The following is a 56149-nucleotide window of genomic DNA, read 5'->3' on the forward strand; positions in this document are numbered from 1 at the left end:
GGTGCTGGAGTCCACCCGCGCCGTCGACACCGTGGTCCTGGACAAGACCGGCACCGTCACCGAGGGCCGGATGACCCTCACCGAGATCATCACCATCGCCTCCGCCACCTCCCTCTTCGCCACCGACACTCCCACCCCCGGTGGGCCGCACGGACCGGCCGGGGCAACGAACGCGGCGCGGACGCAGGAGACGACGCAAAAGACGCACGAGACCGGCAAGATCGGCGAGACCGGTGGGGGCGGGGTGGACGAGGTGGACGGGGTGGACGGGGTGACGGTGCTGCGGCTGGCCGGGGCGCTGGAGCACGCCTCCGAGCACCCCATCGCCCAAGCCGTGGCACGGGCCGCGGCCGAGCGGGCCGGCGAGCTGCCGCGGGTGCGGGACTTCGCCAGCCTGGAGGGGCTCGGGGTGCGGGGCAGCGTGGAGGGGCACAGCGTGCTGGTCGGCCGGCCCGCCCTGCTGACCGAGGCCGGCTGGCCGCTGCCGGCCGCCCTTCAAGAGGCGCTGGCCGCCGCGCAGGCGCGGGGCCGTACCGCGGTCGTGGCCGGCTGGGACGGCCGGGCCCGGGCGGTGCTGACGGTGGCCGACACCGTCAAGCCCACCAGCGCCGCCGCGATCACCGAGCTGCGCGCCCTGGGGCTGAGGCCGGTGCTGCTGACCGGTGACAACGAGACGGTGGCCCGGGCGGTGGCCGCCGAGGTCGGCATCGAGGAGGTCATCGCCGGGGTGCTGCCCGCCGACAAGGTCGAGGTGGTCAAGCGGCTGCAGGAGCAGGGCCGGACGGTGGCCATGGTCGGCGACGGCGTCAACGACGCCGCGGCGCTGGCTCAGGCCGATCTGGGGCTGGCGATGGGCACCGGCACCGACGCGGCGATCGAGGCGGCCGATCTGACCCTGGTCCGCGGTGACCTGCGGGTGGCGGCCGACGCGATCCGGTTGTCGCGCCGGACGCTGGCCACGATCAAGGGCAACCTGTTCTGGGCGTTCGCCTACAACGTGGCGGCGTTGCCGCTGGCCGCGCTCGGGCTGCTCAACCCGATGATCGCCGGGGCCGCGATGGCGTTCTCCTCGGTGTTCGTGGTCAGCAACAGCCTCAGACTCCGCCGCTTCACGTGAGAACGACCGGCGAGCCGGACGGGGACTCCCACGGCCTCCGCCGGACGCGTCATCCGCGGTGACGCCCTCAATCTATTGGTGATCGTTCGTTGAGCGGGCGTTGTTAGCGTGCGCCGATACGTCATGAATGCGGAGGTTCGCGAAATGCCCTCAGGACGGTACAGACCCGACCGGAAAACACACATGCAGATCCGCTCCGATCTGTTTCCGACCTCTCCGGGGGGAAGCGTCTGGGACGGCGCGGCCGACGTGGCCGGAGTGGTCACGGAGCGGGCCGGGCTCGCCCGCGAGGCGCTGATCGCGGCGATCGTCGAGGAGACCGCGGGCAAACTGAAGTACCTGGACGACCACTACCTGCACATCGCGGAGCGAGAGCGTCTCTACAAGGGCCCCGATCGGGACGAGTACTTCATGCCCATGACGGAGGCGGAGACCATCGCGGAGGAGGGCAGGAAAGCGGTGGACCGGGTGGTCGCCAAGTGGACGTCGCACGCCGCGCTCTCGCCGGAGGTCGCGGCGAAGCGAGCCGCCATGACCTACCGGGCCTCCGGCGCGGACCGGACCCTCTTCGACGCCTGCGACCTGAAGGATCGGTCCCTCCTGGACCCGCGCTTCGGCGCCACGCTCACGCTGCGGTTCCTGATCAGCGGGGACGAGCACATCGGCGGATGGGCCAGGGAACACGGTTTCGACATCACACCGGGCTCCCAGGAGGAGAGGTTCTTCCTCACCGAGCTCGCGCCCGCCGTACTGCGGGAGAGCGGAGAGGCGCTCGTGCGGTTCGGGCGATTCGCCTTCGTCGGCGCACCCGAGAACGTCACGGACCCGCGACTGCTGATCAACACCTTCGTGTGGGATCCGGACGCCGACGGCCGTCCCCTCTCGCGCCGGGACACGTCACCCGAGGTGGTGGCCGCCCGGCAGCGTTTCCGCTGGCAGTTCTGGAAGCGCATCGTGCACGAGTGCATCCACACGAGGGAGCATCCGCGGTTCGCCGCGGCGCGCCTGGGCACCGCCTTCGACATTCCCCTCGCCGAGGGGTTCTGCGAGTTCTTCACCAAGATGGTGATCGACGAGGTGCTCGCCACCCCGGAAACCTACCGGGCGGGTGTGGAGGAATCGGGCGCGGCGCCGGGCAGGGGCCCCGATCCGAACATCTACGGCCCCACGCCCTACGCCTACAAGCAGGAGTACGCGCCCATGGCCCAGCGGGTCGAGAACCTGGTCGGCCCCCTCAGCGTGGAGGAACTGGCGGCGGTCTTCTTCCAGGGGCACGTGGAGCTCATCGGCCTGAGCCCGCGGGGTGTCGAACTGGCACCTCTGCCGGACGGTATGCGCGGGTCCGTCACGGTGCCGGAGGGTGTCACCACCGTGGAGGAACTCGCCGAGCGGACCGGGGTGGCGCGTGGCACGCTGCTGGAGGCCAATCCCGGGGTGGAAGCCGACGATCTGCCGCCGCGGATGAACGTGCCGGGCTGGTGGGAGCACATGCTGCTGGTGCTCCCCGACGGCACCCGGGAGAGTCCGGCGCAGATCGCCGCCCAGCACGGGGTCACCGAGCAGGCGCTGCGCGCCGCCAACCCCGGCCTGCGCTGGAACGAACTGCCCGACGGCTTCCCCGTCCTGGTCAGGCAAGCTTGACCGGCCTCTCCTCCGCCCCGGGAGCGGGGGCCGGGAGACCGGCCCCCGGGGTCATCGGTCGTTCGCCGGGTCGCCGGGAACGCCATCCCGTCCTGTCCAGACTCCGTCGGTGAGGAAACGCTCCAGAACCGCCGAGTAGGGCCGGGGGGCCAGGCCCTTGCCCGCCGCCCATCCGTCGTCGTGGACGGTCCGCAGGTAGCGCGGACCGGCGTCGGCGACGAGCGTCACGACCTCGTGGCCCCGGGACACCAGTTCGAGGGCTCCCCACAGGTTGGCGCCGGTCGAACCGCCGACCGGCAGGCCGGTGACCGAGCGGACCAGCCGGGCGGCGGCCACGCTCGCGGCGTCGGGAACCGGCACCACCAGGTCGTAGAGCGAGGGGACGAACCCCGACTCCAGGCGCGGGCGCCCGATGCCCTCGATCCTGGACGGCATGCCGGTGCCGTAGTCGGCGACGCCGTAGGCCCAGCCGGGGAAGTAGGCGGAGTTCTCCGGATCGACCACCGCGAGCCGGGCGGTACGGCCGTGCAGGCGGATGTGCCTGCCGAGCGCGGCGGCGGTCGCGCCCGTTCCCGCGCCCACGACCACCCAGTCCGCCGGACGGCCGGCTCCCACCTGTGCGAACAGTTCCTCGGCCAGCCCCTCGGACCGCCAGTCGATCGCCCGCTCGGCCCAGGCGAACTGGTCCATGAAATGGCCGCCCAGCTTCTCGGCCAGCCGCCTGGCCTCGTCGTAGATCGCCAGCGGTGGGTTGACGAACCGGCACTCCCCGCCGAGTTCCTCGACCGGCGCCGCCCGCTCGGGCGAGGGGTCGCCCGGCATGACCGCGACGAACCGGAGCCCGAGCAGCCGGGCGAAGTAGGCCTGGGCGACGGCCGAGCCGCCCCCGGTGGCCTCGACGACCACCGTGTCCTCGCGGATGCGCCCGCAGGCGACGCCGTACCGGAACAGGGCCCTGGCGAGCCGGTGTTTCAGGGTGCCCGTCGGATGCGCCGACTCGTCCTTGAGCCGTAGCCCGGGAACGGGGAAGTCGATCAGAGGGGTCGGTGCCGCCTCGCCGTCCAGCCGTTCGATCGCCTCGGTCGCCCACATGGCGACGAATCTATCCCCGCGGCCGGGGAGGGGCACCGGGGCAGACGGCGGCCAGGCCGGTGACGGTCCGGCGGACGGGGACACCGGGGGCCGGGGACGCTCCGGTGCGGTTCACCCAGCAGAAGTCCACCCCGGCCGCCCGCGCGCAGCCGCCGTCGCTCGCCGGAGAGTCGCCGACCATCAGGGCGTCACGGGCCCGGGCGGCCAGCAGGCCCAGGGTGTGGTGGAGCAGTTTCCCGTCCGGCTTGCGCAGGCCGACCTCGGGCGCGATCACCACGTGCTCGAAGAACCCGCCGATCCGGGTACGGCGCAGCTTGGCACGCTGGACGTGGGCGATGCCGTCGGTCACCAGGGCCAGCCTGAAGCGCCGGGACAGCCGCCGCAGCGCCACCCTGGCCTCGGGGAACAGGGTCACGTTCCGGCCGAGCGCCTCCTCGAAGGCGGCCGCGACCGAGGGCAGGGCGCCCATCCGGGCCCAGCGTTCGAGGCGCAGCTCGGCGAGGGTGATGCGGTGCTCCCGGTAGGCCGCCCAGAGAGGCTCGTTGGCGGCGTGGAACGCCGCGAGGAACTCCGCGCGGCCCATCCGGAAGAACCGGTGGTGCACCTCATGAAGGGCACCGCGCTCCGTCCGGGCGTAGTCGACCACGGTCCCGTCCAAGTCGACGAGCAGGACCCGATACCGGTCTTCCCTCGCCGACCTCATCGCGCTCCGACAGCCGGAGGATCTCCTCGACCGCCGCCGCGTCGGTGACGTAGACGTGAGGCACGTCGACGAAGACCCGCATCGATCCACAGCCCACCCCGAGGTTCTCCGCGACCTCGCTCTGGATACTACGCAGCGGCACGTAGTTCAGGTAGGACGTGAACGCGTTCTGCGATCGGAACGCGGCGGTCGTCACCAGCCGCCCTTCGCGGAGGCGGAAGGCCAGGCTGGTCAGGCAGGGCACCGCGTCGGAGGGCTCGCCCGGGGCGGTGAGCGAGATCCAGCCGCTCTTGGAGTACGGCTTGGCGCGCAGCACCCCGGCCACCCAGCGGAGCTGGTCGACGCCGAGGAAGTGGCGCAGCCGTCCGCCGTAGCTGTACTTGAACGGCGGCACGATCGTGTTCTCGCTGAATTTCCTGCTGTACAGCGGGATCTTTCCCGCGTCGCCGTAGGCGCGCAGGATCGGGTCCTCCCAGCCGAGTCCCGCGATTTCGAACAGTACCGCGGGGGCCTCGACGATCGGTCCCCGATCGTCTTCGGCGGGCCCGCCGTTGGTCATCACGTGTCGCATTAACCAGATCCATGCCTCCCCACAAGACACGAATCTGAGAAAGTCGGGCATTCAGGTCTCCACGTTGGGGAAATGGAAGGGATTGCGGGGAAGTCTGCGCTGTCGTGAGACGTTGGCGCGGACGTAGTACACGAGATAGTGCACGAGGGCGAGCAGTCCGACGACAACGGTCAGGAGCACCGCGTTGGGGCTGACACCGGCCAGGCCGAGCACGCCCACGGCGATGTAGACGCCGTTGACGAGGGCGAGCATCATCACGTTGATCCCCGGCCAGGCGAGTGGCGCGTAGGTCTCCGGATAGCGGGGATCGACCGGCAGGTTGGGGGTCCAGCCGAGGGCCGAGAAGTGGTCCTTGAGCTGCACCACGTAGAGCAGGCGGAAGTTGTTGAGCGCCCGCGCGGTCCGCATGTGCGCGTTCACCGCCTCGATCAGCCGCAGGAACGGCAGGACGCTCAGCAGCCCGAAGGCGGCGATCACGGCGAACAGGTACCACGGGACCCTGGCCCACGCGGTCAGGGTGGTGGGGTCGATCACCTTCGTGCTCGCCAGCGCGATCGTGGCGGCGAAGGGCGCGGCGAGCAGGCTCATGGAGAGCCTGGTCATCTTGAGCCGCTCTTCCTTGGCCGCGAGATAGACGTTGTAGGTTCCCGCGAAGTCCACGGACACCAGTTGGACGAACTCCCGGGGTTCCACGGGCAGCCCGTCCAGCCTCTCGGGCAGGGCGTCCGCGGTCATTCGTGGGACCATTTTCCGCATCGGGACCCCACTTTCAGGAAATAGTGGATTACCCCGGGTAAGAAGATTTTGACCTACCCGTTGGATTTTCGCTGGAGATTTACCGAACGTGTATCTCTGAATTTTTCGGGCCCCGCCGGGAGGCGGGTGGGAGACCGGGAGGGGACGGACGACGCCGGATGTGACGAATGGCGCCGAAAAGGGGCGAACGGTGCCGGGAGGTGACGATGAGCCGTACCGGGCGACGGCGAGAAAAGCGGTCTGCGTAGGCTCGGGATGTGGATGAGAGCCAGGAGTACACCAGGTACCGCCAGGATTCGGCGATCCTCGCCGAGATCGGCCGCTTCCTCGGCCCCCAGGTCACGCGACTGAGCCTCCGCCTTTCTCGCGACCTGGCCGGGGCCGCGATCGCCGCGTGGGAGCGCGACGAGGAGGGGGAGGCGGGGCAGGAGACGCCGGAGCAGGCACGGTTCCGCGACCGCGCGGCGTCGCTGGCGCTGATCGGTCTGGCCGTCTCGGACCGCGGCGTCGCCTCGGGAGACGAGATCGTCGTGGAACTGGACGTGACCGAGGTGGCGGCGGCCCTCATGGCCGCCTATGACGAGGACGTCATCCCCCTGGAGTCCTAGGGTCCGCTTCCTGGAGTCCTAGGGTCCGTTTCGGCGGATTCAAGGGGCCTTTCCGCCCACCGCGGTCGCCCGGGCCGCCGACCATGCGTTTTCGTGGTGTTCGTGGCTGTTCGGGCCCGGCTTCTCCCTCCCCGGCGCCCTTCCTCTCCCCGGCACCGTACGGTTTGCGGGCAACCGGTCCGCCCACGGGGGCACAGTAGGCTACGGCCGGGGGTGTCGCAGCGAGGGCGAGGTGGGTTCGCGGTGCGGAAGTCAGGCGTCATGCCGACGCTCGATCTGGTCGACGTCGGCGAGCACGTGTGCTGGATCGTCGACCCGCTTCAGGGATACGCGGCCGCGACCTCGGCCTTCCTGGCCGACGGTGAGCTCTTCGGCGACAAGGTGGTCATTGTCGGATCGCTGCTCGACCCCCTCTGCCCGCCCGCGGGCGCCCTGCGGGACGCGACCGTCGTCGACCCGCGCCTGGTCCGCGGTGACGGCCCGACGCCCGATCTGGGCTCGATGCTGGGGCTCGTACGGCGGGAGGCGGACCGGGCGGGACGCCAGGGCTACCGGGCCCTTCGCGTGCTGGCCGTGATGGACCAGCTCGTCTCGCCGGAGGCCGACGCGAGCGCGCTGCTCGACCACGAGCTGCGGCTGGACGAGCTCGTCGCCGACAGCGCGGCCATCATGGTCTGCGCCTACGGCCGTGACTGTCTCGGCGCCGCCACGCTGGACCACGTGGCGTGTGTGCACCCCCGCGAACTGGGTACCGGACGTTCTGGACCGTCGTTTCGGATGTTCCACTCGGGCCCCGGCAGCTGGACCGTGTGCGGGGTGGTCGACTCCGACGGAGCCGCGGCGTTCGGCGCGGCCCTGGCCGCCGCGACGGTGCTCTCCCCGGTCCTACGGCTCCGCCTCGACGAGCTGGAGCTGATGGACGCCGCCGGAATGCGTGCGCTGGCGGAGGCCGCCACGGGAACATCCGTTCGCCGGATCATGATCGAGGGCGCGAACCCGACAGTGAGAGCGTGCTGGGAGATGCTCGGCTACAGCAGCTACGAGATACCCGTGGAGCTGACGCCATGACCACCGAGGCCACCGGCGTGGCGGAAGCAGCGGGCCTCCGCCACGAGATCTACTCCTACTCCGGCGAGGCGCAGTTCCTCACCGGGGTCCTGTCCTTCATCGACGACGCCCTGGCCGCGGGCGAGGTCGTTCTGGTGTCCGTGCCGAAGGACCGGGAGCGGATGCTCCGTGAGGAGCTGACCGGTTCCGACCCGGGTGTGGTGTTCATGGACGCCTCGGCGCTGGGCCGCAACCCCGCCCGGCTCATCCCCGCCTGGCAGCGCTGGATCAGCGAGCGGGCGGGCGAGGGCAGGCCGGTGCGCGGCATCGGCGAGACCGACTGGAACGGGCGGGGCGCCGCGGAGATCGAGGAACTGCGCTACCACGAGTGGCTGCTGAACCTCGCCTTCACCGGCTCGCCCGCCTGGTGGCTGCTCTGCCCCTACGACACCGACACGATCACCCCCGAGGCCATGCGGGCCATCAACCGCTGCCACCCGTTCTCCCTGCGGGAGGGGAGCCACCTGCCCTGCCCGGACTTCGTCCAGGAACCCTTCACCTGGGACGAGCTGGAGGCGTCCTGCGATCCCTTCGAGGAGTTCGCCTACACCAGGGGGGATCTCGCGGCGGTCAGGGACAAGGTGGTCGCGTGCGCCGCGCCGTACGGGCTGAAGGGTGACCGGCTGCGGGAGACCCTCGTCGCGGTCACGGAGGTGGCGGGCAACAGCATCGCGCACGGCGGCGGGCACGGGACCCTCCGCACCTGGGTACAGCAGGGCACGCTCGTCTGCGAGTTCCGCGACGAAGGGGTGATATCCGACCCCATGATCGGCCGTAGGGCTCCCACTCCCCACTCACTGCACGGCCGGGGCATGTGGCTGGTCCATCAGCTGTGCGACCTGGTGCAGATCCGCTCCACCCCCGAGACCGGGACGATCATCCGCCTGCACATCAAGCTCTCCACGCCCTGACCGTCCCCCTGTTCCGTCCCGCCTCGCTCAGCGGCCCGTCTTCGCGCGCAGGGCGGCCACCCGCGCCTCCCCCAGCGCGGCCATGGCCTCGATGACCAGCTCCATCTCGGCCTCCATGGTGCGGCCGGGGTCGGCGTGCACGGCGACGAACGCGCCGTCGAAGGACGAGACACCGAAGCCGGCCAGTGCGTCGGCGACGGCGCCGGCGATCTCCTCGCCCTCGGGGGCGAACGCCGACCTGATCATGTTTCGCATGTGGACGACCCCCTCGGTCCGTACTTCGGTGACGATCCTGGCGGCCTCGGGGGCCTCCTCGCTCATCTTCAGCAGGATGAAAAGCCGCAGGAAATCCTGGCGGGAGGTGAAGACCTCGCCGGTGCGGCGCAGATACCAGCCGAGCCGTTCGCGGGAGGTGCCGCCGGGGGGCAGCAGGGCGTGGCCGCGGTCGAGGTCGTCGAAGAAGTCCCGGGCGCCGCGCTCCATGACGGCGGCGAGCAGGCCCGCCTTGGAGCTGAAGTGATGGTAGATCGCGCTCTTGGGCAGTCCGGTCTCCTTGCCGAGGTCGGCGAGGCTGGTGGCGGCGTAGCCGCGGGCGGACATCATCCGGGAGGCGGCGTCCAGGATCTCCTCCCGTGAGCGGCGGCCCCGCTTGTTGAGGGTGTGCTGGGAGGTCTCCACAAGGTCGAGTCTACGGGGGGCTTGACAAGGGTGTATTCGGTGACATTAGCTGCATCACACACTTTCGAACCGGCCGTTCGGTACAAAACTCTATCTCGTTCCTTGGGCCCACCCCATCCCCTCGAGAGCAGCGCACCTCATGACCGAGCACTTCGACGCCGATGCCGCGATCATCGGCTACCGGCCCGGCGGCGTCGGCACCGCCAACGACCTGGACTTTCGCGGCGTGTCCGCAATCGCCAACTGATCAAGGAACACACATGACCACCCTGTCCTCGGCCGTCGAGACCGAAGTCCTCATCGTGGGCGCAGGCCCGGCCGGCGCCGCCGCGGCCGCCCTGCTCTCCACGTACGGCGTCGCCAACATCGTGATCAACAAGTACCCGGGCGTCTCCACCACCCCCCGGGCGCACATCACCAACCAGCGAGCCATGGAGGTGCTGCGCGACCTCGGGCTGGAGGCCCAGGCGACCGCGGCCGCGACCCCCCAGCACCTCATGGGCGAGCACGTCTACGCCACCAGCCTCGCCGGGCGCGAACTCGGACGGCTGCGCACCTGGTACACCCACCCCCACTTCCAGGCCGAGCACGACCTGGCAAGCCCCTGCTCGATCTGCGACCTGCCCCAGGACCAGCTCGAGCCGATCCTGGTCAACGCGGCGGCGTCCCGTGGCTCTTCCGTCCGCTTCAACACCGAACTGCTCGACTTCACCCAGGACGACGAGGGTGTGACGGCGCGGGTCAAAGACCGGCTGACCGGCGCGGAGTACCGGATCCGCAGCAAGTACATGATCGGCGCCGACGGCGGCAACTCCCAGGTGATGAAACAGCTCGGCCTGCCGCTGGTCGGCGAGATGGGCCTCGGCGGTTCGATCAACATCGTCTTCCAGGCCGACCTCACCCATCTCGCCGAGCACCGCCCCGGCGACATGTACTGGTTCATCCAGCCCGGTGCCGGCCATGACGGCCTCGGCATCGGCGTGCTGCGGATGGTGCGCCCCTGGGACCGCTGGATCGGCGTCTGGGGATACGACGAGTCGGCCGGCACTCCGGAGCTGAGCGAAGAGGACGCGGTGTCCATCGCACACCAGCTCATCGGCGACGACAGCATCCCGGTGAAGGTCGAATCGGTCTCGATCTGGGCCATCAACCACGTCTACGCCACCGACAACATGAAGGGCCGGGTGTTCTGCGCGGGCGACGCCGTCCACCGGCACCCCCCGATGAACGGGCTCGGCTCGAACACCTCGATCCAGGACAGCTACAACCTGTGCTGGAAGCTCGCGCTCGTCCTGCGCGGTGAGGCCTCCCCGGCGCTGCTGGAGACCTACCGGGACGAACGCCTCCCGGTGGCCGAGCAGATCGTCGAGCGCGCGTGGAAGAGCAACGGGTACATCCCCTCGCTCTTCCAGGCGCTCCAGCTGCCCGCCGCCCCCGACGAGCACTCCATGGCCAAGGCCGTCGGCGAGCTGGAGGCTCGGACGCCGGAGGGGACGGAGCGTCGCCGGGCGTTCGAGAAGGCGATGCAGTCCACCCTCATCGGCTTCAACGCGCACGGCGTCGAGCTGAACCAGCACTACCGGTCGGGCGCGGTGCTGGCCGAAGGGGCCACCGAGCCGACCGCGCCACGCGACGAGGAGATCTACTACTTCGCGTCGGCCCACCCGGGCCGGCACCTCCCCCATGTCTGGCTCACCAGGAACCAGCGCCGGGTGCCGCTCTTCGACCTCTGCGGCAAGGGAGCGTTCACCCTGCTCACCGGTCCTCGCGGGGAGGTGTGGCGCGAGGCGGCCGCCAAGGTCGCCGAAGAGCTCGGTGTCTCCATCCAGGTGCACACCATCGGCGTGGGCTGCGACTACGAGGACGGCTACGGCGACTACGGCGCGATCTGCGAGGTGGCCGAGGACGGTGCCCTCCTCGTGCGCCCCGACCACATGGTCGCCTGGCGCGCCCAGAACTCCGGAGACGACCCGGCCGCCCGGCTGGTCGAAGTCACCGGAAAGCTCCTGGGACGCGCGGGGCGGGAGAGCTGAAAATCCGGCTCCGGCCGTGTTCTACGCCGTTCCTCGCCCCCCGGCGGTCTCCGCCGGGGGGCGAGGAACGGTTCGGGCCTCAGAGACGGACGGGGGTTCGGCGCCCGGGAGCACCAGAAGCCCGGCCACCCCTCTCTCCTGCCGCAGATGACAAGGTCTCCTCGCACACCGCCCACCGGGTGTTCCCGCAGCCGTCCGGCTCGTTCTCTCCGGGGCGTGTCCGGCTCGCCGCCGCTTTTCGGCCTACGTGGCCTGTTCCTCCCGCAGGGCCTCCTCGACGGTGGCGGACAGCTCGAAGAACTGCAGCAGCCCCGTGGTGGCCAGCATGTGGCGAAGGGTGCGATTCGCGCCCGCCAGGACGAGGTGGGTGCCGGTCTCCCTGCTCCGGTGGAGCATCCACAGCAGCTCGGCCAGGCCGGTGGAGTCGCAGAAGGTGAGTCCGGTGAGATCAAGGACGAGCGCGGGCGCGCCGCCCGCGCCGGTGCCCCAGAGCTCGGTGAGCTCCCGCCGGAACATCGGCGCGTAGTCATAGTCGAGCTCACCCACCGCCCGGACCACGATGGCGTTCCCCCGCGAACCGGCCGAGATGGACAGTGCGCTCGTGCTCTCCGATGACATGGGAAAACTCCTTAGGCCCGCGGGTCACAGGGCGGGCGTTCCCTCCGTCCTATCAGGTATTCGTACTCGCCGCCGGTGGGGATGGGGTTACCACGATGATTGACATGATTTCGATGCGTTCATCCTGATCGTTGTGCGGTAAGCCGTCGGGCGAAAGAGAAGCGAGGGGCAGAAGGGGCGCAAGGGAGATCACAACGGCGGATCCCCAAGTCGTCACCGGGAACCGCGTGGGGGCGCGGGTACGGCGGGGCCGTCTCGTACTCGTTCCCGGGGGCGTTTCGTGCTCGTTCCGTGCCCATCTCGCGCTCGTTCCGTGCGCGAGTCCGGGTTCCGGTACCGGGCAGAATGAGTGGGTGTCTCAACGACGAGCCCACGCTCAGCTCCGCTCCACCACCGCCGCCTCATGCCCGTGCGGGAACGCCGCGCCCTACCGTGACTGCTGTGGTCGACTGCATCGGGGTGAGGCCGCCGCCACGACCGCGGAGACGCTGATGCGTTCGCGGTTCAGCGCCTTCAGCGTCGGAGACTCCGGCTATCTGCTGCGCACCTGGCATCCGACCACCCGCCCGCAGAGCGTCGACCTCGGTGGCGGGTTGCGCTGGGTGCGCCTGGAGGTCCTGGAGACCACCGGCGGCAGTGCCGTGCACACCGAGGGGACGGTACGGTTCCGTGCCCACTACCTGGATCGGGGCACGGCGGGGGAGATGGAGGAGAACAGCCGGTTCGTCAGGCACGGCGGTACCTGGGCGTATCTCGGGGCGCTCTGAGCTTCTCCGGAACGACTGTCCGGAGAGATCGCCGCACCGGCGTCGTCGTCCGGCCACGAGACGTTTCGCGGACTTCCGCCCACTGAGGGAGTTTCGCGGACTTCCGCCCACTGAGGGAAGAGCCGGTCGCCCGGCGGTCGTCTCAGCCGTCGCCGCTGAGCCGGCGCAGCAACGCCTGCTTGGCCGAGCCGAACTCCTCGTCGGTGAGCACGCCGGAGCGGTACAGCTCGCCGAGCTCTCCCAGACGGCGCAGCGTGGCGTCCTGTCCTTCCAAGTCGGCCAGGCGGCGCAGCAGGGTCTCCCGTTCGTCCGACGCGGCGGGGGCCTGGGGCAGTGCCGCCGGCCGGCGGGGGTGACGGGGCAGCCGGGCCAGTACGGCCGCGGCGACCAGGACGGTCGAGCCGCCGTAACGCTGCACGCCCCAGGACACGCAGTGCGGGTCCTCCTCCGGTGACTTGGCGGAGGCCGCGCCGTTCAGGTGGAAGCGGAGCCGGCCGTAGTTCATGCCCGACTGCGGGGCCCATTCCACGCCGGTCAGGTCCTGCGACGCGAAGGTCTGTGAGCCCATCGCCCGCTTGACCTCCTTGGCGAACATGGTCCAGTCCAGCCGGACGGTGTGGCCGTCGAAGCTCACCGTGCCGTCGCCCGCGGTCGCGGAGATCGGTACGGCCGGGCCCGGAAGCAGGAACGACTCGGCGGGCGTGTCAGGCGTCTGCTCCATCGTGAGGTAGGTGCGCACCTCGTCGGCGAGATACGAGGCGGCTCCGGCGCGGTCCTTGGGGACGGCCAGCCGGTAGGGGTCGGCGGGTTCGGTGAGCCGCCCCGCGGCCACGTCGGCCAGCGGGTCGGTGCCCGATCGCAGTCGGAGCTGCAGGCTGCCGCCCTTGCGTGAGGGCTCGAAGGAGACACTGCTGATCGCGGCGAGCGGGATCGTCAGCTCGCCGAGCTGCTTGCGCAATTCATGAACGCCTCTGTCTCCGCCCGGGACGATCCTGAGGGTCTCGCCGTCGAATGTCCACGATCCGTCCGGGACGAAGATCTCCGCCATGTCCGTCAGCCTAATGCCCTGATCGCCGCCGCTCATGGGGAAAGTCCCGTCAGGAGAGGCCGGGTGACACCTCGCGTCCGGCGACCTCGGCACCGCCCGGCGTGATCACGTCCACCGATCAGGGGCGTCACCGTGCGTCACGGCCGCTCTCCGTTCGCGAACGGTGCGCCGTGGATCCGGGCCTTCCGGGACTCCGGTCGCGGGAACGTCTTTCGGACGCCTCCGGTGGGCGGGACCCGGCGTGTTCCGACCGGCGGGCCGTCCTCTTTCCCGCATTTCCCCCGGCGTGTTCACTCTGCGTTTCCGTGGTCCTCCGAACGGTGTCCGGCGCGACGTCCGTGCCGCTGGACGACGTCCGGTCCGTGTCGTTTCGCATTCGTTCCCCGAGGGCTTCTGGTTTCGCGCTAGCGGCGCGGTGGGGGGTTCTCCGTGTGGCGTGTTCCCTCGTGTCCCGTTTCTCGGGATGTCTCACCCGGTCTCGCCCGGCGCCGGAGGCCGCCGTCTCGCGGGAGTGCCCCATTTTATCAAGGGGAACGCATTTTCAGTGCACACTTTAAATAATGCTGAAATGAATGGGAGTTCGCCGTCCGGGTCGCCGCCTCTGCAGCGTGGTGGCGCGTTATGACCAGGTGGACACGGAGTGCAGCGGATGGCGGGGCGTCGGAGGGCCGTCATTTCTATGACGTTCTCCGAGGGCTGTCAAGCGTATGTGGATTCACCTTTAGTTGAAGTTTGGGGCCCTTCGCGAAACGACGTAATGACTCCGTGCGTTCACCTAATGGCCGACCGTGTAAATCGTTTTTAGTAGTTGATTTTTATATGGGTGATCGGCCTATGCTGACTCGTCGGGTCTGTTGTTTTCATGACACGCCGACTGTGCGGGTAATGGGTCTTCCAATGTCAGCGACACCTTGGTTCGACATGCTCGGGGGAGCATTCCGTTGCTGGTCGGCACATCCAGGGTCACTGATTGTGTGACTCCGAACTCGCGCGTCGCGGAAGACGTCAGAGGAGAGTTTGTTGTCAGCTCACTCCACTGCTCGGGATGGTGGAAGTTTTCGATCGTCGCGACGTCGGCTCGCCGCCGCCGCACTCGCTGTGACCATCGGTACGCTGTCGGGTCTGGTCTCGATGGGACCGGCCTCGGCCGAGCCGGCTCCCGCCTATGACCACAGCAAGGAGAAGGGGGTCGCGCCGGGGACGCACGGGCCGTTGCCCAAGGGGTTCTCCACGACCCAGCTGTCGGTGAAGTTCAAGTCCGATCGGGAGGTACGGCTGCGCGGCCAGAAGCTGGTCGCGGAGGGCACGTCCGACGCCTCCGACATCCAGCAGGTGCTGGCCAGGTACAAGGGCGCGACGATCAGGCCGCTGTCGTCGACGCCGGAGACGAAGGTCACCGAGCGGCGGCTCCAGCTGGAGAAGCGGGTCGGCCGCGAGCTGCCCGACCTGAACTCGTGGTTCGTCGTCACGGTGCCCAAGGGCATCGAGTCGCTGCTGAGCGACCTGAACGCCCTGCCGTCGGTGGAGATCGCCCAGGCCAGGCCGATCCTCACATCCCCCACCGAGCCGCTGCGCACGCACCAGAGGTACCGCAACGCGACCGGTTCCGTGCAGGGCGGCGGAGTCGACGCCGACTACGCCAACGCGCAGACCGGCGGCAAGGGCGACGGCATCACCGTCACCGACATCGAGGTCCAGTCCTCGGTCGTCCCGGAGTACGGGGCGCAGAAGGTCGCCGCGGGTGACGACCACTCGCTGATGGTGACGTGGAGCACGTCAGGCGGGGAGGTGTGGGCGTGGGGCGACAACGCCCAGGGCCAGCTCGGCATCGGCAACACCGCGTCCAAGAAGGTCCCGGTGAAGATCCCCGGCCTGACCAACGTCAACGCCGTCGCGGCCGGCACCGGCTTCTCGGTGGCGCTGAAGTCCGACGGCACCGTGTGGGCCTGGGGTGACAACAGCCAGGGTCAGCTCGGCAACGGGACCACCACCGACAGCCTGGTTCCGGTGCAGGTCGCCGGGATCTCCACCGCGACGGCCGTGAGCGCGGGCGCCGGTCACGTGCTGGCCGTGATGTCGGACGGTACCGTCCGGGCCTGGGGTGACAACAGCAAGCGCCAGCTCGGCTACGGCACCATGGACTCCGCGCTCGCGCTCACCGTTCCCGGCCTCACGGGCGTGTCCACCGCGTTCGGTTCCGTCGCGGCGGGAGCGGCACACTCGGTCGCCGTGCTCGCCACCGGCACGGCTAAGGCGTGGGGGGACAACAGCCAGGGGCAGCTCGGCGACGGTACCCTCACCAACCGGACCTCTCCGGTCGCGGTGTCCGGCCTGACCAACGTCACCCAGGTCAGCAGCCGTGGCGAGCACGTGCTGGCCCTGATCTCCGGCGGCACGGTCAAGGCATGGGGGGACAACAGCCAGGGTCAGCTCGGCGACGGCACCACCACCGACCGCAAGACCCCGGTCGCGGTCTCCGGCCTGACCAACGTCAGCCAGGTGGCCGCCGGTTCCCTGCACAGCGCCGCCACCACCTCGTCGCTCACCTCGACGACCTACACCTGGGGCGACAACGCTCAGGGGCAGCTCGGCAACGGCACCACCACCGACTCCACCAGCCCCGTCGCGCTCTCCCTGACCGCCGAGTCGATCGCGGCGGGCACGGTGCACAACGTCGCCAAGCTCAGCCAGTGGTTCCACGTGTGGGGCTCCAACGGCAGCGGCCGGCTCGGTGACGGCACCACCACCTCCCGGACCAGTCCGACCCAGCTGAGCGGACTGATCAACGCGTGGAACATGTGCCACGAGGACCTGGCCGGACGTGTCGCGACCGGTGCGGTGGTCCAGTCGCCGTCCCTGTTCGGCGAGCCGTGCTCCAACGACCCCAGGGTCGGCCACGGCACCGCCGTCGCCGGGGTCATCGGTGCCCAGGACGACAACGGGGTCGGTATAGCGGGCATCGCACCGCACGCCACCCTGCACCTGACCGGCGCGGACGTCCCCGACGTCGTCGCCTACGCCACCGCGCACTCCAGCCCGGGTGACGTGATCCTGTACGAGACCGCGATGGTGGTCGACACCTCCGGTCGCATGTATCCGTGGGAGCTGGACAGCGGCATCTACGACCAGACGGTACTGGCGACCGCCGCCGGAGTGACCGTGGTCGAGGCGGCCGGCAACGGCGGCAACGACCTCGACGACCCGACCGACACCAACGCCACCACCCTCATGGGCCGCCCCGACTCCGGCGCCGTCATCGTCGGTGCCGGAGCACCGCCCAGCCCCGGCGGGACGAACTGCATGGGCTCCACCCCGCCTGCCGAGCTGACCGCGCTGTCGTTCTCGACGTACGGCTCCCGCGTGGACATCCAGGGCTACGGCGCCTGCGTGGCGACCCTGGGCATCCCCGGCTACCAGGACCTGACCCCGACGGAGACCAACCCCAACAAGCTGTACACGCCATACTTCAACGGCACCTCCAGCGCCAGCGCCGTCGTCGCCGGAGTGGTGGCCGACCTCCAGGGCGTCGCCAAGGCCGCGAGCGGCGTGCTCACCACGAGCCAGGTCCGCTCGACCCTCAAACTGACCGGTACGGCCCAGGCCACCGGCGACCCCCACCACATCGGCCCCCGCCCCGACCTGCACGCGGCGATCGACGACATCCTGACCCCCTAGACGACTGACTCCCAGAGGTGGCCACAGAAGGAAATCGTGGCCACGTGAACAGAGGTGAGGGTGTCCGGCCCCGGTCCACAACGACCGCCCCGGACACCCTCACACTCGTGTTTCAAAGCCAATCCAACGAAGCCCCCACCCGATCCAGGATCGCGATGGCCAACCGGTCGAGTGGCTCCCCCTGACCCGCTCGACCGGATCGGGGGCGTCGCCCTCGGCGGTGGATCGCTCCGCTCGGGCCGTACGGTCGTGTCACCTGATCAGGGAGTCCGCCGCGAGGAGTCCCGCGCCGAGCTGTACGGCGACCAGCGTGCGGATCGGGATGGGCGTGGCGTTGGTCTCGGCTTCCGCCTCGTCGAACCACGCGTCGAAGCGGGTGCCCAGCGCGGCCCGTTCCGCCCGGATGGCCGGGGTGTGGTTGCCCGCGGCGAGTTCGGCGTCCAGCATGCGCAGGTAGGTCCCGCCGTACCTGAGCCGCATGGTGTGCGTGCGCTGCCGGAGGTCGACGACCTCGGCGACCGTGGCAGGCCTGTCGATCTCCGGCAGGGCCTCCCACGCGGTGAGGAGGCCGTCGTAGGCGGTGAGGAAGTTCAGCAGGGAGCGGCGGTACGGCGAGGGCACGGTCAGGTCGCGCTCGACCGCGGCCACGGACCGTTTCAGCTCGGTGAGCAGGCCGCGCTCTTCGGCGAGGCCGGTCGCGAGGACCTCGCTGTACCTGCGGCCGGTGGGGGTGTCGTCGCCGAAGCGGGGGTCGGCCCAGTAGGGCAGCTCGGTGACCAGGTGCAGCGCGCCGAAGCAGGCCGCGTAGTCGACGCTTCCGCCGCCGATGTTGTAGACGGCGGCCACTTCGGCGCCGAGGGGCGTCGGGTAGACGGCGGGGCCGATCGGGACCGCGCCCGGCACCTCCGCGGCCCCCATGTGCAGGGGCAACCCCTGGCCGGTCGCGAGGCCCGCCAGGCGGGTCGCGAGTTCGGGTTCGTTCCTGTTGAGGTAGTAGAAGGCACCCTGCAGTTCGCCGTTGTGCAGGGAGTAGACGAAGGCGGGCCTGACCTCGTCCATCAGCCGCATCAGGGCCTCGGTCTCCGGCAGCGTGCGGTCGAAGAAGTGCTCGCCCTCCGTCAGCGGGAACGTCCACTCCACCTGGTCGGCCTCCGCCGGGCGGTAGAAGTGCTCGGCGTAGGCGCGCCGGTCGCCCGGCCTGACGTACCAGCCCTCGTTGAGCCTGGCGCCGTCGGGATCGACGCAGGGGATCAGGTGCCAGCGGAACCCGAACTCCTCCCGCAGCCAGGTGTCCTCGACGAGCTGCCGCAGCAGGGCGGAGACGGTGAGGGACCCGATCGGCTCGTTGGGGTGGGGGCCGCCGATGATCACCGCGTCGCGGGGGCCGGAGCCGATCGTGGCCACGCGGAGCGGCTCGCCCAGGCGTGAGGTGCCGATGCGGCGCAGCCGTACCAGGTCCGGATGGGCGGCGGCGAGTTCGTCGAGCTCGGCGTGCATCTCGTCCACGGTCGGGAACGCGGTGTAGTCGGGAACCCGGCTGATGTGCCTGTCGACGTCCATCTGGCCTCCGCACGTTTCTAGTAGTTGAATTACTCTAATAATCCAATTATCGTTTCGGCAACCAGACGGAGGAACGAGCCCATGAGGATGACGAGGGCGCAGAGCAAGGAGGCCAACAAGCGTGCCCTTATCGACGCCGCGCGCGACGTGGTCGGGCGGGAGGGCTCACGGGCGAAGCTGGAGGAGATCGCCGAGCGGGCCGGTCTGACGACGGGCGCGATCTACTCGCTGTTCGGCGGCAAGAACGGGCTGCTGGCCGCCATGGTGACCGACTACGCGGGCCAGTTCGGCCCGAGCCTGGTCGACGGCCTTCCTCCCGACCTGTCGCTGGAGGCGATCGTGGCCGAGGTGGCCCGCCGCTTCTGGCGCATAGCGAACGATCCCGAGGCCGTCGGGCAGCTCCTCTTCGAGGGGCGTCTGCTGGACCTCGTGCTGCACGACGCGGAGCTGCGGGCCAGGCTCGGCGAGGCGATCCCCTCCATGGAGACGGCGTTCGCCGCGCTGTTCACCGGCCGCGCGAGCGGCGGGTCCGTGCTCACGCACAGGCAGGCCCTGCGCCTGGCCCGCGCGCTGAAGGCGACGATGTCCGGCCTCGGCCAGACCGTCATCCTCGGCCTCCAGGGCAGCTCCGAAGAGTACTTCGTCGACGTCGCGCACGCTCTGATCACACCGAGAGTGCTCGGCCCGGCATAGCCAGGCCACGGGTTCAGGGGGAACCGCGAGGCCGGGAAGACCCCCACCCGAGAGGATGACCTTGTCCAGATCCACCTTCGGCATCATCGGCGCGCCGGTGATGTTCATCGGATTCTTCCAGCTTCTCGAAATGATGATCTCGCCCGCGCTTCCGCTCATCCAGCGGGAACTGGCGGCCTCACCGGGCCAGCTGGCGTGGATCTTCACCGCATGGCTCATCAGCTCGGCGGTCAGCACGCCCGTCGTCGGGAGGCTGGCCGACCTCTACGACAAGCGGACCGTACTGCTCTGCGTGATGGCGGTCACCACCTTCGGCACGCTCGTCTCGGGCCTGGCGCCGAACCTGCTCGTGCTGATCGTCGGCCACGCGCTCCAGGGCGTCTGGCTCGGCATGCTGCCGCTGACCGTCGGCCTGTTCCGCGCCACCCTGGCGCCCGAGCGGATCGCGACCGGCAACGGCCTGGTGATCGGTGTCGCCGCGCTGGCCGGCGGCCTCGGCCTGCTTCTCGCCGGACCGCTCACCACACTGCTGGGCTTCCGCTGGATGTTCCTGCTGACCCTGATCGGCGCGGCCGCCGCCGGGATCTGGGCGTGGTTCACGGTGCCCTCGACACCCAGGGCCGCGGACGGCCGGATCGACTGGACCGGCGGACTGCTGCTCGGCGGCGGGCTCACGCTGCTGATGCTGGGGCTGACCACCTCCTCCGGCAGCGGATGGACCGCTCCAAGCACCCTCGCCCTGCTCGGATCCTCGGCGCTCCTGCTGGTGGTGTGGCTGATCGTCGAGCTGCGGGTGAGCGACCCGCTGGTCGACCTGCGGCTGCTGGCCGGCCGCCCGGCGGCGGGGGCCACCACGATGGGCTTCGTGTTCGGCTTCGCCTCGTTCGGGCTCGTCGTGGCGCTGCCGCTGATGCTGACCGCTCCCGCCGAGACCGGGTACGGCATGGGCGCCACCGTCACGCAGATCAGCCTGTACATGTTCCCCCTCGGCGTCGCGGGCACGCTCGTCGCACCGCTGGTCGGCCCGCTGACCCGTCTGCTCGGCCGACGGGCCACCCTCGCACTCGGCAGCGCCCTCATCTCGGGCGGCACCGCCATGCTCGCCTTCCTGCACGACTCGCCGTGGCAGATCGTGGCCGGGGTGACGGTCGTGGGCCTCGGCTCGACGATCGGGCTGACGGCGGTGCTCAACGTGGTGGCCACCGACATGCCCGCCGAGCGCGCGGCCGGGGTGAGCGGCGTGATCTTCATCGCCAAGAGCATCGGCGGCAGCTTCGGCGCCCAGGTCGGCGGGATGCTGCTGGCGGCGGGCACGGCCGGCGGAATGCCGTCGGAGCAGAACTTCGTCAACACCTACCTGCTGTCAGCCACCATCGGCCTCCTAGCCATCGCCGCCGCCCTCACCATCCGCCCCAAGGCCCCCTCACCCACCCTCACCGCCGTGACCTCCTGACGGCGGCGTCGCGGGGAGCAGGACGGTGGTGGTTACCGTCACTGTGGGTGTAGGGGGACCATCCCCGCCTGCGCGGGGAGCAGCCGGGCAGCCACAGCAGCTCTTGGACGGTGGGGGGACCATCCCCGCGTGCGCGGGGAGCAGTACATGTCCATCCAGGAGTTCGCGCTGGACTGGGGACCATCCCCGCGTGCGCGGGGAGCAGCCGGAAAGCCCCTCGTCGATGAGGTCGATGCAGGGACCATCCCCGTATGCGCGGGGAGCAGAAGAGGCTCTCTGACGGAAACACGAAGGCGACGGGACCATCCCCGCGTGCGCGGGGAGCAGACTTGATGAGCTGCGGGTTTATCGGCGGCTGGGGTGAAAATTGAGCACTTTCGATGACTTGGACATTTCGGGCACCCTGTCTGGGGGCAGGTGTGGTTGGCGACAGATTAGCGTTTAGCGAGTAAGGAAGTGATGCCCGGCCGGGTGTGGGGTCCCAGGCCGGGCACCGAGGGTCTGCATCGACCTGGGGGCAGGCGGACGCGGACCCGCGCGGTTCCCGCTTCCCCGGTGTGTTCCGGGAACCGCACGAGGTGTGCGATCCAGGCCCCTTTTTCCCAGATCGCACGATCAGGGGAGTACGGCGTGCCGTGGGTTCGCGGCGCCGTACCGGGTCGGTCAGAACCGCAGGAAGGACCGAGGGATGGTCGGTGGCGGCTTCGGGGCGGGCATGGCGGCCAGGAGTTCGGCCTGAGCCGTCAGCTTCTCGTCCAACCGCTCGGCGGTGGCTGCCATGATGAGGAGCCTGATGCCCACTGCGACTTCCTCCCTGGTGGGGAAGGTGCGACGGTAGGCGCTCCAGACGCTGTTTCCGGTTCCGGCGTCGTGGAAGATCAGCCAGTCCGGATGGGTCTCCTCCAGTGCGGTGCACTGCTGCCGTCGTGCGAAGTCGGGCCGGTCGGGGCTCATGCGACCCTCCGGTAGGGATGCGGTGATACGGCAGCCCGCGCGGGGGAAGCGGGGACGTGAGCCGGAGAAGAAACGTGGCCGTGCCCGGTCGGGGACGAGGATGTAGGAAGTACCTGCCAGGTGAAGACCGTCTCCTGCTGGCGCATCTGTTCCTCCAGTCCTTCGGAGGTGTCGTCGCAGACGATCACCGGCTCGGGGGCGGGCCAGCCGGCGATGGCGTAGAAACGGCGGTTCCCCAGGCTGTAGAGGACCAGCCAGGTGGGCCAGGAACGTTCCATCCGCTCAGCCTCGGCACGGGCGGGACCGTCCCACAGGCGGCGGTGGACGCTGGTGTGCGGCTGTCCGTTGCGGTGACGTCCCGGAGGACGGGAGGAACGCAGCCCGATCACGAGGTCACCCGCCGGGCGATCTCCTCCTGCTGCTCCACGGCGGCCTGGACCTCGGCGAAGGTGTCGGCGTCCACGGCGGGGTCGGCCCCGGCCCGTACTGCGTCAACGGGGAAGGGCGTCTGGCGGAGAGCCCAGAAACGCCCGGCGTCGCTGAGGATCAGCCGCCAGCCCGGGATCGCCTGGCTCGTGGGGATGGACCTAGCATTCTCCATGGGTCGCACTCCTTTGCGATCAAGGGTTCGGCTGGCGCTGCAGACATCCAGCCGAACCCGGCTTATGGGGTGAACGGAAAGTGCGCTGTCCGACACGGGTGGTCGGGGCTCGGGGATGGTGGCCCGGATCCGGCCGGGACCACGGGACGTGGGCGGACGGTCGCGGGCAGGACGAGAGCTGCCGAGGCGCGAGCCGCCGGGCCGGGACAGCCCGATGGGGCGGGAGCGCGGACGGGGGAAGGGATGAGGCGCTCGCTTGGGCAGTGACGGCCGTACGGGCGTCGCGGCCGGGACAGGCGTGTCCAGGGTGGGCGTGCGCGGAAGCGGCTCGTTCTGGACAGATGTCTCGGGCGTCGAAGGCTGGGCGGTCCTCGGGACGAGCGGCTCCTCCGGGGAGGCCGGGGATGTCCGTACGGCGGGCCACTCGGGACGGCGCTGGGCGGGCACCAGCGTGACCACCTCGACCGGAGCCACTTCGGCGGGCGCTTCGACACGGGGAAGGGGACACGTCCCGGCGCGGTGTCGCTCCCGAAGCCGCGCCGCCATCAGCGCGCCGTCCGGCTGGACGTAGTCATGATCGACGCGAAGGTCGGGGCAGCCGTGTGCGTACGGCGCGTGCCCGCACAGCGTGCATCCCATGGGCAGCGGTACGGCATCGGCGAAGCAGCCACAGCCGTCCCTGATCGTCGGCCGGTCCAGGACCGGGGCACTAGGGTTGGTCATCGGTCAGGAGAGCCTTCCTGATCAAGGGCCCGTTGTCGGTGTAGGAGACCGGCAGCGGGTCTGTTTTTAAGGTGATGCAGTCTGATGCAGTGTGCTGCACCAGACTGCATCAGGAGTCGCCTAACAGGGGTAAACTGCACCCGCCTAGCGTTCCGGTCATGAGCCAGGACTGGGAGTGGGATCAGGATCGAACGATTTGGGAGCAGATGTATGAGGTCCTGCGAAGCCGGATAGAGCAGGGGATTTACCCCTCCCGATCGGCAGTGCCGAGCCTTGATCGACTCCAGCAGGAGTTTGGTGTTGCGCGGGTGACCGTCCAGAAGGTGATGCGCATTCTCAAGGACGAAGGCATGATCAAAACGATCGTCGGCAAGGGCACATTTGTTAGACCTCCGGAGGAGTGGGGGCAAAGTTCGGATCGGTAGGGCATGGTTCCCGGGATCTTGCTGGTTGCCGTCCGGTGCTCCCCGTGGAGGGAGTGGCTACTGCACACATCATGGGCGTGCATACTGCACATGTGCAAGCGGTATGCACATAGAATTTTCACAAAGAGTAGCGGCAGAATAACGCTATGCCAATGAAGTCCCCCACTGTGCGTCACCGTCGACTGGGCCGTGAACTGCGGCGACTCCGCGAGGCCGCAGGACTCAGCGTGGATGCGGTCGCCGTTCATCTTGGTTGGTCCCAGAGCAAGGTGAATCGCATCGAGAACGCCCGTATCAACGTCTCCGGCACTGATGTCGCCAATGCCTGTGATCTGTACGGTGTGGACTCCTCCACCAAGGCAGGTCTGATCCAGCTCGCCAAGGACGCCAGCCAGCGTGGCTGGTGGACCGCCTACAGTGACGTGTTCACCGGCTCGTTCATTGGGCTCGAAGCCGAGGCATCAGAGATTCGGATCTGGCAACCACTCCTGATCCCGGGACTACTCCAAACCGAAAAGTACACGCGAGAGCTTTTCCAAGCGGGACGGCCGGACCTCAGCAAGTCAGACATGGATCGTCACGTTGCTGCCAGGATGGCAAGAAAGATCGCGCTGGTCATCCCACCCATGTTGCACGTGGTGATCGATGAGACCGTCCTGCGGCCGATCGAGCACACCGGGGTCATGGCCGAGCAGATCGAGACGCTCGTAGAGCTCGCCAACCGCGAACCCGTCACGATCCAGGTTCTTCCGCGCAACGCAGGTTTCCACCGAGGGCTCGAAGGGGCTTTCTCCGTCCTGTCTTTCAGCGAGCAGGCCGATCCCGACGTCGGATACGTCGAGAGTCCCGCAGGCGATATCTACGTAGAAGCGCCCAGCCAGGTGAAGCGACTTATGCTGACGTTCGAGCGCCTCGCTGGCGTGGCCCTGTCTCCCGAAGAGTCCGCGTCCTTCCTCATCGCAGCAAGGAGTAGACATGCTTGATTCCTTTGCCCTGTCCACGGCCCGCTGGCGCAAGTCCAGCCTTAGCGGCACTGGTAACGACTGCGTTGAGGTGGCCACCAACCTTCCCGGCCTCGTCGCCGTCCGTGACAGTAAGGATCCCTCCGGACCAGCACTGACCTTCACCCCGATTGCCTGGAGCAACTTTCTGGCGGGCATCCGCCACGGAGATCTTCAGAGGTAATGGCGGATCCACGGAGGTAGGGAAATCTGGCTTCGCCTCCGTCGCGTGGAGTGAATTGTCATCTCCGCACACGTGAGGAACAAGGCGTCTTCTCGGTTGGGTGAGCATCCCCGCGTGTGCAGGGAGCAGGTGTTTGCGATCAACGAGATGTTGCCCGACCGGGGACCATCCCCGCGTGCGTGGGGAGCAGAGTTGCGTCCCATGGCGTGGCGCTCCTTTGGGGCCATCCCCGTGTGCGCGGGGAGCAGCCCGGACTATCCGCGCGTGCATCCTGATCGCGGGGACCATTCCCGCGTGCGCGGGGATGCAGGCCTAGACCAAGAACATGCTGACCAACAGCTCGGGACCATCTCCGCGTGCGCGGGGAGCAGCGGTGCGGCCAGTACGGCGGCGCCGGTCAGTAGGGGCCATCCCCGCGTGCGCGGGGAGCAGCGTCACGAAGGTGTTCCGCGACTGGACACAGACGGACCATCCCCGCGTGCGCGGGGAGCAGACGCCCCGGCAGAACCATGCCGTGTTGGCGTCGGGACCATCCCCGCGTGCGCGGGGAGCAGCGCCACTTGATCTCGTAGGGAACTCCGTCTTGGGGACCATCCCCGCGTGCGCGGGGAGCAGTTGGAGGCGGCGGTGACGCTCATGAGGGGGTCGGGACCATCCCCGCGTGCGCGGGGAGCAGACTTGCTGACCTGCGGGTTTATCGGCGCCGAGGGCAAGAATTGAGCACTTTCGATGACTTGGACATTTCGGGCGTGCCGTCCAGTGTCTGAGACTTTGCTGTCGAGAACAGGTTAATGCTTGGTGGGTGTGACTCTTCGGCGTGGAGTATGCGCTGTGGTTGTCGTAAGCAGGGGAGTGAGCTTTCGCCGAAAGTCAGGGGTGTCCTTGGACACGATGATCCTGATGGGACATGAACTCAGAGAAGAGAAAGGTGGCGGGCAGGCCCAGCGGCCTAGAGCTGTTACGGGGGCTGTGAGCTTTGTGTCGTCGCTGTCTCGTGTCTGTGTGGAAGCGCCGCGCCGTACCGCGACTGCTGTGGGGGTGGTCTGAACCTGCTCCGGTTCCCGCATCGAGGACGGGACGGCGCCAAGGTGAGGAGCCGCTCACTGTGCGGCGGGCGAGTCAGGTGATGCGGCAGCGTGCAGCCAAGCCTCTCAACTCCGGGGTGGTACGCCCCGACACGAGCAGTCCAGAGATCAGGTCACGTACGGCGGGTCGTGCGTGGGTTTCTTCTGGGGCGTGGCGTTCGGCTGCCAGCAGGGCATCCAGGCAGTCGGCGCGGCGCCCCAGGTACCCATAGGCGCGGGCGACGTCGGTGTAGTAACGAGAACGGCGCTCTACAGTGGGCAAACTTGCTGGCAGGAGCCGATGAGCAGCGGAAAGAGCTGCTGCGGCGTCGCCAGCGGAGTATTCGGCGGAGATACGGTGTAGTTGGACGGTGACCGGGCTGAATCCACCACCATGGTCACGCAGCAGAGGGGTACCGCCGAGCTGGGCGGCGATCGCGGCCGCCTGGTCGGTGAGTTCGCGCATCCCGGTTCGATCTCCGCAACGCGCCGCGGTGTAGGCCGCCGACTGGATCAGCAGCCCCCGCTCGGCCATATGCCGTGCATCACCTTTACCTGCATCGAGATGATCTGCGGCCGACATGGCGATGCTCATGGCCTGGGCGTGCCAGCCGGCTTTCCGAGCCAGTACGGCGAGGTTCCTGGCGGCCTCGGCGGCTACCAGCCGATCACCGCTGGCGCCAGCGATCACCCGAGCACGGTCTGCTGCTATCCACCCCAGCTGCTGATCGTCGAGCTTGATGAGCATCCGGGTCGTCAAGGTGTAGATCTGCGCCAGCACCGTGTTGACATCTGTCTCGTGAGGATCGGCCACCGCGACAGCTTGGCCGCTGGAGATCAGTCGCGGCAGCAGATGCGCCAGGTGGCCATACCGGCAGCGATGGAAGTCGGACAGGGCTGTGGCCAGCTCAGCACGCAAGTCCTGACGCGGGATCAGAGCCGGGACAAAGGTCAGGCCGAGCATCGCATCCCGTACCCGGGCGATCGGCAGATCGCCCAAGGCGGCCTGGTCGGCCTGAGGACCATCGGTGCCCAATAGGCGCGAGCCTGCAGCGGCGGCTGTCACCGCGAGATTGGCCAAGAGCTGACGTCTACGCACTGGATCTTCACCGTCCTCGCATCCCGTCTCTGAGGCCACCCTAGGCGCGCGGATGGCAGAAGGACCGCTGCGCGGCCGGACCGAGCGCCAGTGCTGTTGCCCGCCTCCGACGGGCTCCGGGGTAAGGCCGAAAACATGTGGGGGATGGCCAGGGCGTCGGCGAGCAACCTCAACACGGTGACGTCGTTGAGAGGCGCGATTCCGCGCTCGAATCGGGAGATCTGGGCGGCGGAGTAGCCGGTGCGCCAGCCGAGTTCGCTCTGGGGCAGTCCTTCGGCGTCCGGGACATCCCCGCGTGCGCGGGAGCAGGAAGAGGCGGAGATCGCTCGTCTCAAGGGCTCGGGACCGTTCCCGCGTGCGCGGAAAGCAGCTCAACACCACGCAGACATTCAAGACGAAACTGGGACCATTCCCGCGTGCGCGGGGAGCATGGCGGCGGCGGCGAGACCACGGACCTGGAGCCGGGACCATCCCCGCGTGCGCGGGGAGCATTGGACATCCATCCACAACGTCAAGGCGTTCGAGGGACCATCCCCGCGTGCGTGGGGAGCATCAGGGCGGGGCGTTCCTGGACGAGGTCGCCGACGGACCATCCCCGCGTGCGCGGGGAGCATTCAGACGCGCGCCCTACGAATGCGTGCTCAATGGGACCATCCCCGCGTGCGCGGGGAGCATACCCTGCAAACCCTCCGGCTAGGGGACGCGGTCGGACCATCCCCGCGTGCGCGGGGAGCATACTTCTTGACCTGGGCTTATGTCGGGGTGGTGAGGCTTATCCGTTCGGTCGGATCGGGACTGGTTTGATCAGGATGAGGCCGCAGCCGTAGGCGCGGGCGTGGCCTAGGCCGGTGGTGAGGACGTCGGCGAAGACGTCGGGGGATGTGACGGTGAGTTCGCCGCGGATCTCGGCGCGGCCGATGCGCAGCTTCGGTTTGCCGGAGGCACCCGCGATCTTGGGGAGGACACGGGTGACCAGGGTGGCGGGGTCGCCGAAGGCGCCGATCCGGCGTACTCCTCGGTCTCCCACGGGGGGTTCACCCGGTGGTTGGAGTCGTTCGGCGAACCAGCGCCGGGCGTGGTCCGGGGTGGTGTCGGCGAGCCGTTTCATGTGGCTTCTTCCCTCGGGAGGGATTTCGCTCGGACGGAGATGCCGGTCGCTCATGCGCGCCGGGTTCACCACGGCCCGGAACCGGTACCGCCGGCCTGTTTCGATCTTCTCCTCGACGAGGATGACGCCCGGTGCGCCCTTCAGAGCCGCCGAGGGGATCCTTGTCCAGTCGGGCTGCACCCTCGACTGGACGACCACCGTAAGCGTCCCCTGCTTGAGGTCGGCGTTCGCCGTGTGAAGGACCTGCAGCTGGGCGCGGGCGTCGTCGGCTCCGTCCTCCACCCATCCGTGGAAGCCGCTCATGACGAGCCGGTGCATGGCCTGGGCGTCCAGCAGCGCGCGGGCGGTGAAGGGGTGGCGGGCATCCAGTTCAAGGATGCTGTGGCAGGCGAGGAAGACGGCGCTCACTCGGTCTCCCAGGTGATCGTGGGTGCCACCGGAGGAATGATCCGGCGGCGTTCCCAGCGTTGGACATGGACGCGGTCGCGGGAGGTGAAGGAGGCAGGCTGGTCCATCACCGGTACGGCGTCGGGCTCGTCCTGGGTGACCTCCACCCATGAGTACGGGCTCGACGTGGTGGAATTCGGCAGCGGTGCCGTACGGGCCAGGACCGATTCGAGGTCGCCGTCGTGGACGCCGTGGTTGAGAGGCTCGGCGGGAGGGCAGTTCTTACGGCCGAGCCACACCATGCGGCGGGGCCGGTCCAGCCGGTTTGCCAGGTGCTCCAGCAGGCCACGGTCGCCGGATTCGACCGCTGCGACGAACGCCGCGTCGGAGAGGTACCAGCGGTTTGTGATCAACGGCATCCGCTTGGTGGTGACACCGGCCTGTAGACGTCCAGATTCGTCCCGGTGGATTCCCTTCGGCGCGCCGTACCAGGAGGAGAGTTCGACCGTGCCGAAGGCGCCCTCCACGTTCTCGACCGGTTTCCGCTCGGCTGCCTCGGCCCGTTTCGGGTCGACGATCAGGTCACGGGGGCGGACCGGGAAGCGGCCGCCTCCCACGACGTGGTAGTCGCGGATGAGTACTCCCGGCCGGTCGGCGCGTACGCCGAAGCGCAGTTCCGCCAGTACGGCGAGCGGCAGCGCGTCCGGGTAGTCGGTGTCATGCGCGTCGCGGTGATGGCCGTCCGCGGCGGCGAGTAGTCCGATGACGCCGCTCTTGGTGGGGCGTTCCGGATCGGTGTCGCGATGCATGAACCGGGAGGCGGTCCCCCATGCCTGCAGCGGACCGGCCAGCCGGATGAGCAGGGTGAAGGTCATCCCCGGCCGCCCAGGACGAGTTCGCCGGGGGAGTCCACCTCGGCCAGGTCGAACGCCTCGTCGGTACGGAGCTTGGCGAGCAGGTCGGTGACGTCGAGGTCGTAGGTGAGGACCGCGCCCCGGCTGAGGCCCGGTAGCTTCCGGGCGGCGAGCCGGTGCTGGCGGACGAGCCGCCGCACGGCCTGCGTGCTCACCGCCTCGCCGTCGCCGAAGGACAGCACCCGCTCGAACGCGGAGGCGTAGTTGACGGGGCGGGAGCCGCTGACGGCCAGCACCAGTTTGGGCAGGACGCCGGGAGCACCCGTTGTGGTCTTCTTCGCGGTGGGGACGGCGTGGCAGAACGCGTCGGTGAAGGCTTGCTCGGCGGCTGTCGCGGCGGCCTCGATGTCCGGCTCGGAGAGGCCGCTGTTGCGGAGGTTACGGCGGAGCTGTTCGCGGTCCAGCACGGTGTTGCGGTAGAAGGTGCCGGAGGAAAGGCTCTGGTAGCCCGTGATGGCCGCCCCGCTGTCGTCACCGAAGCCGGCGTCGAGGGCGTCGAGGGCGTACCGCCTGCGCCGGTCCTTCTCGTCGTCGACCGCAGTGAAGAAATCTTCGTCCGTGACGCCCGCGTCCACGGTGAAGGCGTGGGCGGACTGGACGGCTCCGTCCACGTTCGGCGACTCGGCGATCTCGGCGAGCATCCTGCCGAACAGCGCGATGTCGATCGCGTCGGCCGGGGCCAGAGCCGCGATGACCTGGTTGCGGATCTCCCTGAGCAGGGGATTCCTCTCCGCCTGCCCGTCCTCGCTCGCCGCGGGAACGGCCTCGGTGGCCTGTTCGTCCGCGGGAGCCTTGGCGGCGCGGCCTCCGCGGCCACCCTTCGTCTTCTTCACGGCCTCCTGCTGCCGGATCTCGCGCTCCGCGGTCACCCACGGAACCAGGGCGGCGGAGTGCTCGTGCATGATGGCGGCCAGCCGTACGGCGGCGCCGGAGTGCGCGAAGACGGCGACCTTGGTCAGCTCCGGCCTCTTGCCCTCGTCCCCGAACTTGAGCCCGCACGAGGCCAGCACGGCCCGGGCCGTCTCGTCGGCCTGTTCGGGATCCCAGCCGAGTACGACGAGCTCGGCAGCGGTCTTCAGGCCCCATTCGCGGGTCCGTATCCCAAAGGAATGTCCCGCCAGCGGGCCCACGCCCTCGTTGGCCCGGTTCCGCATGTACATCCGCTCGGCCCGGCGCCAGGACTGTGCCGAGACCCGGGTGCGGACCTCACCCCCGTAGAGCAGGTCCTTGGGGAGGTTGTTCTCGTCCCGGTTCAGCAACACTCCGGCGAACGTGGTGATCGCGTGGAGCGAGAGGTACTGGTCGGTCATGACTGTCTCCGTGTCTTGGGCGCGAGATAGAAGTCGTGCGCCCAGTCGTGCTGGACGCTTCGCCGGGGGTCGGTCCAGCGCCGTAGGTCCACGGCGAGTTGCTCCCACGAGGGCGGGGCGGCCTTGTCCGCCCTGAGCTGGTCGATCGCGTGCTGCACCCGTCTCCACGGGGGTTGCCGGGAGACCAGGATCTGGTTGAGCAGCCGGACGCACCCGTCGTTGTCGGGACCCTTGGAGGTCCTTCCGCCGATGTTCCGCATGGCGCGGCCCAGGTTGCCCCAGCCGACGTGGGGGTCGCTCCGCCCGGCGTGGAAGCGGGCGAACAGGAACGCCACCCGTTCGAAGACGAGGACGCCCGCCGGGTCGCCGTAGGCGAAGTTGCCCGCCAGCAGCCGTGGCACGGTGTCGGCCCGCAACCGGCGCAGATCGGCCAGTGCTCCGACGTCGTGGGACCGCACCAGCCCCGCGAGCCATCCGACGAGTCGCTGTTCCGGCGGCTTCCCTTGCGAAGTCTCGTCGAGGGGCAAGGTGTCGCCATCAGGTAGTGGCATGGGTGATCTCCGGATACATCGCGAACGTGTGTTTGGTGGCCAGCTGGCGCCGCAGTTCGTCCCTGGCCTGTACGGCGGCGCGCCAGCCCCGGGTGTTGGGCGGCAGCGGGCGCAGCCGCTCGTCGAGGGCGTCCGTCGCCACCGCGCGCATGGTGGCGGCGTAGCCCCGGAGCGCTTCCACGGCGTCGGACCCGTCCGCGACCGCCTCCAGAAGGTGGTGAAAGGGCGCTCCGGCCCGGGCCCACACCTCGTCGGAGGCGTCGAACCGTCCCATCAGGGTCTTGGTGTTCTCGCGGCTCCGGCCCGGATAGGCGTAACGGCAGGCGACGGCGGCGGCGCGCCGTACGGACTGGACGGCCTCGTCGGCGAGCAGCGCTCCGTCCTTGGCGGCCGTGAGGAGCGCTCCGCCGTGCAGGGGGTTGTAGGGAAAGACGTCACGGACCCATCCGGCGACCTTCGTGTTGACCGCGTCCAGGCCGACGGCGAGCAGCTTGACCGGCCGGTCGAGCCCGGCTATCAGGGTGAAGAGGTTCGGGTTGCGGCCGGGATCCAGGCTCGCCCCGTAGATGGCGTGCGCGTCCCGCCAGAGGGCCCGGCTCAGGCTGGCCTGCAGGTGCCTGCTGCCGATGTACACCGCGTCGTGGTCGGCGACGTTGTCGACGGTGACCGTTTCACCGGCGCCGAGCAGCACGCGGTCCACGACCACCTCGTCGGGTGGCGTTCCCGGGGTGTGGCGAGGACGCAGGAGGATGGAGCGGCCGAGCGCGCTGTGCCAGTCGGCGGGTCCGTCCAACCGGCGGGTCTCCCTGGTCGAGGTGAACGTCCTCCGTCTCGGGTTGCCCGTCCAGGTCGTGTTCAGGGTGCCGGTGGACCTGGACAGGCACAGGTTGAGGCGCAGTGTGTCGGCGACGCTGTCGCCGACGGCGAGAACCCGCACGCGCGTCCCGAGCCTGGCGACCGATCCGTAGGTGAAGGGCTTGCCGAACAGCTTCACCGGTGCCATGACCCGCCCACCCAGCCCGTAGCAGTGCTGGGTGATCATCGCGAGGAAGGCGTCGCGGGCCTTCATCGGCGCCGGGTCGTGAAGATGGACGTGGTCGGCGAACTGGTTGTAGTCCTTGGCTCGTTCCAGGACCAGCTGCACGGGGCTGTAGCCGTGCTCGTCCAGGTGCTCGGCGAGCAGGGCGTTCTGTCCGAAGGGGTGCTCGGGGTCGAACAGGTCGAACCGGCGCCGGTTGACCGGGTCCGAGAGCCACTCGACGACCGGGGTCAGCGGCCGGCGATTCTCCACCCACTCTCTCCACTCCTCGGCGTCTTCCGGAGTGAGGCCCGCGGCGTGACAGATAGCCAGCAAGAGCTCGTAGCACGCGACCACCGTTCCCGGGGAGGGATGGGTGATCGCGAGGTCTTCCTCGGCGTGCAGGAAGACCTCGGAAAGGGAGCGCGATACCGCCTTCCGGCCGTTTTTTGTCAGTCCTGGGATGCACCCTTGGGTGTTCAGGGGAAACGACGGCCGGTGGGTTTCGTTCTCCGGGTCTTTTCGCATAGAACCTGCCAACTTGGAGAAGCCAACGATGACGGAACATATACCTCCCGCGACCGACAAGAGAGGCGTTCCGGAAAGGTCTTACCTGTGGGTGTGGGGGAAGACCGATCACAGGGGTGTCAGCCGGAAAGCCGGTGGGCCTGCCTGGAACCCGCTGCTGGCTCACGCGCTGGACACGGCCGCCGTCGCGATCCTCCTGTTCGACGTTTACCTTGCCAAACCGCTCAGATCCCTGATGGTCGACACTTTCGGTGGCGGCGATGTCGAGAAAGCCAAGAAGGTGATTGCCCTTCTCGCTGCTTTGCATGACATTCCGGGCAAAGCGTGCTCAGGGTTTCAAGGAGGATTTCATCGGAGCCCGCCGAAAAACGGTCTGAAAACAGCGGCGAAGCACTGGGAGGCTCGGGCTCGCGCCACCGGCCTGCCATTGGCTCCAGATCTGGGAAAGTACCCACCCGTCGCCCACGCGGCGTTGACCGCCCAGTTGCTTCCCGCTCTTCTGGGATGTTCGTGCCGCCGGCGTTGCGGGGGAGACGGAGAGGACTCTCCGGCCCTGCACATGGTGGCCGACCTGCTCGGGGGGCACCACGGGCACATCCCCTCTCTCCGTGACGTCAGGTCGGTGAACATCGACGCCCATGAGGCGTGGCGGAGGGTTCACGAGGAACTCGTCGACGACCTGGCCCAGATTCTGGAGGTCGAGCGGACGGACATGGCGAAGACCGTCGTCCCGCCGTCGCGTCCCGTGGTCCTGCCCGCCTTCGCGGGCCTCGTCGTGCTCGCGGACTGGATCGCCTCGAACGAGACGTTCTTCACCTACCGGAGTCCGGACGATCCCGTCACCGACTGGTGGGCGGCATCGCAGGAGCAGGCGGCGAGGGCGGTACGGACGCTTCGCCTGCGCCGCTGGCAGGTCGAACGGACCGGATGGGCCACCCTCTTCGGCGAGGACCGGATGCCGCGTCCCGCCCAGGAGAGCGTCATGAGGCTGCTTCCGGAGACGGGACCCGCCATGGTCATCGTGGAGGCCGACACCGGCAGCGGTAAGACGGAGGCCGCGTGGTGGGCGGCCCACCACCTGACCCTGACCAACGGCTACCACGGCATGTACATGGCGTTACCCAGCCGCGCCGCGACCGAGCAGGTGGGAACGCGCGCCACCGGCTTCGTCGGTGCCAGCCTCTCCGGAGACATGGAGCAGGCCAACCTCGCGATCGTGCACGGCACCGCCGCCGCCTCCGCCGTCGCGGAAGAACTCCTGCAGGCCGCCTCCGTCGGTCCGGCGGTCGCGGTGGACGGGATCAACGTGACATGCGAGGACTGCCGGAGGGCGGTGCTCGACGACTGGTTCCTCTTCGGGAAACGCGGGTTGCTCTCGCCGTTCGGCATCGGAACCGTCGACCAGATCGTCCTGGCTGTCCAAAGGTCCCGTTTCTGGTTCCTGCGCCTGTTCGGGCTCGCGCAGAAAGTGGTCGTCATCGACGAGGCCCACGCCTACGAGCTCTATCAGCAGACTCTTCTCGGCGAGGCCGTCACGTGGCTCGCCGACGCCGGGGCCTCGGTGGTCGTGCTGTCGGCGACGCTGCCCCGCGCCGTGAAAGAGACTCTTGTCGAGGCCTGGTGCCGTGGACGGCGAAGCCCCCTCACCCGCGAGGCCCCGTCCGAGAGCACGATCACCGTGGTGGACGGAGAGGGGCGAATGCGCGGTGAGACACCGCCGGTTTCCCACTCCGGCCGGACGTCGACCCGGAGCGATCTGCTCGAACTCCTGCCCCCTGTCGCCTTCCCCCGACGGCCGAAGGATCGCTCCTTCGAGCACGGGTGGGCGAGGAGCATGCTGGAGCAGGCTCGGGAAGGGGGGATCCTCGCTGTTCTCCGTAACCGTGTCGACAGCGCCGTCGAGCTGTACGAGGCGGCCTGCTCGGTCGCCGGCGAGTTCGGCTGGGACGAGGAGACCGAGATCTTCCTGCTTCACGGACGGCTCCTGGAACGTGACCGGAACCGCGTCCAGCAGCGGTTGCTCGACCTCCTGGGGCCCCACCCCGTCCCGGATCTCCGGGCGACACACCCCAACCCGAAGCGCCCCAGGCGGCTGCTGGTCATCGCCACACAGGTGATCGAGCAGTCCCTGGACCTGGACTTCGACCTGATGGTAAGCGACCTCGCCCCATTCGACCTGTTGATTCAGCGGCGTGGGCGTGTGCGACGTCACCGCGTCAACGACCCCAGACGCCCTCCGCTTCTCGACCAGGTAGCGCCCCTACGTGTTCTCTGGCTGCCGGATCCGGAGGGCGCGCCGCTGGTGACGTCCCCCGACAATCTCGACGGAGCCGTCTACGCGCCCTATCTCCTGGCCGCCACCTGGCACGTGCTCACCGACGCGGGCGCGGAGCGCTCCGCGGACGGCAGCCATCGCAGGGAGGTCCGCTCGGACGAGGTGCCTGGCCTCATCGAGGCCGTGTACGGAGATCGGCTCCGGGGGCGCACACCGCACCTTGAAGAACTGCTCCATCGGACTCGGCAGGAGATGGAGGACGGCCTTTTCGAGGAGAGGAGAGAGGCAGAGGAACGCATGGTTCCCGCCTACTCCCCGAGAGGCAAGGCAGTAACGGTCGAGGGGCTGGCCTCCGGATGGCTCAACGGGGAGGAGACCGACCCCGGGCTTCCCGTTCACCTGAGTGCCCGGTCACGCCTCGGAGCCGACAGTTACGACATCCTCTGCCTGTTCCGGCAGGCCGACGGTGGCCTGACCTGGGATCAGCGGGGAGAACACGTCGCCGACCTGACGGTCTATGATCGTGACAAGCAGTCGGCGCAGTACCGCGAGCAGCTCCGCCAACTGCTGCTCAACACCATTCGGATCCCGCAGCGCTGGTTCCAGCAGGGGAAGTGGCCACACCCGGAGGAGTGGGCGGCCGTCGGCTACGGGCCACTCCGCCGTCCGACGCTCATCTTCGACCCCGAGGGGGTATGCGTGCAGGGGCTGCCCGGTGAGCTCGTTCTGACGCAGCGGACTGGTCTGCGGAAGGCGAACTCGTCGAGAAGACCGAATCGGCGCTATCGTCGGACCGGTAAGCCCTAGTCACATAGGGATGATCCGTTGGCCGGTTCGATGAGTTGGTCATCAAGATCATTATCCCCGCCTTTGCGGGGCAGGCGGCAGCGGGTGTGACGGCACTCCTACGAACCCGCAGCTTACGATATGCGATCCCGTGCACGCGGGGATGTTCTCTTGTTCGTGCCGCTCTTGTTCGGCAGCGCGTCATGCTCTCCGCGCATGCGGGGTCCCAGGTGGGAGAAGTGGAACGGGCATAAAGGTGGCGAGGGCGAGTGAGGGGCGTTGAGGGGTTGGCGTACTCGCGGTCCATGTGGGCACGGGCCCGGCGCAAGTAGGTAAGGCCCTCGGGGGGCACCCGATCGGCATGGCGCGACGGTGGTCCTTGAATCCGCAACCCGGAGTCCGGGGAGGATTTTCATGGGAGGGCAGTGGGCCGGAGCGGGTACGGGGGCCGTACCCGCTCGTGAGTTTTCCGTGTGGTCCCACCCGGCTGCGGGGCCGTTTTCGGGTGTGGTGGGGCCGTGTGGGAGGGGGTCAGCGCTTGATGGCGATGCCGCCGTGCATCGAGACGTCGGTGTCCTTGATCGCCCTTGCCTCGGCGTCGGGGTGCCAGCGATGCACCTGCGTCACGCCGGGGGGAACGAGCTCCAGGCCGTCGAAGAACCGCTCCACCTCGGCCTTGGTGCGTGTCTTGGACGGGATGCCGCGCTGGTTGAAGGCCGCGACGGCCGACTTGACCTTTTCGGGGGCGCGGTCGATCGCGATGGTGGACATCGCCAGGGCGCTGCCGGGCGCCAGGGGCTCCAGGAGCCGGCGGACGATCTCGTGTGCCTCGTTCTCGTCGGCGATGAAGTGCAGGATGGCGATCAGGCAGAGGGCGACCGGCTTGCTGAAGTCGAGGGTGTCGTGAATCGCCTCGGCTCCGAGGATGCCGTGCGGGTCGCGGATGTCGGCGTCGATGTAGGCGGTCTTGCCGGTGGGCGTGCCGACGAGCAGAGCGCGGGCGTGTTGCAGCACGATGGGATCGTTGTCGATGTAGACGATCCGGGCCTCGGGGTTGACCTCCTGCACGACCTCGTGGAGGTTCGGCGAGGTGGGCAGGCCGGTACCGATGTCCAGGAACTGGTCGATGCCCTGCTCGGTGGCGAGGTAGCGGGCCGCGCGGACCATGAAGTTCCGGTTGGCGCGTACGGATATCGGCAGGTAGGGGGCGACGGCGATGACCTCTTCAGCCACCTTCCGGTCGGCCGCGAAGTTGTCCTTGCCGCCCAGCATGTAGTCGTAGACGCGGGCCGAGTGAGCTTGGTTCGTGCGCAAGTCGACAGGCTTTGAGCTGTAGGAGCCCTCAGGCGTCGGTCTGGACCAGTCCATGTTTCCCGACAAGGATGATCCTCCGATCTTTGATTCGGCATCGTGTCATGTAGCTATAAAGCGTGTCGATCATATGCTCCTGATCCGCGGAACAGGAACGAGCCTCAGATTGCGGGATGAGAACGTTTCAATCGGGGCGGAGATAGGGATGTCTTCTCGTTTCCCATGGCATGCCGGGGCGTCGGCCGTACGGCGGAGGCGTCCCGATCGCACGCCGGGGAGCGTTTGCGGAGCGGAGCCTGGGCGATGTCGCGGTTCAGTTCGAAAACCGCGGTGAATACGGGCTTGGCGTCGCTGGACAGGGATGTGGTCACCGCCGCACGGACCGGGGCGTGGGCGGGAGGAGGCCGGGTGGACGGGCCGGGCGGGAGGATGGGGACGGCGGGTGGGCGGGGTGGCCGGAGGCGACGGTACGGCCGGGCGAAGGCGCCCTTCGCGATGTGTTCCGCGTTCGATCCCGGTGTGATGCGGAGGGCCGGAATGGCCATTCTCCGGGATGGAATACGGTTGGTCGTCGAAGTGCTGCCTAATGGAATGCAGCAATTCAGGAGATGCGTTACAGGAGACGCGAATGTGACGCTAATGATATGTCTGAATTTGCAGGAAAAACCATCCTCATCACGGGTGGTGGCAGCGGCATCGGCCTGGCCACTGCCCGTCACCTGGTCGCCGCCGGTGCGAGCGTGGTGCTCGCCGGGCGGAGCGCCGACAGGCTTGAGGCCGCCACGAAGGTCCTCGACGCCGATGACAGGGTGCTGGCCGTGCCCACGGACGTCTCCCGCGTCGGCGACCTCGACGAGCTCGCCGCTCGAATCCGGCAGCGGTTCGGCACTTTGAGTGGTGTTTTCGCCAATGCCGGAATTGCCTTTTCTGCGCTCACCGCCGACGTCACCGAGGCCGACTTCGACCAGGTGATCGGCACCAACTTCAAGGGTGCCTTCTTCACCGTGCAGAAGGCGCTGCCGCTGGTCGAGGACGGCGGGGCGATCGTGGTGAACGCCTCGTGGCTGGTCCACCGGGGCCTGGGCCTGGCGTCGGTGTACGCGGCCAGCAAGGCGGCCGTGCTCAACCTGGCCCGCACGCTCGCCCCCGACCTGGCCACCCGGGGCGTCAGGATCAACACCATCACCCCCGGCCACGTCACGACGGACATGTTCGACGCCGTCACCGGAGGCAACGAGCAGGTCCAGGAGTTCTTCCGCGGTCAGGTCGCGCTGGGCAGGCTGGGCAGGCCCGAGGACATCGCGGACGCCGTGGCCTTCCTGCTCTCGCCCCGGGCGTCGTACGTCACCGGCCAGGAGTTCGTCGTCGACGGGGGACTGGTCGGCTCCGTTCCCGGCTGACCTGCTGACCAGCTGACCGGCTCCCGGTGGTCCGAGCCCGCAGATCCAGACGACCATTCCCGTCGAAGCCGGCCCCGCCGCGGTCGTTCACGAAGGACGATCGCATTCTCAGCCCGGATTCCAGCCCCTTGGCCATCGTGGTTCTCGGGGCGGGAGGGGCGCGTCAGGCGGGGTCGGCGGTGGGGGCGACAGCGGGGTCGGTGGCGGTGGTGGCGAAGCCGGTGGTGGTGTCGGTGCCGGAGGAGGCGTCGGGGGAGGTGCCGGGAGAGGTGTCGAGGGAGGTGTCGGGGGAGGACGAGGCGGCCGGGGTCATGGCCGAAACCATCGGCTGCCACGGTGTGGCGTCGAAGATCAGCATGATGGACGAGATCCTGCCGTCGAGGAGACGGAAGTGCTCCGCCGTGCGCTGGGTGCCGACCGGCGTGGCGGTGTGCAGGTCGTAGACGAGCGTGGCCTCGGACTCGCCGTACAGCTCGCTGATCAGGTCGACGCCGGTCACCACCTGGAGGAACCCGGGGAGGGTGGACAGGTGCTCGACGGGGTCGTCGAAGCTCATGAGCGGGCTCTGGAACCTGAACGGCCGGGCGAGCTGCGCGACGGCCGTGGGAACGTCTCCCCGGAATCTCGCGTCGTGGTAGGCCCGCACGACCTGACGCGTGCGAGTGTCAGTGGTCATTCGGTGGGGTCTTCTTCCGGTGAGTTCGGTGAGTTCGGTGAGTTCGGTGGGAAAGGTGAGGGTCCCGGCGGGTCATTCGGTGGGAGGCAGAACGGGCGGCTGTTCGATGCTCCGGACCGTGACGACGAGCCGCAGGCAGAGATCTCTGAACTGCGCGATCTCGGCGGGGCTGAACTCCCGGAAGACCGCCGCCATACCGGCCTGGGCGGGTGCCCGGAAGGACGCGATCCACCCCTGCCCGGCAGGGGTGATCCTGACCAGGACCGAGCGCCGGTCGTCCGGGTCGGGTACGCGCTGGGCGAGCCCCTCGCGTTCGAGGGTGTCGACCAGTCCGGTGACGTTGCGAGAGGTCACTCCGGCCGCCTGGGCCAGGTCGCCGATGCTGATTCCGGTGCCTTCCGCCACGCCGAGCCGTAGCAGGATGTCGAGCGCGCCCGAGCTCAGCCTCTGGTTGTGGGCTCCGCGTGAGCGCATGAGCTCGATGGCGTGGGACGCGCCGCGGACGGCGGTCGCGGCTTCGAGGGCGAGGGTGTTGTCTCCGCCGATGAACTGGGCCAGGGCGGCTCTGACCTGGGGATCGAAGAGGCGGCCTTCCGGGTCGTGCGCGAGGTCGGGGGAATGGTTATGTACGTGCTTCATAATGAGGCCATACGTTATCGGATCACGTCGGCCGCTGCGACCGGAAACCGCAGGAATCACGCGCGACTTGCCTGATCTGCGCGGTCGGGGATGCGCGGTGCCGGCTCTGGTCCGGTCCTGTGTCTCAGGTGGTCGGGTGGTGGTCGCCTGGCGCCGGGGCGGTCGTGAACTGTCCGTGGCCGACGACGCGCAGCAGTTCCAGGTGGGAGAGGTTGTCGCTTCCCGGGGGCGGGGTGAAGACGAGGAGACGCTGATCCTCCTCGGGAGCGAGCAGTATCTCGCAGTCGAGCTCGATCGGCCCGATGGCCGGGTGCAGGACACACACGCGGCTACGGCGACGCACGCCGACCTCGTGCAACTCCCACAGCGCGGCGAACTCCTCGCTGGCCGCGCGCAGCCGCCGGACCAGCCGGGCCGCCACCGGGTCCCCCGACCGGCGGGCGACGGCCGCGCGCAGGTCGGCGGCGTGCAGGCGGCTGTAGTAGTCGTGCTCCTCGGCGGGGTAGGCCGCGCGCTGCGCGGGGTCGGTGAACCAGCGCCAGACGAGGTTGCGGCCGTTCTCCGAGACCGTGCACACACCGCCCAGCAGGGCCTGGGCCATGGCGTTCTGGGCGAGCACGTCACCGAGGTCGCTGAGGACCTGCGCCGGGGTGTCCGTGAGCCGGTCGAGCAGGTGGAGGAGGCCGGGTTTGACGTGGTCGCCCGCCTGGCGGCCGACCGGCGGGCGGTGGCCCGCGAGCAGATACAGGTGGTCGCGCTCGTCGTCGTTCAGCCTGAGCGCGTGGACCAGTGCCGTGAGCATCTGCGGTGAGGGTTGCGGGCCACGGGCCTGCTCCAGGCGAATGTAGTAGTCGGCCGACATCCCGGCGAGCTGGGAGACCTCCTCGCGGCGCAGACCGGGGGTGCGCCTTCTCGGTCCGGTCGGGAGCCCGACCTCCTGCGGGCGCAGGCGTTCGCGGGAACGGCGCAGGAAGTCGGCGAGTTCACGGCGGTTCACGGTCATGCCGTCCATCATTTCCGAGCACGGGAACCGTATCCAGGTACCGCGAGTCCCCTGCAGAGCAGGGCTCTCCTCATCCCCTCCCGGCGACGGCAGTGTTCTCGGTGCCGGAGCGACGGCCGGTACGGAGCACGGCCCACTTGGGTTACGGCCGTACGGAACACGGCCGGCGCGGAGCAAGGCCGGTACGGAGCACGGTCGTGCGGGATACGGCCGGTATGGAACACGAAGGAGACGCGATCATGGCCACTGTCACCGTTGGAGACGCCCGGGTCCACTACGACCGGATCGGCGCGGGACCGGTCCTCGTCCTGGTCCACGGCACCGGTTCGGCGGGCGCCGAGCTGACCTGGGGGCAGGTCGCCCCCCGACTCGCCGACCGGCGTACGGTGATCACACCCGACCTGTCCGGGGCCGAAAGGACCGTCGACGACGGTTCCCCTCTCACGGTCGAAGGGCTCGCCCGGCAGGTCGTCGCTGTCATCGAGCACGCGGGAGCCGACCAGGTCGATCTGCTCGGTTTCTCGATGGGCGCCTCGGTGGTCGCCGCAGTCGCGGCCACGCGTCCGGATCTGGTGCGGCGGCTGGTCACGGTCGCCGGGTGGGCGCACACGGACGGCGACGAATATCTGCGGAACCTGTTCACCCTGTGGCGGCGTCTCGGGGCGGTGGACGCGGAGGGGTTCGGCCGGAGTGTCACGATGACCGGTTTCAGCAGGGGATTCCTCAACGCGATCGGCCGGGACGAAGTCGAGAAGCTGGTGCCCAACGTGCCGCCGACGCCCGGCACCCTGCGTCACGTCGACCTGAACCTGCGGGTGGACGTCCGTCACCTGCTGCCGCTCATCCAGGCGGAGACCCTGGTCGTGGGCTGCGCCCAGGACGCCACGGTACCGGTCGAGAACAGCCGGGCCCTGCACGCGGCGATTCCGGGCAGCGCGTACGCCGAGCTCGACGCGGGCCATGTCGCGTTCTTCGAGAAGCCGGATGAGTTCGTCAAGCTGGTCCGTGACTTCGTCCTCTGAACGCGTCGGCCGTCGGGATCGGCGGCGGCCGGACGGTCCGCTGTCGTCGTCGCGTGTTTCGCGCCGCTCGTCGTGTTCCGTGCTCCTGACACTTCACGGAACTCAGGGTGCTTCATGGCACCTCGTGGCGTTTCACGACTTCGTGGTGTTCCACGGCGTCGGTACGGCGAGCGGTGCCGCGGGGCCCCGGGGCCGGTCGGCGCCGGTGGGCGGCGCATGATCCGGTGCGTGGTCCCGGCCACCGGCTGCGGCACCGGCCGAGACCTCACGGGGACCGGCTGTGGCACCGGCCGAGACCTCACGGGGACCGGGTGGGGAGCGAGGCCGAGTACCGCCACGACCTGGCGAGGTCTGACCGGTGAGGTCTAATGGGACATCGCCAGGAAGACCCCGACCGTGATCGCGACGGTGGCGGCGATGACCAGCTGCTGCCTCGACAGCCGGCCGCTCTCCCGGCTGCCCATGGCGAGCTTCAGGCCGACTATCGCCGTGCGCATCAGCACACCGGTCACCGTCCCGAGCAGCACCGGGACCACCTGGCCCGGCAGGGGGCTGACGGTGGCGACGAGGACACCGACCGCCGGGCTCGCGCACGCGACGACGAGCCAGGGGGCGAGACGCTGGTTGGCCATGTCCAGCAGGGCGGCGAGGGCCAGTCCTTCGCTGGCGGAGTGGACCATCAGGGCGATGATGACGACGGCGGAGGCGGTCAGCGCGAGGGTCGCTCCCTCGACGGCCCGGTGGGTGGTCAGCGCGGCGGCCGTTCCCATCCCGCCGAACAGCGCCGCGTTGACGGCTTCCTTCAGCCTGCGGTGGCGGCCCGGAGCGTGTAGACCGGTGGCCCGTTTGTTCGAGTCCGACGGGCAGGCGCACCCTTTGCGGGTGAAGTAGGTGATGACCAGGAAACCGAACGCTGCCGCGATCCCGACCACCCAGAGGGGGACCCCGGTCTCGATCGCGTCCTGCCACGCGTCGGGAAGCATGTCGGTGAGAGCGATGATCAGCATCACCGCGGAGGCGATCGCCAGCCAGACCGTCAGACGCTTGGACTCGCGCCGGGCCAGCCAGGCCCCCGCGAGAGTCGACATCGAGACCAGTACCACGGCGATCCACGCCCCGCTACCGGGAGGCCGGCCTCCGAGAACGGGTTCGATGGCCTGTACGTGATGTGCCAGCGGCATTTTGACACCCCTTATCAAGCTGGCAGCGGAAAGAGGAGGGAGGACGCTTCGAGCCCCTCCCGGCGGAGCCGGTGCGCTGATCAGATGCCTTCGCCGCGCTCCGGCTCTCCTGTGCTGGTTTTCGTCTTTCGGGTTTCGTCTTCCGGCTCCGTGGCTTCCACGTCGTCGTGTTCCGGTCTTCCGCGGCGCAGGGGCGTGTTCCGGATCTTCGGTTGTGTTGTGTTCCAGGTCTTTCGCGGTGCGGGGTTGGGGATCAGGCCTTTCGTGGTGTTGTGTCGTGGGCTTTCCAGGGCGCCGGTACGGCGGACGGCGGCGTTGATCCGGTCGGTGCCGGTGCCGGTGCCGGTGCCGGTGCCGGTGTCGGTGTGCGGTGCTCGGCTCGGTGCCGCTCCGGCGCGGCACCGAGGATCCGGTGCTGCGATCGTGAGCGTTCACCGGGTCGGGCGCCGCCTACCCGCGCCGATTCGCGCCGCCCCACTGCTCGCCGTACCGGCGCGCTTTGGGCGACCACGAACACGGTGAGGGAACTTCGGGCGACTGTGGATGTGGTGGGGAAGCCTCGGATGACCGCGGACATGAGAAAGCCTTGGGTGAGCACGGACATGGTTCTTGGGCGGCTGTGGACGTGGTGGGGAAGCCCTGGGGGTGCGGATATGACGAGGAGGCTGCGAGGGACCGCGGACGTGGTGGGAAAGTTTCGGGCGATCGCGGACATGAGAAAGCCTTGGGTGACTGCGACGTGGTGAGAAGCCTTGGGTGAGCACGGACGTGGCGGAGAGGTTCTGGGTGGTCGTGGGCGCGGTGAGGAGGTGGGGTGGAGACGGGCGGAGAGATGGGGACAGAGGTGGGTGAAGGGGGCATGTGGTCGCCGCATCAGTGGTCGTCGATGAGAAGTTCGTTCAGTGGCGTGCGGGCTCGCGGGCCCGCCGGGTTCGGCGATTGCTGTGTCGTCTGCTGCGCGGTGAGCCCCGGCTGAGGGGCGGCCGTCGACGGTCGCTCGGGCGCCGGAGCCTGGGCCCGCACCGTGGGGGAGGAAGGCTGGGCTGCCGCGGCCGGCTGCGAGGACTGGGGCGATGCGGCCGGTTGGAAGGCTTCGGGTGAGGCGGCCGGGTGTGGGGACCGGGTCGGCGCGGTCACCTGTGGGACCTGGGGTGATGCGGTCGGTTGTGGGGACCGGGGTGATGTGGCAGGGGGGAGGGGACGGGCCGGGGGCGGTTGGGGGGCCTGGGGCGGCGTGGTCGGTGAGAGGGAGTGGGGCGGTTCGGGGGAGGTGGGAGCGGGGAGCCGGGGGGTTTGGTCTTTGAGGCTCTGGAGCAGGTTCTGCAGCTGGCCGACGTGTCCGTCCAGGGTCTCCAGCACGCGGTCGCCGTGGTGGAGGACCAGGTCGTGCAGGTCGTCGATCCTGCGCCGCTGCACCGTGCAGGCGTCGTCGAGGGCCTGTACGGCCTGCCGGTGTCTTTCCTGGGTCTCCTGCTCCAGGGCCGTGGCCCTGTCGAGGGCCTCGCGCTCGATGGTCTCCGCGAGGGTGCGGGCCTCCGCCACGATCATCACGGCCTCCTGCTCGGCCCGCATGATCGTTTCGTCGGCGGACTGCTGGGCGCGCGCGACGATCCGTGCCGCGCTGTCGCCCGTCGACGGCGACGCCTGGCGGGAGGTGTGGCTGATGGCGGTCAGTTGGACGTTCAGCTGCTCGTTCTCCCAGAAGACCCGGCTGAGGGTGGCCTCCACCTCGCCGAGGAAGGTGTCCACCTCGGCCAGGTCGTAGCCCTCGCGGAGGCGGACGGTGGGGAATACCTTGTTGCGTATGTCGTGAGGGGTCAGCAGCCTGTTCTTACCGCCGAGGTTGGCGGCGGCGTGCATCCCGGACATTCCTCCGGCGGTGGGGGCGGGAGGGTGTTCGTGGTCTCCGTGGCCCATGCATCCTTCACTCATGCCTTGCCTCACCGAGCCTTTCGGGTTTCTTTCCGGGTGAATTGGTGTGGCGGATATGCGGGAGGGGAAACGTCGGTCGCGGAAAATCCGGGTTGGTGGGAATTCGACGGGTGACGGCCGTTCCGGAATGGCATGACCGGCCGGTGGGCTCCCACGCGGTGCCGCCCGGAGCGGAGAGCACGGAAGGCGGGGGGACGCGGATGGCGCCGCGCGGGAGCATCCGGTGCCTACCGGTCGGTCACGGCGGTGTCGTCACCGCAGCAGTGGTCGTCGTGCGCTTCGAGGTCTTCGTGCTCGTGGTCGGTGTGACGGCCGCCGGCGGTGCTCTCCGCGCAGCCGTGGTCGTGGTCGTGGTGGGAATGCTGGGAGTGGGGAACGGCGGGGAAGTCGTCGTTGGGAAGCTGCGCCACGGGAATCCTCCGGCTGCTCTGGGTGACCATTGTCGTCGGTGTTTTTCGCGTCTCCTGGAAGGCGTGCCGGAAACGCTTGTCCGGTAAGGGGAAAGGCGTCGGAAGCGCTTTTCGGGTTTTTTCTGGTTTGTCGGATGGAGTTCTTCGGTGCATCGGCCTCCTGCTGGTCACTGGGGCCGGCTGTTCCAGGAGGGGATGGTCCGCCGGATGTGCCGGGGGCTCAGCCGGTCTTCTCCAGACCGGGCCGGGTGCCGTCCGGGTCGGCCATGAGGCGCAGGAACGACATGGCGCGAGGGGTGGCCGGGTTGCTGAAGAAGGCGTTGGGGGGTTGCTCCTCGAGGATGTAACCGGCGTCCATGAACGCCACCCGATCGGCGACCTCCCTGGCGAAGGGGATCTCGTGGGTGATGATCACCATGGTCATGCCGTAGGCGGCCAGGCTCTTCATGGTCTGGAGCACCTCCGCGCCCAGTTCGGGGTCGAGCGCGGAGGTGGGTTCGTCGAAGAGGATGACCTCCGGCTCCATGGCGAGCGCCCGGGCGATGGCGACCCGCTGCTGCTGGCCGCCGGACAGCCGCGCCGGATACTCGTCGCGTTTGTCGCTCAGGCCGACGTGGGCCAGCAGGCGCTCTCCGGCCTCGATCGCGTAGGACCGGGGCAGGCGCCGTACGGAGATCGGTCCCTCGATGACGTTCTCCAGGACGGTCATGTGCGGGAACAGGTTGAAGTGCTGGAACACCATCGCGGTACGGGTACGGATGTCTCGGATCAGGCGGTTGCGGGAGCGGCTGTGGCCCGGGGACGGGTAGTCCACGGTCCGGCCGTGGACGGTGACGCTGCCCGCGTCGGGTTCCTCGAGAAGGTTCAGGCAGCGGATCAGGGTGGTCTTGCCGGAACCGGACGGTCCCATGATCACCACCACCTCGCCGCTGTGCACGGTCAGGTCCACGCTCCTGAGCACTTCCAGCTCCCCGAAGCGCTTGTGCAGGCCTCGTGCCTCGATGGCGACGGTCCCGGTCACGTGTAGGCCCTCCCCAGTCGCCGCTCCAGCACTTCCTGCCCGACGGACAGGGTGGTGTTGATCAGCCAGTAGACGACGCCCGCCGTCACGAAGGCCTCGACGTATCTGAAGGAGGAACTGCCGACGCTCTCGGCGACCCGGGTCAGCTCCACCACCGTGATCACCGAGGCGAGGGAGGTGTCCTTCATGAGCGCGATGAAGCGGCCGCCGATCGCCGGAGTGGCGACCCGGAGGGCCTGGGGGAAGATGATCCGCCGCAGGGCCAGGCCGTACGTCATCCCCATCGAGCCGGCGGCCTCCCACTGGCCCCTGTCGACGGCGAGGAGGCCGCCGCGGAAGTTCTCGCTCAGATAGGCGCCGGAGTAGAGGGTGAAGGTGAGGATCGCCGACGGGATGGGCGGGATCTGCACGCCGAGCTGGGGGAGCCCGAAGTACACGAGCATGATCTGGATGAGCAGGGGCGTGCCGCGGAACACCGAGACATAGACGATCGCGGCCGCTTTGAGCACGCGATGCCGGGAGACCCTGGCCAAAGTGACGAAGCCGCCCAGTACGAAGCCGAGCGCGAACGACACCACGCCGAGCAGGACCGTGACGGCCACGCCTCTGAGGAGGCTGGGCATCGACAGAGCGAGCAGGTCCATCAAACGCACTCCCTTCAGGTCGTGGGGGTTTCAGCCGGCCGGATTCGCCGGCGTTCTGCGGAGTTCGGCCGCCATGTCGAGACCGTCGAGCCACCGGCGGGAGATGGCCGACAGCGTCCCGTCGCCGATCATGTCGTTGACGGCCTTGTCGACGGCCTGCTTGAAGGCGGGCGAGCCCCTGCGGAAGGACATGGCCAGGACGTAGGTGCGCAGGGCCGGGCCCACGGGGGTGACGGTGAGACCGTTCCTGGCCGCCAGGTAGACGCCCTGGAACCAGGAGACCAGCGCGGCGTCGGCCCGTCCGCGTGAGAGGTCCGTCAGGCCGAGGATGGCGTTGCGGTAGGTCCTGACGTCGGCGTTCGGGATACGGGTGCGGGCGAACTCGGCCTGTACGGTGCCCTCGGACACGGCGATCCGTTTACCGGCCAGGTCGTCGAGGCCGCCGATGGAGGTGTCGCCGGTGCGGACGAAGACGGAGATGCGGTTGACGGCGTAGGGCCGGGAGAAGTCGACCTCCTTCCTGCGCTCCGCGGTGATCGTCTGCCCGGCGATCACGATGTCGAAGCGGCCGGCTTGGACGCCCCCGACGAAGCTCGCGAAGTCGACCCCGATGAACTCCACCCGGGCGATGTTCAGCCGCCTGGCCACCTCGCGGGCGACGTCCACGTCGTAGCCGGCCGGGCGGGTGCCGCCGTCGAGGAAGTTCCACGGCGGATTGGCCTCGGTGAGGGCCACCCGCAGGGAACCCGCGGCGCGTACCCGTTCCAGGGTGTCGCCGCCCGGCGGTCCGGAGCACGCGGTGGACGTCACGCACATCAGGACCACCAGGGCGAGCACGCCCGTGACGGTCTCTCGGGAGAGGAGTCTCCTGATCATCGTCCGGTGACCTCCATGGTCGCGAGCGCGCGACCTCCACGGCGACGGTGGGGCGTTCGGCGCGCCACCCCATTGGTTTTCCTACGTTCGGTGACCTTTTCGACGCCGTGCGTAGCGACTTTCGGGCGGCGTCTTCCCCTGTTGACGATCATGACTGGGTCCGGGCCTTCGGGGTGGGGGAGCGGGGGGGTGGGCGGCTCATCCTCGCGGGGACAGGTAGTGCGGCCCGTGCGGATCGGTGCAGTGGCCGGCGTCGACGCATTCGTTCTCTCCTGTCTCGCCGTCCGGGGCGAGGTCGACCTGGAGGGTGGTGTGCGTGATCCCGTAGGAGCGGGCGAGCAGGCTCTGCAGGCGGCGCCGTACGGCGTGGGAGTCGCTCTCCGGGCGGACGAACACGTGCGCCGATAGGGAGGAGTAACCGGAGGTGAGCTCCCAGACGTGCAGGTCGTGGACCTCGGCGACGTCGAACTGGCTCGCGAGCCGCGCGCCTATCTCCGCGGGGACGAGCCCGGAGGGCGCGGCCTGCAGGAAGATCCGGCCGGTTTCGCGGATGAGGCCGTACCCCGCCTTGAGCATGAGCGTCGCCACGACGAGGGTCGCCACGGCGTCGGCCCGGGTGAAACCGGTCAGCAGGACGACCAGCCCGGACACGGCGGTGGCGATGAAGGCGTAGAGGTCGTTGAGGATGTGCTGGAAGGCCCCTTCGACGTTGAGGCTGGATCTGTCGGCCCGGCTGAGCAGCCAGGCCACCGCGATGTTGACGACGATGCCGGCCAGCGCGGTGGCCAGCACCAGGTTGCCCTCGACCTCGGGTGGTGTGATGAGCCGCCGGACCGCCTCGTAGAGGAAGAGGCCGGCGAGCAGCAGCAGGGTGGCGCCGTTGAGCTGTGCCGACAGGATCTCGGCGCGCTTGAGCCCGTAGGTGAAACCGCCCCGGGGTGGGCGGGTCGCCAGCCGCATCGCCACCAGGGCGAACACGATCGAGGCGGAGTCGGTCAGCATGTGGCCCGCGTCGGAGATCAGCGCCAGGGACCGGGCGAGGAGCCCGACGACGACCTCGCCCGCCATGAAGAGGGTCAGCAGGGCGAGGGCGGCGGTCAGGTAGCGCCGGTCGGCGTCGGCCGAAACCCCGTGCCCGTGCCCATGTCCATGTCCATGCCCGTGTCCCTGCTGGCGGCCGTGGTCCTGTGCGCGTCCCGGTCCCGGTCCCTGTCCCTGTCCCTGTTTGAGGCTCCACTCGTGCTCGTGCCCGTGGGCGTCTTCCGGCTTCCCGGGCTCCCGGCGTCGTATCCGCGCGGGCGCGGGCCCGCGTTCGTGCCCGTGCCCGTGTCCGTGACCGTCATGGTGATCATGCCGGTCGCCTTCGTGGTGCGATGAGTCCATGGGACCTCCTCCGGCGGGCGGCGCTAACGGATCTCGTCGGTGAATCCCACGTCCTGGGGATGGGGGGCGTGGCGGACGTGGGACAGGCCGAGGTCCAGCAGCATCCGGATGTGGGAGTCGTCGAGGCGGTGGTAGGCCATGCGCCCGGACCTGCGCACCCGTACGACGTGGTGGGCGCGGAGCAGGCGCAACGTGTGTGAGACCGCCGACTCGCTGTGCCCGCACGCCGCGGCGATGTCGCACACGCACATCTCGCCGCCCTCCAGCAGCGCGATGATCACGCGCAGGCGCCCCGGATCGGACAGCAGGTCGAAGACTCTGGCCAGCTCTTCGATCGACGTCGTCTCGGGCATCGCCTCGGCCACCGCGAGGACCCGGTCCGGATCGACCATTCGTACGGCGCAGCCATCGGATTCGGTAACGACATATGAAGCTCTGCTCATATGAAGAAGCGTAGAGAGCGTTTCTGGTTATCGCCAGATCCGGTTACCTGAGAATTGCCGGATGGTTCGATCCGGCGCATGAATAAAGTATAGATCGCGTCATTTGATGGGAATTGCGAGATGGGATGACGGCGCTCTCTCACGAGGTGGGAGAGGGGGTCGGTGCTGTTCTCGGTGGCGCGGTGAGCGCTCGACCGGGCATCGGGAATGGCATTTAGCGGCTGATTTCATCACCTCGAATACATAGCCCGATGTGAGGTTTCTTTCCGTTCTGTCGCTCCGGATGGAACCCTGAGTAGGAAGGGTGCTCCGGGCGCCGCCGTCGGCCGGACCGAGGACCGAGGGGGAGGGGCGGCGACGCGCGCTGGACGGCAGACGCGCACTGGACGGCAGGCGCCCCGATCTGGTTCAGCCGGCCCTTCCGCCGCCCCGCCGACCGATGCCTGGACCGCTGAACCCGTGATCCGGCCGCGTGTCCCCGGCCGACGCGGCGGGCCGAGTGGCCGGGGTACGCGGCGGGGGTACGCGGTGGGTGAGGCTCAGGCGGGCTGTTCGCCGCCCTGCCGGGGGGCCGCCTGGGCCCGCAGCCTGGCGGCCTGCTCCTCCAGCTGCCGTGCCTGCTCTTCGAGAGAGACGGCGGAGGCGGGCCGGGCGGCCGGAGCGGGCTGGGCCCGGGGCTCGTCCTCCTCGTGCAGCTTGGTCGTCTCCGCCTTGAACACGCGTAGAGACCGGCCGATCGAACGGGCCATGTCCGGCAGCTTCTTCGAACCGAAGAGCACCACCAGGACGAGGGCGATGATGAGGATCTCACCGGCTCCCAGATCTGCCATGACGCATCCTTACCTGTGACAAGAAGTCTTCCGTCATCGATCGTACGTGCAGGTCCGGCCGCTCCCCGGCGCGGCCTCGGCCTGTCCGCCCGTCCCGGAGACGGCGGCGACGGCCCGGCTTCTCCGGGAGTTCGCCGGGGGGCGAGGGTTCGGTGGCCGTCGATCACGGCAGAATAGGGGCAGGAGGATCCCGCCCAGAGAAAGCAGCCCCCATGGACTTTCGTGATGATGCGGACCTCGACGCCTCCCAGGTGGAAGACGTTGGCGGCGGTGGCGGCGGTGGTGGCGGGTTCTCCGGCGGAGGGCTCATGATCGGCGGTGGCGCCATCGGCATCGTCGCGCTGGTCGTGGCACTGCTCCTGGGAGTCGACCCCAGCGCTTTGCTCGGGGGTGGCGGCGGTGGCGGAGATTCCCGGCCCGCCGTACCGGCTCCGACCGCGGATCTGGGCAGCCGGTGCCGTAAGGGCAGCGACGCCGACCAGTCGGAAAAGTGCCGGGTGGTCGGGGTGGTCAACAGCGTGCAGGCCTACTGGCGCAAGGCGCTCACCGAGCGCGGCAAGGAGTCGTACCGCGACGCCAGGACCATTCTGTTCACCGGTTCGGTGAACACCGGCTGCGGTCAGGCCGGTTCGGAGGTCGGCCCGTTCTACTGCCCCGCCGACGGCCGGGCCTACATCGACCTGGGCTTCTTCGACGAACTGGAGAGCCGCTTCGGCGCCAAGGGGGGACCGTTCGCCCAGGCGTACGTGATCGCCCACGAGTACGGCCACCACGTGCAGAACCTGATCGGCACCTCGCGGCGGGTCGGCAACGACCGGCAGGGGGCGCAGAGCGCCTCGGTCAGGCTGGAGCTTCAGGCCGACTGCTACGCCGGGGTGTGGGCGAAGAACGCCGTCGACACCGGGTTCTACGAGGGGCCGTTCTCCTCGGCGGACATCCAGGAGGCGCTGGACGCCGCGGCGGCGGTCGGCGACGACAGGATCCAGCGGCGCACCCAGGGCAGGGTCGATCCGGAGGGCTGGACGCACGGCAGCGCCGAACAGCGGGTGAAGTGGTTCACCACCGGTTACGAGACCGGTGCCCCCACCCGGTGCGACACCTTCTCCGGCGGCATCTGACACCCTCCGGCGGCACCCGGCACCCGGCACCCGGCACCCGGCACCCGGCACCCGGCACCCGGCACCGATCGGTCGCCTGGTCCGGGGAGTTCAGAGGGGGCCGTCGTCCGGCGCGGGCGTGACGGCGAAACCGCGGCGGAGGGCCGACAGCCCGGCCTCGAACCAGGCGTCGTAGTAGGAGGTGCTCGCCGACCGTGTGGCGGGGCCGTCACCGGGCGGCGTGCCGACCTGTGCCAGGGCGTGTCCCAGGACGAAGACGGCCACCGACTGGAAGGCGAACTGGATCCGTTCGACGGTGACGCCCGCGTGGTCGACGGTTTCGAGGATCGGGGTCAGGAGCGCTTCGGCGGTCGCGGGGCTGACCGGGTGGGTGGCGAGCAGCGGCACCGCGGCAGGGTGGCCGAGCAGTACGTCGCGGTAGCGGTGACCGAAGCCGGCCAGGGCGTCGGTCCAGGGGGTCCCGGGGGCGGGCCGCGTGGCCGCCCCCGCGGTGAGGTGGTCGACCACGGCGGCCAGCATGGCGTTCTTGTTGGGCACGTGCCGGTAGAGGGCCATGGCCTCGACGCCGAGAAGCGCTCCGACCCGTCGCATGGACAGCCCGTCGAGGCCCTCGGCGTCGATCACGGCGAGGGCCGCCGCGATGATCTTCTCCTCGCTCAGGACGGCGGGCCGCCCGCCTCGTGATCGTTGTGGTGCGCTCATCCGCCCAGCGTAGTGACGCTCACACCGACCAGCATGACCAGGCACAGCACGCCCACCACCATGTGCTGGACGTCGATGACCACGGCGCGGCCCTCGGTGGGCAGGATCTTCCAGGTGCGTGCGTATTCGCGCAGGTAGGCCTCGCGCTGGGCGGCGAAGCTGATCCCGAAGTAGGGCAGCCACCAGCTGACGACGTGCCCGGCCACCGTCAGGAGGGTGAGGACCAGCGCCACGACGTTCGCCTCCAGCGCGATCGCGACGGCGATCGCCGCGAAGACCGGGTAGTTGACGGCGGCCATCGTGAGCCGTTCGCGCACCGACTGGGCCTCCAGGTCGTTGAAGGGGAACATGGGCACCCACTCGGTGACGACGAGGTAGGCGACCATGACGAGGGGGGTGACGAGGGCGAGCGTGTGCATGCGGTACCTCTCCTATTTGTTTATGGCGTAAGTTTACGTCATAAACAAATAGGAGATCCGGCCTCTCCGGGCAGACGGACCTTTCGGGAGGGGCGGAGTCCGCCGTCCAGAGGTCCGTGGCAGGTGGAGGGCGGGTCGTTTCCGCCCGCGGAGGCCGGTTCTCGGTGCATCCGCCGATCACGGCAGTTCCTTGCACACAACCGGCGATCACTGAAAGTAAGATCACGAAAGTGAAGAGTAGTCAGATGGTGTCCCGGCTCACGAGAGCGGCGACCGGCGGACCGCGCCGCGTCGTGCTGTTGATCGGGCAGCTGGGACTCGGCGGCACCGAGAAACAGGTCTTCCTCCTGGCCACGGGACTGGTCCGCAGGGGGGTCAGGGTCACCGTGGTGACACTGCACTCGGAAGGCCCCTATCGTGACGAGCTCGATCGCGCGGGTGTCGCGGTGCACAACGCCGGGTTCGTCGGGCTGTCGGCGGGCCTGACGGCCTTCTGCCGCAACCTGCTGGCGACGGCGCGCCTCGTCAGGCTGATACGGCGGCTCAGGCCGGACGTGCTGCACGCCTTCCTGTACCACGCCTACGTGATCGGCGTGCCGCTCGCCAGGCTCGTCCGGGTGCCCGTCGCGGTGGCGGGGCGGCGCAGCCTGAGCGACTTCAAGCAGGGCCGACGCTGGATCTTCGCGCTGGAGCGCGTGACCACCCGGCTGACGCAGCATGTGGTGGCCAACGCCGCCGCGGTCGCCGAGGACGCCGAGACGGTGGAGGGCATCGCCCCCGAGAAGCTCAGCGTGATCTACAACGGCCTGCCCGAATCGGCCTTCTCCCCCGTCGCGCCCGCCCGGATCGTCACCGACCTGCCGGTCGTGTTCAGCCCGGCCAACCTGAAGACGTACAAGGGCCATCACTTCCTCATCGAGGCCGTCGCCCTGCTCGCAGCCCGGGGCACACCGTGCACGCTGGTGATCGCGGGTGAGGGACCCACGCGCGAGGCGCTCCTGCGGCAGGCGGCGGACGCGGGCGTCGACCTGCGCCTGCTCGGCGAGCGCAGGGACATCGCGGCGCTGATGAACCGGGCCTCCGCGGTGGCGCTCGCCTCACTCTACGAGGGGATGAGCAACGCGATCATGGAGGCGATGGCGGCGGCCAGGCCGATCGTCGCCACCGCGGTCGGCGGGACCGGCGAACTGCTGAACGGGCGCGGCCTGCTGGTTCCCCCCGCCGACCCCCGGGCCCTGGCCGACGCACTGGAGCGCGTGCTGCACGATCCCCACCTGGCCGCCTCCCTCGGCGCCACCGCGCGCGCCTGGGCGCGGGACAACCTCACCGTGGACACCATGATCAGCCGGCACCTGGGTCTCTACCGGCGCCTCCTGGAGAGGCGATGCGCGGGATAGCGGACGCCGTCTCCCAGGCCGTCCGCCGGCGGGACACGACCGTCACGCGTCTGATCCACCTGCTTCTGACCCGCCTGACGCTCGTCGTGGCCGGCGGCCTGACCAGCGTCATCGTGGCGCGTGTCCTGGGACCGGCCGACCGGGGCGCCTACTGGGTGATCGTCACGATCGCGACCACGGCGACGGCACTGGGAAACCTGTCGGTCGAGCAGTCGCAGACCACCCTGTGGACACGGGAGGCCGACCGTCCGGCGATCACGGCGAACGCGCCGTGGCTGGGCCTCGCCGTCGGCTCCGTGGCCGTGTTCTTCGCCGTGCTCATCACCGTGCTCGCCGCGGTGTTCCTGCCGGGCACGGGGGCGATGCCCGTCACGGACCGGTCCTCGCTGGCCTGGGGACTGGCGGCCGTACCGTTCATGATGGCGATCGTCTACGTCAACAACGCGCACGTCCTGCACGCCCGCACCGGCGTCGTCAACCGGGGGACGCTGGCCGGGGCGGCGGTTCAGTGTTCGGCGCTGGTGGCCCTCGGGGTTCTCGGACGTCTCACCGTCGAATGGGTTGTGATCATCTGGACCGTCTCGGCGGTGACGAACCTCGCGGTGCTGCTGCCGTCCCTGCCGGTGCGCCTGCCGCGTGACCGGCCGCTGATCCGCCGCACGCTGTCGTGCGGGCTGCGCTACCACCCCGGCTCCGTCTGCAACTTCCTGCTGCTCCGGTCCGACGTCCTGGTCCTCAACGCGATGAGCACCCCGACGGCGGTGGGGATCTACTCCATGGCGGTGGTGCCCACCGAGCTGTTGCGGGTCATGGCCGACACGGTGGTCCAGGTCGTGCTGCCCCGGCAGATGGAGGCCGGCGAGGAGACGGCCGCGCTGTACACGGCGCGGGCGATCCGGATCACCGTCGCCCTGTCCGTCGTACCGGTCGCCCTGTTCTGCCTGGCGGGCCCGGCCCTGGTGGTCGCTGTCGTCGGCCCGGCCTTCGCCGGGTGCGTCGTCCCGATGCTGGTGCTCGCGCCGGGCGTGGCGGCCGTCGCGGTGGCGCGCCCGGCCGCGGCTCACCTGCTCCGGCTCAACCTCCCCGTCCGCACCTCGCTGATGTACGGCGGAGCCCTGCTGGTGAACCTCGTCCTGAACATCCTGCTGATCCCCGGAACGGGGGTGACCGGGTGCGCGCTGGCGTCCACGGTCGCCTACACGGCGCTCGCCGCGGCCCAGGTGGGCTGGTTCGCGCGCTCGACGGGGGTCCCCCTGCGGCGGCTGGTCCCGGGCGCCGTGGAGGTGCGCGAGATCGCCCACCGGCTCAGCGGGCTCGGCGGGCTCGGCGGGCTCGGCGGGCTCTCAGTCCGCGCGCCGGAGGCCGGACCGCTCCACGAGGTGCCGGACACGTCGTCCCGTGGGAGGCCGGACACGCCGTCGGCTGAGAGGCCGGGGACACCGTCGCGGGATCCCGCTCCCTGAGCAGGGTCCCCAGTCCGACCCAGAACGGTGCGCTGACCATCAGGTTCGCCAGAAAGTTGCCGAACAGCAACACGACCGCGTAGGCCGCGACCGTCCCGGCCAGGACCTGCTCGCAGGCGCCCGTGGCCCGGCGGATCCCCCGGCCGACGAGCAGCGCCAGCAGCAGCGCGGAGGCGACGCCCGTCTCGGCGGCCAGCCGCAGGTAGTCGTTGTGCGTGTTGATGAAGATGCCCGGCTCGGGGGAGCGGGCGGCGCGCTCGGGGAAACCTCCGTAGCCTATTCCGCGCAGTGGGTGCTCGCCGATCAGCCGGAGGGCGAGG

The 56149-nt window shown here is 69.3% G+C and carries 52 protein-coding genes, 1 pseudogene and 2 CRISPR repeat arrays (1 of these 55 cut by a window edge); of the genes and pseudogenes, 19 read left to right on the forward strand and 34 right to left on the reverse strand.

Features of this window, described 5'->3' with window-relative positions; genetic code table 11:
- Both AB0N02_RS00005 and AB0N02_RS00010 read left to right on the forward strand, forming a co-directional pair.
- On the forward strand, positions 1 to 1117 hold a 1117-nt coding region (locus tag AB0N02_RS00005; RefSeq protein ID WP_363940667.1), incomplete at its 5' end, for an HAD-IC family P-type ATPase.
- A 183-nt stretch (positions 1118 to 1300) separates the two neighbouring features.
- A complete protein-coding gene (locus tag AB0N02_RS00010; protein WP_363940669.1) occupies positions 1301 to 2758 on the forward strand; it encodes a hypothetical protein in 1458 nt (485 codons plus the stop codon).
- A gap of 51 nt (positions 2759 to 2809) precedes the next feature.
- On the opposite strand, the gene AB0N02_RS00015 is transcribed toward AB0N02_RS00010, so the two are convergent.
- Genes AB0N02_RS00015 through AB0N02_RS00030 form a run of 4 tightly spaced genes read right to left on the reverse strand, consistent with a single transcriptional unit; the run spans position 2810 to position 5859 of the window.
- On the reverse strand, positions 2810 to 3850 hold the full coding sequence (locus AB0N02_RS00015; protein WP_363940671.1) for a pyridoxal-phosphate dependent enzyme: 1041 nt from the start codon (positions 3848 to 3850) through the stop codon (positions 2810 to 2812).
- A gap of 10 nt (positions 3851 to 3860) precedes the next feature.
- A complete protein-coding gene (locus AB0N02_RS00020) occupies positions 3861 to 4553 on the reverse strand; it encodes an HAD-IA family hydrolase (RefSeq protein WP_363940672.1) in 693 nt (230 codons plus the stop codon).
- A complete protein-coding gene (locus tag AB0N02_RS00025) occupies positions 4456 to 5124 on the reverse strand; it encodes a thymidylate synthase (protein WP_363940674.1) in 669 nt (222 codons plus the stop codon). Before AB0N02_RS00025 ends, AB0N02_RS00020 begins: the two co-directional genes overlap by 98 nt.
- Before the next feature lie 51 nt (positions 5125 to 5175).
- Positions 5176 to 5859, reverse strand: coding sequence for a hypothetical protein (locus AB0N02_RS00030; protein ID WP_363940676.1), 684 nt, complete (start codon positions 5857 to 5859; stop codon positions 5176 to 5178).
- A 278-nt stretch (positions 5860 to 6137) separates the two neighbouring features.
- Here AB0N02_RS00030 and AB0N02_RS00035 point away from each other — a divergent pair, with 278 nt between their 5' ends.
- From AB0N02_RS00035 to AB0N02_RS00045, 3 genes are all read left to right on the forward strand, one after another.
- Entirely contained in the window at positions 6138 to 6488 is a 351-nt protein-coding gene (locus AB0N02_RS00035; protein WP_363940678.1) for a hypothetical protein, read from the forward strand.
- Between the two features lie 243 nt (positions 6489 to 6731).
- The gene (locus AB0N02_RS00040; RefSeq protein ID WP_363940680.1) at positions 6732 to 7556 is read left to right on the forward strand and encodes an MEDS domain-containing protein; all 825 of its coding nucleotides are present in this window, start codon (positions 6732 to 6734) and stop codon (positions 7554 to 7556) included.
- Complete coding sequence (locus AB0N02_RS00045; RefSeq protein ID WP_363940682.1) at positions 7553 to 8506, forward strand: sensor histidine kinase; 954 nt, start codon at positions 7553 to 7555, stop codon at positions 8504 to 8506. The genes AB0N02_RS00040 and AB0N02_RS00045 overlap by 4 nt, the downstream gene beginning before the upstream one ends.
- A gap of 27 nt (positions 8507 to 8533) precedes the next feature.
- Here the strand turns inward: AB0N02_RS00045 and AB0N02_RS00050 are convergent, their stop codons facing one another.
- Positions 8534 to 9184, reverse strand: a complete 651-nt coding sequence (locus AB0N02_RS00050; RefSeq protein ID WP_363940683.1) for a TetR/AcrR family transcriptional regulator — start codon at positions 9182 to 9184, stop codon at positions 8534 to 8536.
- Between the two features lie 260 nt (positions 9185 to 9444).
- On the opposite strand from AB0N02_RS00050, the gene AB0N02_RS00055 reads away from it, so the two are divergent.
- Positions 9445 to 11217, forward strand: coding sequence for an FAD-dependent monooxygenase (locus tag AB0N02_RS00055; protein ID WP_363940685.1), 1773 nt, complete (start codon positions 9445 to 9447; stop codon positions 11215 to 11217).
- A 243-nt stretch (positions 11218 to 11460) separates the two neighbouring features.
- On the opposite strand, the gene AB0N02_RS00060 is transcribed toward AB0N02_RS00055, so the two are convergent.
- A complete protein-coding gene (locus AB0N02_RS00060) occupies positions 11461 to 11835 on the reverse strand; it encodes an STAS domain-containing protein (protein WP_363940687.1) in 375 nt (124 codons plus the stop codon).
- Between the two features lie 353 nt (positions 11836 to 12188).
- Between AB0N02_RS00060 and AB0N02_RS00065 the strand changes: the two genes are divergently transcribed.
- Complete coding sequence (locus AB0N02_RS00065; protein ID WP_363940689.1) at positions 12189 to 12602, forward strand: YchJ family metal-binding protein; 414 nt, start codon at positions 12189 to 12191, stop codon at positions 12600 to 12602.
- Between the two features lie 142 nt (positions 12603 to 12744).
- Here AB0N02_RS00065 and AB0N02_RS00070 read toward each other — a convergent pair whose 3' ends face one another.
- Entirely contained in the window at positions 12745 to 13650 is a 906-nt protein-coding gene (locus AB0N02_RS00070; RefSeq protein WP_363940691.1) for a DUF4429 domain-containing protein, read from the reverse strand.
- 1098 nt (positions 13651 to 14748) lie between these two features.
- On the opposite strand from AB0N02_RS00070, the gene AB0N02_RS00075 reads away from it, so the two are divergent.
- Entirely contained in the window at positions 14749 to 17325 is a 2577-nt protein-coding gene (locus AB0N02_RS00075; protein WP_363940693.1) for a S8 family serine peptidase, read from the forward strand.
- A gap of 252 nt (positions 17326 to 17577) precedes the next feature.
- On the opposite strand, the gene AB0N02_RS00080 is transcribed toward AB0N02_RS00075, so the two are convergent.
- Positions 17578 to 18885, reverse strand: a complete 1308-nt coding sequence (locus tag AB0N02_RS00080; protein WP_363940695.1) for a M14 family zinc carboxypeptidase — start codon at positions 18883 to 18885, stop codon at positions 17578 to 17580.
- Between the two features lie 81 nt (positions 18886 to 18966).
- Between AB0N02_RS00080 and AB0N02_RS00085 the strand changes: the two genes are divergently transcribed.
- Both AB0N02_RS00085 and AB0N02_RS00090 read left to right on the forward strand, forming a co-directional pair.
- Positions 18967 to 19578 (forward strand): TetR/AcrR family transcriptional regulator, encoded by a 612-nt coding sequence (locus AB0N02_RS00085; RefSeq protein WP_363940697.1) that lies wholly within the window; start codon positions 18967 to 18969, stop codon positions 19576 to 19578.
- 61 nt (positions 19579 to 19639) lie between these two features.
- A complete protein-coding gene (locus AB0N02_RS00090; protein WP_363940699.1) occupies positions 19640 to 21031 on the forward strand; it encodes an MFS transporter in 1392 nt (463 codons plus the stop codon).
- A gap of 663 nt (positions 21032 to 21694) precedes the next feature.
- On the opposite strand, the gene AB0N02_RS00095 is transcribed toward AB0N02_RS00090, so the two are convergent.
- From AB0N02_RS00095 to AB0N02_RS00105, 3 genes are read right to left on the reverse strand one after another with little or no spacing between them, the layout of a single operon-like run.
- Complete coding sequence (locus tag AB0N02_RS00095) at positions 21695 to 21985, reverse strand: hypothetical protein (RefSeq protein ID WP_363940700.1); 291 nt, start codon at positions 21983 to 21985, stop codon at positions 21695 to 21697.
- Positions 21982 to 22374, reverse strand: a complete 393-nt coding sequence (locus tag AB0N02_RS00100) for a hypothetical protein (RefSeq protein ID WP_363940702.1) — start codon at positions 22372 to 22374, stop codon at positions 21982 to 21984. Before AB0N02_RS00100 ends, AB0N02_RS00095 begins: the two co-directional genes overlap by 4 nt.
- Positions 22371 to 22586, reverse strand: coding sequence for a hypothetical protein (locus AB0N02_RS00105; protein ID WP_363940704.1), 216 nt, complete (start codon positions 22584 to 22586; stop codon positions 22371 to 22373). Before AB0N02_RS00105 ends, AB0N02_RS00100 begins: the two co-directional genes overlap by 4 nt.
- 881 nt (positions 22587 to 23467) lie before the next feature.
- Between AB0N02_RS00105 and AB0N02_RS00110 the strand changes: the two genes are divergently transcribed.
- The 3 genes from AB0N02_RS00110 to AB0N02_RS00120 all read left to right on the forward strand — a co-directional run bounded on the left by AB0N02_RS00110 (position 23468) and on the right by AB0N02_RS00120 (position 24919).
- On the forward strand, positions 23468 to 23734 hold the full coding sequence (locus AB0N02_RS00110) for a GntR family transcriptional regulator (protein ID WP_363940706.1): 267 nt from the start codon (positions 23468 to 23470) through the stop codon (positions 23732 to 23734).
- Between the two features lie 152 nt (positions 23735 to 23886).
- Positions 23887 to 24717: a helix-turn-helix transcriptional regulator gene (locus tag AB0N02_RS00115; RefSeq protein ID WP_363940708.1), complete on the forward strand. Its 831-nt coding sequence runs from the start codon at positions 23887 to 23889 to the stop codon at positions 24715 to 24717.
- The gene (locus tag AB0N02_RS00120; protein ID WP_363940710.1) at positions 24710 to 24919 is read left to right on the forward strand and encodes a DUF397 domain-containing protein; all 210 of its coding nucleotides are present in this window, start codon (positions 24710 to 24712) and stop codon (positions 24917 to 24919) included. The genes AB0N02_RS00115 and AB0N02_RS00120 overlap by 8 nt, the downstream gene beginning before the upstream one ends.
- Before the next feature lie 100 nt (positions 24920 to 25019).
- Positions 25020 to 25595: direct repeats of the CRISPR family, unit length 28 nt; unit sequence GGACCATCCCCGCGTGCGCGGGGAGCAG.
- A 443-nt stretch (positions 25596 to 26038) separates the two neighbouring features.
- Here the strand turns inward: AB0N02_RS00120 and AB0N02_RS00125 are convergent.
- The 7 genes from AB0N02_RS00125 to AB0N02_RS00155 form a co-directional block, all read right to left on the reverse strand.
- Positions 26039 to 27064: a hypothetical protein gene (locus AB0N02_RS00125; RefSeq protein WP_363940712.1), complete on the reverse strand. Its 1026-nt coding sequence runs from the start codon at positions 27062 to 27064 to the stop codon at positions 26039 to 26041.
- Positions 27046 to 27351, reverse strand: a complete 306-nt coding sequence (locus AB0N02_RS00130) for a helix-turn-helix transcriptional regulator (protein WP_363942469.1) — start codon at positions 27349 to 27351, stop codon at positions 27046 to 27048. Before AB0N02_RS00130 ends, AB0N02_RS00125 begins: the two co-directional genes overlap by 19 nt.
- A 13-nt stretch (positions 27352 to 27364) precedes the next feature.
- Positions 27365 to 27818: direct repeats of the CRISPR family, unit length 28 nt; unit sequence GGACCATCCCCGCGTGCGCGGGGAGCAT.
- 36 nt (positions 27819 to 27854) lie between these two features.
- On the reverse strand, positions 27855 to 28598 hold the full coding sequence (locus AB0N02_RS00135) for a type I-E CRISPR-associated protein Cas6/Cse3/CasE (protein WP_363940714.1): 744 nt from the start codon (positions 28596 to 28598) through the stop codon (positions 27855 to 27857).
- Complete coding sequence (gene cas5e, locus AB0N02_RS00140; protein WP_363940715.1) at positions 28595 to 29452, reverse strand: type I-E CRISPR-associated protein Cas5/CasD; 858 nt, start codon at positions 29450 to 29452, stop codon at positions 28595 to 28597. The genes AB0N02_RS00135 and cas5e overlap by 4 nt, the downstream gene beginning before the upstream one ends.
- The gene (locus AB0N02_RS00145; RefSeq protein ID WP_363940717.1) at positions 29449 to 30801 is read right to left on the reverse strand and encodes a type I-E CRISPR-associated protein Cas7/Cse4/CasC; all 1353 of its coding nucleotides are present in this window, start codon (positions 30799 to 30801) and stop codon (positions 29449 to 29451) included. The genes cas5e and AB0N02_RS00145 overlap by 4 nt, the downstream gene beginning before the upstream one ends.
- The gene (gene casB, locus AB0N02_RS00150) at positions 30798 to 31352 is read right to left on the reverse strand and encodes a type I-E CRISPR-associated protein Cse2/CasB (RefSeq protein ID WP_363940719.1); all 555 of its coding nucleotides are present in this window, start codon (positions 31350 to 31352) and stop codon (positions 30798 to 30800) included. Before casB ends, AB0N02_RS00145 begins: the two co-directional genes overlap by 4 nt.
- Positions 31339 to 32898 (reverse strand): type I-E CRISPR-associated protein Cse1/CasA, encoded by a 1560-nt coding sequence (locus AB0N02_RS00155; RefSeq protein WP_363940721.1) that lies wholly within the window; start codon positions 32896 to 32898, stop codon positions 31339 to 31341. Before AB0N02_RS00155 ends, casB begins: the two co-directional genes overlap by 14 nt.
- A 28-nt stretch (positions 32899 to 32926) precedes the next feature.
- Here AB0N02_RS00155 and cas3 point away from each other — a divergent pair, with 28 nt between their 5' ends.
- A complete protein-coding gene (gene cas3 / locus AB0N02_RS00160; RefSeq protein WP_363940722.1) occupies positions 32927 to 35980 on the forward strand; it encodes a CRISPR-associated helicase Cas3' in 3054 nt (1017 codons plus the stop codon).
- A 510-nt stretch (positions 35981 to 36490) separates the two neighbouring features.
- Here cas3 and AB0N02_RS00165 read toward each other — a convergent pair.
- Entirely contained in the window at positions 36491 to 37273 is a 783-nt protein-coding gene (locus AB0N02_RS00165; protein WP_363940724.1) for an SAM-dependent methyltransferase, read from the reverse strand.
- Positions 37274 to 37914: 641 nt separating this feature from the next.
- Here AB0N02_RS00165 and AB0N02_RS00170 point away from each other — a divergent pair.
- On the forward strand, positions 37915 to 38670 hold the full coding sequence (locus AB0N02_RS00170) for an SDR family oxidoreductase (protein ID WP_363940726.1): 756 nt from the start codon (positions 37915 to 37917) through the stop codon (positions 38668 to 38670).
- Positions 38671 to 38833: 163 nt separating this feature from the next.
- On the opposite strand, the gene AB0N02_RS00175 is transcribed toward AB0N02_RS00170, so the two are convergent.
- The 3 genes from AB0N02_RS00175 to AB0N02_RS00185 all read right to left on the reverse strand — a co-directional run bounded on the left by AB0N02_RS00175 (position 38834) and on the right by AB0N02_RS00185 (position 40988).
- On the reverse strand, positions 38834 to 39346 hold the full coding sequence (locus tag AB0N02_RS00175; RefSeq protein ID WP_363940728.1) for a hypothetical protein: 513 nt from the start codon (positions 39344 to 39346) through the stop codon (positions 38834 to 38836).
- Positions 39347 to 39418: 72 nt separating this feature from the next.
- Positions 39419 to 39985, reverse strand: a complete 567-nt coding sequence (locus AB0N02_RS00180; RefSeq protein ID WP_363940729.1) for a MarR family transcriptional regulator — start codon at positions 39983 to 39985, stop codon at positions 39419 to 39421.
- 124 nt (positions 39986 to 40109) lie between these two features.
- Positions 40110 to 40988, reverse strand: coding sequence for a helix-turn-helix transcriptional regulator (locus tag AB0N02_RS00185; protein WP_363940731.1), 879 nt, complete (start codon positions 40986 to 40988; stop codon positions 40110 to 40112).
- A gap of 239 nt (positions 40989 to 41227) precedes the next feature.
- On the opposite strand from AB0N02_RS00185, the gene AB0N02_RS00190 reads away from it, so the two are divergent.
- Positions 41228 to 42010 carry an alpha/beta hydrolase gene (locus AB0N02_RS00190; protein ID WP_363940733.1) on the forward strand — a complete coding sequence of 261 codons (783 nt, stop codon included), beginning with the start codon at positions 41228 to 41230 and terminating at the stop codon, positions 42008 to 42010.
- A 365-nt stretch (positions 42011 to 42375) separates the two neighbouring features.
- Here the strand turns inward: AB0N02_RS00190 and AB0N02_RS00195 are convergent, their stop codons facing one another.
- From AB0N02_RS00195 to tatA, 9 genes are all read right to left on the reverse strand, one after another.
- Positions 42376 to 43191: a hypothetical protein gene (locus tag AB0N02_RS00195; protein ID WP_363940735.1), complete on the reverse strand. Its 816-nt coding sequence runs from the start codon at positions 43189 to 43191 to the stop codon at positions 42376 to 42378.
- A gap of 873 nt (positions 43192 to 44064) precedes the next feature.
- Positions 44065 to 45108: a DivIVA domain-containing protein gene (locus AB0N02_RS00200; RefSeq protein WP_363940737.1), complete on the reverse strand. Its 1044-nt coding sequence runs from the start codon at positions 45106 to 45108 to the stop codon at positions 44065 to 44067.
- 242 nt (positions 45109 to 45350) lie between these two features.
- The gene (locus tag AB0N02_RS00205; RefSeq protein WP_363940739.1) at positions 45351 to 45533 is read right to left on the reverse strand and encodes a hypothetical protein; all 183 of its coding nucleotides are present in this window, start codon (positions 45531 to 45533) and stop codon (positions 45351 to 45353) included.
- Between the two features lie 220 nt (positions 45534 to 45753).
- Entirely contained in the window at positions 45754 to 46554 is an 801-nt protein-coding gene (locus tag AB0N02_RS00210) for an amino acid ABC transporter ATP-binding protein (RefSeq protein WP_363940741.1), read from the reverse strand.
- The gene (locus AB0N02_RS00215) at positions 46551 to 47198 is read right to left on the reverse strand and encodes an amino acid ABC transporter permease (RefSeq protein ID WP_363940743.1); all 648 of its coding nucleotides are present in this window, start codon (positions 47196 to 47198) and stop codon (positions 46551 to 46553) included. The genes AB0N02_RS00210 and AB0N02_RS00215 overlap by 4 nt, the downstream gene beginning before the upstream one ends.
- 30 nt (positions 47199 to 47228) lie before the next feature.
- Complete coding sequence (locus tag AB0N02_RS00220; protein WP_363940744.1) at positions 47229 to 48074, reverse strand: transporter substrate-binding domain-containing protein; 846 nt, start codon at positions 48072 to 48074, stop codon at positions 47229 to 47231.
- A 198-nt stretch (positions 48075 to 48272) separates the two neighbouring features.
- Positions 48273 to 49457: a cation diffusion facilitator family transporter gene (locus AB0N02_RS00225; protein ID WP_363940745.1), complete on the reverse strand. Its 1185-nt coding sequence runs from the start codon at positions 49455 to 49457 to the stop codon at positions 48273 to 48275.
- 23 nt (positions 49458 to 49480) lie between these two features.
- Positions 49481 to 49900 (reverse strand): metalloregulator ArsR/SmtB family transcription factor, encoded by a 420-nt coding sequence (locus AB0N02_RS00230; protein ID WP_363940747.1) that lies wholly within the window; start codon positions 49898 to 49900, stop codon positions 49481 to 49483.
- A gap of 539 nt (positions 49901 to 50439) precedes the next feature.
- Positions 50440 to 50730, reverse strand: coding sequence for a Sec-independent protein translocase subunit TatA (gene tatA, locus AB0N02_RS00235; protein WP_363940749.1), 291 nt, complete (start codon positions 50728 to 50730; stop codon positions 50440 to 50442).
- A gap of 212 nt (positions 50731 to 50942) precedes the next feature.
- Between tatA and AB0N02_RS00240 the strand changes: the two genes are divergently transcribed.
- Positions 50943 to 51848, forward strand: a complete 906-nt coding sequence (locus AB0N02_RS00240; protein WP_363940751.1) for a neutral zinc metallopeptidase — start codon at positions 50943 to 50945, stop codon at positions 51846 to 51848.
- A gap of 90 nt (positions 51849 to 51938) precedes the next feature.
- Here the strand turns inward: AB0N02_RS00240 and AB0N02_RS00245 are convergent, their stop codons facing one another.
- Together AB0N02_RS00245 and AB0N02_RS00250 are read right to left on the reverse strand one after the other, a co-directional pair.
- The gene (locus tag AB0N02_RS00245) at positions 51939 to 52550 is read right to left on the reverse strand and encodes a TetR family transcriptional regulator (protein ID WP_363940753.1); all 612 of its coding nucleotides are present in this window, start codon (positions 52548 to 52550) and stop codon (positions 51939 to 51941) included.
- A complete protein-coding gene (locus tag AB0N02_RS00250) occupies positions 52547 to 52969 on the reverse strand; it encodes a hypothetical protein (RefSeq protein WP_363940755.1) in 423 nt (140 codons plus the stop codon). The genes AB0N02_RS00245 and AB0N02_RS00250 overlap by 4 nt, the downstream gene beginning before the upstream one ends.
- A 230-nt stretch (positions 52970 to 53199) precedes the next feature.
- On the opposite strand from AB0N02_RS00250, the gene AB0N02_RS00255 reads away from it, so the two are divergent.
- Positions 53200 to 54366: a glycosyltransferase gene (locus AB0N02_RS00255; protein ID WP_363940756.1), complete on the forward strand. Its 1167-nt coding sequence runs from the start codon at positions 53200 to 53202 to the stop codon at positions 54364 to 54366.
- Complete coding sequence (locus AB0N02_RS00260; protein WP_363940758.1) at positions 54354 to 55829, forward strand: oligosaccharide flippase family protein; 1476 nt, start codon at positions 54354 to 54356, stop codon at positions 55827 to 55829. Before AB0N02_RS00255 ends, AB0N02_RS00260 begins: the two co-directional genes overlap by 13 nt.
- A gap of 169 nt (positions 55830 to 55998) precedes the next feature.
- Here the strand turns inward: AB0N02_RS00260 and AB0N02_RS00265 are convergent.
- Positions 55999 to 56149 (reverse strand): annotated as a pseudogene (locus AB0N02_RS00265) (O-antigen ligase family protein); its annotated part runs 1133 nt beyond the window's last position; the annotation flags it as partial.

Source organism: Streptosporangium sp. NPDC051022, from assembly GCF_040683035.1.
Classification (GTDB): domain Bacteria; phylum Actinomycetota; class Actinomycetes; order Streptosporangiales; family Streptosporangiaceae; genus Streptosporangium.

Coding starts and splice junctions, on each gene's coding strand:
- AB0N02_RS00225 (WP_363940745.1), bottom strand. CDS start 49,457: ATGGACTCATCGCACCACGAAGGCGACCGGCATGATCACCATGACGGT.
- AB0N02_RS00025 (WP_363940674.1), bottom strand. CDS start 5,124: ATGCGACACGTGATGACCAACGGCGGGCCCGCCGAAGACGATCGGGGA.
- AB0N02_RS00175 (WP_363940728.1), bottom strand. CDS start 39,346: ATGACCACTGACACTCGCACGCGTCAGGTCGTGCGGGCCTACCACGAC.
- AB0N02_RS00145 (WP_363940717.1), bottom strand. CDS start 30,801: ATGACCGACCAGTACCTCTCGCTCCACGCGATCACCACGTTCGCCGGA.
- AB0N02_RS00230 (WP_363940747.1), bottom strand. CDS start 49,900: ATGAGCAGAGCTTCATATGTCGTTACCGAATCCGATGGCTGCGCCGTA.
- AB0N02_RS00155 (WP_363940721.1), bottom strand. CDS start 32,898: ATGCGAAAAGACCCGGAGAACGAAACCCACCGGCCGTCGTTTCCCCTG.
- AB0N02_RS00120 (WP_363940710.1), top strand. CDS start 24,710: ATGCTTGATTCCTTTGCCCTGTCCACGGCCCGCTGGCGCAAGTCCAGC.
- AB0N02_RS00060 (WP_363940687.1), bottom strand. CDS start 11,835: ATGTCATCGGAGAGCACGAGCGCACTGTCCATCTCGGCCGGTTCGCGG.
- AB0N02_RS00085 (WP_363940697.1), top strand. CDS start 18,967: ATGAGGATGACGAGGGCGCAGAGCAAGGAGGCCAACAAGCGTGCCCTT.
- AB0N02_RS00110 (WP_363940706.1), top strand. CDS start 23,468: ATGAGCCAGGACTGGGAGTGGGATCAGGATCGAACGATTTGGGAGCAG.
- AB0N02_RS00070 (WP_363940691.1), bottom strand. CDS start 13,650: ATGGCGGAGATCTTCGTCCCGGACGGATCGTGGACATTCGACGGCGAG.
- AB0N02_RS00190 (WP_363940733.1), top strand. CDS start 41,228: ATGGCCACTGTCACCGTTGGAGACGCCCGGGTCCACTACGACCGGATC.
- AB0N02_RS00185 (WP_363940731.1), bottom strand. CDS start 40,988: ATGACCGTGAACCGCCGTGAACTCGCCGACTTCCTGCGCCGTTCCCGC.
- AB0N02_RS00260 (WP_363940758.1), top strand. CDS start 54,354: ATGCGCGGGATAGCGGACGCCGTCTCCCAGGCCGTCCGCCGGCGGGAC.
- AB0N02_RS00095 (WP_363940700.1), bottom strand. CDS start 21,985: ATGAGCCCCGACCGGCCCGACTTCGCACGACGGCAGCAGTGCACCGCA.
- AB0N02_RS00080 (WP_363940695.1), bottom strand. CDS start 18,885: ATGGACGTCGACAGGCACATCAGCCGGGTTCCCGACTACACCGCGTTC.
- AB0N02_RS00170 (WP_363940726.1), top strand. CDS start 37,915: ATGTCTGAATTTGCAGGAAAAACCATCCTCATCACGGGTGGTGGCAGC.
- AB0N02_RS00020 (WP_363940672.1), bottom strand. CDS start 4,553: ATGAGGTCGGCGAGGGAAGACCGGTATCGGGTCCTGCTCGTCGACTTG.
- AB0N02_RS00030 (WP_363940676.1), bottom strand. CDS start 5,859: ATGACCGCGGACGCCCTGCCCGAGAGGCTGGACGGGCTGCCCGTGGAA.
- AB0N02_RS00240 (WP_363940751.1), top strand. CDS start 50,943: ATGGACTTTCGTGATGATGCGGACCTCGACGCCTCCCAGGTGGAAGAC.
- AB0N02_RS00180 (WP_363940729.1), bottom strand. CDS start 39,985: ATGAAGCACGTACATAACCATTCCCCCGACCTCGCGCACGACCCGGAA.
- AB0N02_RS00045 (WP_363940682.1), top strand. CDS start 7,553: ATGACCACCGAGGCCACCGGCGTGGCGGAAGCAGCGGGCCTCCGCCAC.
- AB0N02_RS00250 (WP_363940755.1), bottom strand. CDS start 52,969: ATGCACACGCTCGCCCTCGTCACCCCCCTCGTCATGGTCGCCTACCTC.
- AB0N02_RS00115 (WP_363940708.1), top strand. CDS start 23,887: ATGAAGTCCCCCACTGTGCGTCACCGTCGACTGGGCCGTGAACTGCGG.
- AB0N02_RS00200 (WP_363940737.1), bottom strand. CDS start 45,108: ATGGGCCACGGAGACCACGAACACCCTCCCGCCCCCACCGCCGGAGGA.
- AB0N02_RS00015 (WP_363940671.1), bottom strand. CDS start 3,850: ATGTGGGCGACCGAGGCGATCGAACGGCTGGACGGCGAGGCGGCACCG.
- AB0N02_RS00195 (WP_363940735.1), bottom strand. CDS start 43,191: ATGCCGCTGGCACATCACGTACAGGCCATCGAACCCGTTCTCGGAGGC.
- AB0N02_RS00220 (WP_363940744.1), bottom strand. CDS start 48,074: ATGATCAGGAGACTCCTCTCCCGAGAGACCGTCACGGGCGTGCTCGCC.
- cas3 (WP_363940722.1), top strand. CDS start 32,927: ATGACGGAACATATACCTCCCGCGACCGACAAGAGAGGCGTTCCGGAA.
- AB0N02_RS00245 (WP_363940753.1), bottom strand. CDS start 52,550: ATGAGCGCACCACAACGATCACGAGGCGGGCGGCCCGCCGTCCTGAGC.
- tatA (WP_363940749.1), bottom strand. CDS start 50,730: ATGGCAGATCTGGGAGCCGGTGAGATCCTCATCATCGCCCTCGTCCTG.
- cas5e (WP_363940715.1), bottom strand. CDS start 29,452: ATGACCTTCACCCTGCTCATCCGGCTGGCCGGTCCGCTGCAGGCATGG.
- AB0N02_RS00105 (WP_363940704.1), bottom strand. CDS start 22,586: ATGGAGAATGCTAGGTCCATCCCCACGAGCCAGGCGATCCCGGGCTGG.
- AB0N02_RS00215 (WP_363940743.1), bottom strand. CDS start 47,198: ATGGACCTGCTCGCTCTGTCGATGCCCAGCCTCCTCAGAGGCGTGGCC.
- AB0N02_RS00055 (WP_363940685.1), top strand. CDS start 9,445: ATGACCACCCTGTCCTCGGCCGTCGAGACCGAAGTCCTCATCGTGGGC.
- casB (WP_363940719.1), bottom strand. CDS start 31,352: ATGCCACTACCTGATGGCGACACCTTGCCCCTCGACGAGACTTCGCAA.
- AB0N02_RS00010 (WP_363940669.1), top strand. CDS start 1,301: ATGCAGATCCGCTCCGATCTGTTTCCGACCTCTCCGGGGGGAAGCGTC.